This window comes from Enterococcus sp. 3H8_DIV0648 (assembly GCF_002140655.1).
In the GTDB taxonomy this organism is placed as follows: domain Bacteria; phylum Bacillota; class Bacilli; order Lactobacillales; family Enterococcaceae; genus Enterococcus_A; species Enterococcus_A hulanensis.
The window spans coordinates 953,345-993,912 of sequence record NZ_NGLG01000002.1; the positions used below are offsets into that span (position 1 = coordinate 953,345).

The 40,568-nt window shown below is 42.3% G+C and carries 41 protein-coding genes; 7 read left to right on the top strand and 34 right to left on the bottom strand.

All coding sequences use genetic code 11. The features are described 5' to 3' along the window. Positions 1-120: 120 nt before the first annotated feature. Positions 121-381, bottom strand: a complete 261-nt coding sequence (locus A5875_RS20755; protein ID WP_088935466.1) for a hypothetical protein — start codon at positions 379-381, stop codon at positions 121-123. Positions 382-505: 124 nt separating this feature from the next. Here A5875_RS20755 and A5875_RS20760 point away from each other — a divergent pair, with 124 nt between their 5' ends. Next, on the top strand, positions 506-1,186 hold the full coding sequence (locus tag A5875_RS20760; RefSeq protein WP_088935467.1) for a hypothetical protein: 681 nt from the start codon (positions 506-508) through the stop codon (positions 1,184-1,186). Positions 1,187-1,203: 17 nt separating this feature from the next. On the opposite strand, the gene A5875_RS20765 is transcribed toward A5875_RS20760, so the two are convergent. The 3 genes from A5875_RS20765 to A5875_RS20775 all read right to left on the bottom strand — a co-directional run bounded on the left by A5875_RS20765 (position 1,204) and on the right by A5875_RS20775 (position 3,392). Continuing rightward, positions 1,204-1,962: a MerR family transcriptional regulator gene (locus A5875_RS20765; protein ID WP_088935468.1), complete on the bottom strand. Its 759-nt coding sequence runs from the start codon at positions 1,960-1,962 to the stop codon at positions 1,204-1,206. A 102-nt stretch (positions 1,963-2,064) separates the two neighbouring features. Next, a complete protein-coding gene (locus A5875_RS20770; RefSeq protein WP_088935469.1) occupies positions 2,065-2,493 on the bottom strand; it encodes a universal stress protein in 429 nt (142 codons plus the stop codon). 164 nt (positions 2,494-2,657) lie between these two features. Beyond that, positions 2,658-3,392 carry a C39 family peptidase gene (locus tag A5875_RS20775; RefSeq protein WP_176244768.1) on the bottom strand — a complete coding sequence of 245 codons (735 nt, stop codon included), beginning with the start codon at positions 3,390-3,392 and terminating at the stop codon, positions 2,658-2,660. A gap of 251 nt (positions 3,393-3,643) precedes the next feature. On the opposite strand from A5875_RS20775, the gene A5875_RS23880 reads away from it, so the two are divergent. Then, complete coding sequence (locus A5875_RS23880; protein ID WP_171004960.1) at positions 3,644-3,793, top strand: hypothetical protein; 150 nt, start codon at positions 3,644-3,646, stop codon at positions 3,791-3,793. 335 nt (positions 3,794-4,128) lie between these two features. After that, positions 4,129-4,746 (top strand): GNAT family N-acetyltransferase, encoded by a 618-nt coding sequence (locus tag A5875_RS20780; protein ID WP_254911915.1) that lies wholly within the window; start codon positions 4,129-4,131, stop codon positions 4,744-4,746. Between the two features lie 17 nt (positions 4,747-4,763). Here A5875_RS20780 and A5875_RS20785 read toward each other — a convergent pair whose 3' ends face one another. After that, entirely contained in the window at positions 4,764-5,192 is a 429-nt protein-coding gene (locus A5875_RS20785) for a universal stress protein (RefSeq protein WP_088935471.1), read from the bottom strand. A gap of 368 nt (positions 5,193-5,560) precedes the next feature. Next, complete coding sequence (locus A5875_RS20790) at positions 5,561-5,992, bottom strand: universal stress protein (protein WP_088935472.1); 432 nt, start codon at positions 5,990-5,992, stop codon at positions 5,561-5,563. A 614-nt stretch (positions 5,993-6,606) separates the two neighbouring features. Here A5875_RS20790 and A5875_RS20795 point away from each other — a divergent pair. Further along, entirely contained in the window at positions 6,607-6,822 is a 216-nt protein-coding gene (locus tag A5875_RS20795; RefSeq protein WP_088935473.1) for a hypothetical protein, read from the top strand. Between the two features lie 87 nt (positions 6,823-6,909). After that, a complete protein-coding gene (locus A5875_RS20800; RefSeq protein ID WP_088935474.1) occupies positions 6,910-7,638 on the top strand; it encodes a class I SAM-dependent methyltransferase in 729 nt (242 codons plus the stop codon). Positions 7,639-7,690: 52 nt separating this feature from the next. Here the strand turns inward: A5875_RS20800 and A5875_RS20805 are convergent, their stop codons facing one another. The 3 genes from A5875_RS20805 to A5875_RS20815 form a co-directional block, all read right to left on the bottom strand. Next, a complete protein-coding gene (locus A5875_RS20805) occupies positions 7,691-8,374 on the bottom strand; it encodes a peptidoglycan amidohydrolase family protein (RefSeq protein ID WP_088935475.1) in 684 nt (227 codons plus the stop codon). Between the two features lie 119 nt (positions 8,375-8,493). Then, positions 8,494-8,709 carry a BhlA/UviB family holin-like peptide gene (locus A5875_RS20810; protein ID WP_088935476.1) on the bottom strand — a complete coding sequence of 72 codons (216 nt, stop codon included), beginning with the start codon at positions 8,707-8,709 and terminating at the stop codon, positions 8,494-8,496. A gap of 311 nt (positions 8,710-9,020) precedes the next feature. After that, positions 9,021-9,410 carry a transcriptional regulator gene (locus tag A5875_RS20815; protein WP_088935477.1) on the bottom strand — a complete coding sequence of 130 codons (390 nt, stop codon included), beginning with the start codon at positions 9,408-9,410 and terminating at the stop codon, positions 9,021-9,023. 218 nt (positions 9,411-9,628) lie between these two features. Here A5875_RS20815 and A5875_RS20820 point away from each other — a divergent pair, with 218 nt between their 5' ends. Further along, complete coding sequence (locus A5875_RS20820; protein WP_088935478.1) at positions 9,629-9,955, top strand: helix-turn-helix domain-containing protein; 327 nt, start codon at positions 9,629-9,631, stop codon at positions 9,953-9,955. Between the two features lie 4 nt (positions 9,956-9,959). Continuing rightward, positions 9,960-10,430: an ImmA/IrrE family metallo-endopeptidase gene (locus tag A5875_RS20825; RefSeq protein ID WP_088935479.1), complete on the top strand. Its 471-nt coding sequence runs from the start codon at positions 9,960-9,962 to the stop codon at positions 10,428-10,430. A 57-nt stretch (positions 10,431-10,487) separates the two neighbouring features. Here A5875_RS20825 and A5875_RS20830 read toward each other — a convergent pair whose 3' ends face one another. The 25 genes from A5875_RS20830 to A5875_RS20950 all read right to left on the bottom strand — a co-directional run bounded on the left by A5875_RS20830 (position 10,488) and on the right by A5875_RS20950 (position 40,445). Next, on the bottom strand, positions 10,488-10,721 hold the full coding sequence (locus A5875_RS20830; RefSeq protein WP_088935480.1) for a hypothetical protein: 234 nt from the start codon (positions 10,719-10,721) through the stop codon (positions 10,488-10,490). 77 nt (positions 10,722-10,798) lie between these two features. Then, the gene (locus A5875_RS20835; protein WP_088935481.1) at positions 10,799-10,999 is read right to left on the bottom strand and encodes a cold-shock protein; all 201 of its coding nucleotides are present in this window, start codon (positions 10,997-10,999) and stop codon (positions 10,799-10,801) included. A 348-nt stretch (positions 11,000-11,347) separates the two neighbouring features. Continuing rightward, on the bottom strand, positions 11,348-12,277 hold the full coding sequence (gene cysK / locus A5875_RS20840) for a cysteine synthase A (RefSeq protein ID WP_088935482.1): 930 nt from the start codon (positions 12,275-12,277) through the stop codon (positions 11,348-11,350). Positions 12,278-12,446: 169 nt separating this feature from the next. Beyond that, entirely contained in the window at positions 12,447-13,760 is a 1,314-nt protein-coding gene (locus tag A5875_RS20845) for a PTS sugar transporter subunit IIC (RefSeq protein ID WP_088935483.1), read from the bottom strand. Positions 13,761-13,772: 12 nt separating this feature from the next. Then, positions 13,773-15,137, bottom strand: coding sequence for a glycoside hydrolase family 1 protein (locus A5875_RS20850; protein WP_088935484.1), 1,365 nt, complete (start codon positions 15,135-15,137; stop codon positions 13,773-13,775). A 115-nt stretch (positions 15,138-15,252) separates the two neighbouring features. Further along, the gene (locus A5875_RS20855; RefSeq protein WP_088935485.1) at positions 15,253-16,050 is read right to left on the bottom strand and encodes a MurR/RpiR family transcriptional regulator; all 798 of its coding nucleotides are present in this window, start codon (positions 16,048-16,050) and stop codon (positions 15,253-15,255) included. A 161-nt stretch (positions 16,051-16,211) separates the two neighbouring features. After that, complete coding sequence (locus A5875_RS20860) at positions 16,212-16,976, bottom strand: MurR/RpiR family transcriptional regulator (protein WP_088935486.1); 765 nt, start codon at positions 16,974-16,976, stop codon at positions 16,212-16,214. 136 nt (positions 16,977-17,112) lie between these two features. Then, positions 17,113-18,450, bottom strand: a complete 1,338-nt coding sequence (locus A5875_RS20865) for a 6-phospho-alpha-glucosidase (protein WP_088935487.1) — start codon at positions 18,448-18,450, stop codon at positions 17,113-17,115. Between the two features lie 31 nt (positions 18,451-18,481). Further along, a complete protein-coding gene (locus A5875_RS20870; RefSeq protein ID WP_088935488.1) occupies positions 18,482-20,035 on the bottom strand; it encodes a PTS transporter subunit EIIC in 1,554 nt (517 codons plus the stop codon). Between the two features lie 266 nt (positions 20,036-20,301). Further along, on the bottom strand, positions 20,302-22,200 hold the full coding sequence (locus A5875_RS20875; RefSeq protein WP_088935865.1) for a beta-glucoside-specific PTS transporter subunit IIABC: 1,899 nt from the start codon (positions 22,198-22,200) through the stop codon (positions 20,302-20,304). A gap of 84 nt (positions 22,201-22,284) precedes the next feature. Next, a complete protein-coding gene (locus tag A5875_RS20880) occupies positions 22,285-23,523 on the bottom strand; it encodes an alkaline ceramidase (protein WP_088935489.1) in 1,239 nt (412 codons plus the stop codon). 4 nt (positions 23,524-23,527) lie between these two features. Beyond that, positions 23,528-24,706 carry a hypothetical protein gene (locus tag A5875_RS20885; RefSeq protein ID WP_088935490.1) on the bottom strand — a complete coding sequence of 393 codons (1,179 nt, stop codon included), beginning with the start codon at positions 24,704-24,706 and terminating at the stop codon, positions 23,528-23,530. Positions 24,707-24,719: 13 nt separating this feature from the next. Next, positions 24,720-25,760, bottom strand: coding sequence for an amidohydrolase family protein (locus tag A5875_RS20890; RefSeq protein WP_088935491.1), 1,041 nt, complete (start codon positions 25,758-25,760; stop codon positions 24,720-24,722). 245 nt (positions 25,761-26,005) lie between these two features. Beyond that, positions 26,006-26,878 (bottom strand): LysR family transcriptional regulator, encoded by an 873-nt coding sequence (locus tag A5875_RS20895; protein ID WP_088935492.1) that lies wholly within the window; start codon positions 26,876-26,878, stop codon positions 26,006-26,008. 295 nt (positions 26,879-27,173) lie between these two features. Further along, on the bottom strand, positions 27,174-28,040 hold the full coding sequence (locus tag A5875_RS20900) for an ROK family protein (protein ID WP_088935493.1): 867 nt from the start codon (positions 28,038-28,040) through the stop codon (positions 27,174-27,176). 10 nt (positions 28,041-28,050) lie between these two features. Next, complete coding sequence (locus A5875_RS20905) at positions 28,051-29,421, bottom strand: glycoside hydrolase family 1 protein (protein ID WP_088935494.1); 1,371 nt, start codon at positions 29,419-29,421, stop codon at positions 28,051-28,053. Positions 29,422-29,432: 11 nt separating this feature from the next. Beyond that, positions 29,433-30,224, bottom strand: coding sequence for a MurR/RpiR family transcriptional regulator (locus A5875_RS20910; RefSeq protein ID WP_088935495.1), 792 nt, complete (start codon positions 30,222-30,224; stop codon positions 29,433-29,435). Between the two features lie 11 nt (positions 30,225-30,235). After that, the gene (locus A5875_RS20915) at positions 30,236-32,857 is read right to left on the bottom strand and encodes a glycoside hydrolase family 38 C-terminal domain-containing protein (RefSeq protein WP_088935496.1); all 2,622 of its coding nucleotides are present in this window, start codon (positions 32,855-32,857) and stop codon (positions 30,236-30,238) included. Positions 32,858-32,908: 51 nt separating this feature from the next. Further along, positions 32,909-33,364, bottom strand: coding sequence for a PTS sugar transporter subunit IIA (locus A5875_RS20920; RefSeq protein WP_088935497.1), 456 nt, complete (start codon positions 33,362-33,364; stop codon positions 32,909-32,911). Between the two features lie 15 nt (positions 33,365-33,379). Then, positions 33,380-34,903: a PTS fructose transporter subunit IIC gene (locus A5875_RS20925; RefSeq protein ID WP_088935498.1), complete on the bottom strand. Its 1,524-nt coding sequence runs from the start codon at positions 34,901-34,903 to the stop codon at positions 33,380-33,382. Positions 34,904-35,234: 331 nt separating this feature from the next. Then, positions 35,235-35,972 carry a PASTA domain-containing protein gene (locus A5875_RS20930; protein WP_088935499.1) on the bottom strand — a complete coding sequence of 246 codons (738 nt, stop codon included), beginning with the start codon at positions 35,970-35,972 and terminating at the stop codon, positions 35,235-35,237. Continuing rightward, positions 35,941-36,597, bottom strand: coding sequence for a PASTA domain-containing protein (locus tag A5875_RS20935; protein ID WP_088935500.1), 657 nt, complete (start codon positions 36,595-36,597; stop codon positions 35,941-35,943). The genes A5875_RS20930 and A5875_RS20935 overlap by 32 nt, the downstream gene beginning before the upstream one ends. Further along, a complete protein-coding gene (locus A5875_RS20940) occupies positions 36,590-37,264 on the bottom strand; it encodes an ABC transporter ATP-binding protein (RefSeq protein WP_088935501.1) in 675 nt (224 codons plus the stop codon). Before A5875_RS20940 ends, A5875_RS20935 begins: the two co-directional genes overlap by 8 nt. Before the next feature lie 12 nt (positions 37,265-37,276). Next, on the bottom strand, positions 37,277-38,776 hold the full coding sequence (locus A5875_RS20945) for an ABC transporter permease (RefSeq protein WP_088935502.1): 1,500 nt from the start codon (positions 38,774-38,776) through the stop codon (positions 37,277-37,279). A gap of 670 nt (positions 38,777-39,446) precedes the next feature. Beyond that, a complete protein-coding gene (locus A5875_RS20950) occupies positions 39,447-40,445 on the bottom strand; it encodes a hypothetical protein (protein WP_088935503.1) in 999 nt (332 codons plus the stop codon). Between the last annotated feature and the right edge of the window lie 123 nt (positions 40,446-40,568).

The window sequence follows — 40,568 nt, forward strand, 5'->3', positions numbered from 1 at the left end:
AAAATGATTATTTTCCCGTTGTAAGGACATTTTAAAACGTTCAAAAAATCCTTGCAGCCATTAACTACAAGGACATCATCATTTAACTTTGATACATTTTTCACAAAAATAGCTAAAAAATTAAAGCCTTACGCATTCTAATTCAAGCCCTTGGGCATCATTTTTCATAGCAACTTGATATGCGGTAGTCAATGTTTCCATCGTCGCAGGATCTAAAGCCAATTTCATGAAAGTCGGCAGGTCCATTTTCTCTACATCCGCTTCTTGTTGCGTAACTATCGGCTGCATCATTTCAGCAAAGCCGCCTGTGATTGAAATATTTGGTTTCTCGCAACGAATAGCATCTCTTAACTCCATCGGATTCGCAACTACTTTTTTCATTCCCGTCACCTCTTCTTTTTTTGATGATAGCACAGCATTTATCAGAAATCAATCATTTTGTGAAATAAAACACAAATTTTCTTTTGGCCTTTTCTGTTATACTTTTAAAAAAGGAGCGAAATGAATGAACAATAATTCGCAAAAAAAACAACGCGGATGGGTTGAAAAAAGTGAACTATCTGCTTACAAAAATAAATCTATCAACGAGTTATCCAACTTGCTTTTTTCCGAAAATGCCGGCGAACGTACCATCGCCGCCAAGCTGATCCCACTCACTTGTGAAGTATCAGACATTTTATTAAACAGGCTAAAAACCGAGCCGGCACTTTACACTCGACTGGCGTTAACTGAAAAACTAGAAAGCGGCGATCAATCGACGGCTCTGCGAATGATTGATTTTCTCGCAACCATCGGTGATAACCAGCACCGTAAACCGATAGCTCCCTCAAAAAAGAAATCCTTTCCCTTGCCGAGAGATCTGATGGCTCGTTCATTGGGACGAATGAGACCAGAAATTTTTCCTACATTATTGGCAGCCGCAGAACAGCTGCCGTCCTCACAATTAAGTGAGCTGATCGACGCGATCGGTTATATGGCCTTTTATCATCCGGCATTAGCAACTACAGAAAACTATCAGCGGCTTTTACAAATAAAAAAAGCCCACAGCAATGAACCGCTGATCCAATGGAAATTCCTGATTTGTTTCTCTGCTTTTCCGCAAAGTACCGAACTATTACAGCAGGAAGAACAATTTACAGAGGAAGCACAGCGTTCATTGAAGCTGCTGGCATTAAAAAAGGATTGAGCACTCGCTCAATCCTTTTAATTCGTATAATACTGAATGATCTGACACAGGGCTTCGGTGGCACCGATTCCGCTTTTTTCATCGTAATAATTAGTAAAGCGTTCATCAGCCAAATAGAGTTCGCTCAAATTCTTGTGCGCTTCCGCTGTGTATTTTTTCCAACTGAATTGCAGCCACAATCGGTGTAAGCCGAAGATTTCTTCTGCTAATGTGCTGGGTAATTCGCCGGCCTCTAAATATTCCGTCAGTTTCTTGAATAATGTCGCTTCGACTTCTTCCATTTTTAGATAGTCCCGCTCGCTCATCTCCAGCCATTTTTGATTCGAGTCCTCGACTGTATCTTCTCCGTACTTTTCGCGAATCTCTTCGCCATAGGTTTCTTCATTTTCTAGTAAAGCTTTCTGTTTGAAGGCTTCAAATTTTTCTTCTGTGGTCATTTCGATTTCTCCTTTATAATATAGCAATGTCTGGTCGAGAACTTTCAACAGATCATCCAATTCTTTGCGTTTTTTTACCATTTCAGCTCTCTGCCCAAGCAGAGTTTGCTGGATTTTTTCGGCTGGTCGTTCAAGTAATTCCCTGATGGTTTTCAAAGGGACACCAAATGAGCGGTATAATAAAATTTGCTGCAGGCGGTCGACTTCTTTTTCGGTATACATCCGATAACCGGCAGCGCTTAAAAAAGCTGGCTTCAGTAACTCACGTTCATCATAAAACCTCAACGTTCGCGTGCTCACCCCGGAAAGCTCGGCGATTTGTTTAATTGTATAGTTCATCTTTTTCCTTCTATCTTCTATTGAATAATTTGTTTATGACCCTCGACAAAAACAGCTTACACCTTGACGCAGCGTAAAGGTCAAGAAAAAAATTGCTAGTATTTATTTAACCACCATCACATTACAGGGTGCATTATTAACGACATAATCGGTGGTTGAGCCTACTAACCTGCGCTCGATCGCGCCTTTTCCGGTAGCCCCCATGTAGATCAGATCGATCTTGTAGGTTTCCGGCAAATCAAAACAAAGCGCCTTTTTAGGATTTCCGATGCAGGTCACCATTTGCTTATTATAGTAATCGATTCCGGCAACCTCTTCTTCAAGTAATTTGATCGCGGCCTTTTTTTCTTCTTCAATGATCTGGGAAACCGGTGTCGCACTGTTGACCAGCATTCCCGAACTGTTCACAACTTGGGCGATATACAAGCGAGCATTGTTTCGGCGTGCCGTCTCAACAGCTTCCATCAACGCCTGATGTGCCTGCGGCGAGCCATCGACTGCAGCCAAAATATTATAATAGCGTTCTTTCATTGCGTCTTCCCCCTTTGATTGCTTTCTTTCAGTATAGCAAGTCAAAAATGATTTGTAAGCCTTCTCTTGATTCAAAAGCTTTTTACATCAATATTAAAAATGGGTTTAACTTTTTGAAATGCAGCAAAAAACCACTTCGAAATGGCTCGAAGTGGCTTGATAGCTTAATTCTTTTCTAAATAAAGTGATTGCTGATCAGACTCTTGATAGATTTTTTTCAAATCCGACCAATCAATTTCGCGATTTTGATACCCATATGGATCATTGACATACACGATCTCTTTCTCACGATCAAAACCGGTGATCACTGCCGAATGAATCAACGGTGTCACGTAAATACTGCCTTGATCCGTCTCCCATAGCAGCCAATCATCATCAGTTGGTACTTGGAAATCTACCGTTGCAACGATCCAGACTGGTTTGCCGCTGGCTACGACATTGATAATTTTATTGAAAGAGTTTTTCTCACCAGCAACGACACGATAATCATCACCCACATACTCCCTCGCCAATTTCGCGATCGGTTCAACCGCCACGCCCATCGCCTCGTCCCCGCCAGTAATATCACCGACAAAACCTAAATGAGGATCCCCGTGATTTCCCGATTCTGTAAACAAAGGCTGATAGTCCAGCTCGTCGGCTAATTCGTTTTTACTCGTATCATAGCCATAATATTGCAACAGCATCGACAGCGACGTAACTTCACAGCCATTTTCCAATGCGTCCCCGTCGAATTGACTCTCTAAAGGAACATCCATTACTAGTTTATTTTTTTGCTGCGGTTGCTCGATTAAATCCGTGAGCCCATCTGTAAGCTCATTTTTATCTTTAACTAAATAAATCCCGCCGCCGATCACCGCAACGAAAATCAGCAGTATAATAATTCTTTTTTTCTTCATCTTCTCACCTAAATATTAATAGTCCAACGAGAAGTATACGGTCTTTTAAGAAATGCCTCAAAGAATAACCCTTGGCTTATCGGATTTTTAATGTTTGCTCTATTAAACAACAAGCATTAAGGATTTGCTAAGTTTTTTCACAGTTACGAACTTTTTGTTAGTAAACATTGAAAAACTGTGCTATATTAGCATTGGAATTTCGTTATCAACGTAATAGTTGCCTTTCGTAACACTAAGAAAGGAGAATGATTATGACATTCGATAACACAAACGTGCAATACCGTGTCACATTGAACACTGATTTGAATCTTTTTATCGTCTTCGACAAAAATGATCACAATCATGTAGCAACTGGCGTAACGATTGAAAAAGCGGTACAAGAATTGCAAAAAACGAAATAGGATTTCAGTTTGCCAGTTTTACTTCTTGCTTTAGCAAGTTAGTAAAATGGTATGCGCTACGACAATAAGATTCATTTTTCATGGTTTTTGGAAAAATGATTTCTTCTTTAAGAGTTAGCCCTGCTATGTACAAAAAAATGATTTCCTTAATACGAAATAGGATCTCAGTTCCACTCCGAGCTTTAGATCGGCTAGTGGGATGACATACGTGGTGAGAATAAGACTCATTTTTCTCGAAAAATGATTTCCTAAAAACGAAATAGGAGTGACTCCTCAATGACAGACGCGAGATTGCGTTAGAAGCACCTGCTGTGAATCCACGGTAGGTGCCTTTTTTGACTTTCTTAGCGCTCCTTGTTATGATCGATAAAACTTTTGCGGAGGTGTCGCTGATGACTACGTTTACCTATCCAATTGATGACCGCCTATCCCTTGCTTTTCCGCAACTCAATGCTGCGGAAAAATTGTTCTCCTTGATTGAATCGGATCGCCCACATATTGAAGCTTTTATAGCTGACATCGCTGAGACAAAAACACTTGAGGCTGAAAAAAATTTTGTTAAAATGAAATTGCACGGCTACGCAGAAGGTACGGATTACCTTTTCTTCATCGTCTATGACAAAATGATCTGCGGGTGTATCGACATCCACAATATTGACCAAAAAATCGGCAAAGGCGAGATCGGTTATTGGCTGCATTCTTCTTATACCAAACGCGGCATTGTTACAAAATGCGTTCAAGCGCTTTGCAGCCTGGCCTTCAAAGACTTTGGATTAAACAAGCTCTTGATCTTTGTTGATGTTGAAAATGCCCCCAGCAATCGCGTCGCTCAAAAAGCCGGCTTCACACTGACCAGCACCGAGCCGCAGGATGCTTTGCTTTTTTGCAAATTGCGTGATATGAACCACTACACATTACTAAAAGAACACTACAAAAAAGGATCTGACGAATAAATCGTCAAATCCTTTTTTTATCTTACAACCATCACATTGCAAGGGGCATGATTCACAATGTAGCCGCTGGTGGAACCAACCAATAAGCGTTGGAAACGCCCTTTCCCGGTAGCACCGACATAAATCAAATCGATGTCATACTGTTTGGGTAATTCTTCGGTCAACGCTTTTTTGGGATTTCCGATGTATTGAATAAGCTCCATATTTTGATAACGTCCCCGTTCAGCAAGCTTTTCTAAATATTGCTTTGCCCGCTGAGACTCTTCGGCCAAGATATCATCCATCGGCTGGGCGCTGCTCATTAAAATACTGGAATCATCGATTACCTGAACAACATACAATTTTGCTTCATTTCGCCGAGCTGCTCCGATCGCCTCAAAAAAAGCCCCTTCTGATTGATCCGATCCATCAACTGCGACCATAATATTCTTATATCTACTGATCATAATATCTGCTCCTTATTCATACGAATGAATTTATTTTTCTAAAGAAAAATAAGTCCGATGTTCATGCCGTATACCATTCCGCTAAACATCTTTTGCTTCGTATTATTTGTATTTAAAATCTATTTTTTGTTGACTGGATACTGCTAAAAGCGGAACTGGCATCCTTATTCATACGAATGAATTTATTTCTGTCTCTTATACACATCTAGATGTGTATAAGAGACAGCCGTATACCATTCCGCTAAACATCCTTTGCTTCGTATCGATTGTATTTTAAAGCTATTTTATGTTGACTGGATACTGCTAAAAGCGGAACTGGCATCCTTATTCATACGAATGAATTTATTTTTCGTGCTTACTATTTTAAATTACCGAATCACAGTTACGCTGCATGGTGCATGGTTTACTACGTAGGCTGCGGTTGAGCCGATTCGTGATAAGCTGATCTCGCCTTTTCCGGTGGCACCTAGATAGATCATGTCGACATCATTATCTTTGGCGAATTCAACGATCTTTTCTTTGGGACTGCCTAGATCAACAAACGGTTCAATATTCTCAAATTCTTTTCGAGACGCATCGTGAACTTTCTTCAACAAATCTTTTTCGACCTGTTCTTTTTCTGCCGCGTAAATTTTACTGAAAGAAAACGCGCTGGTGGAGAGTTCGCTGTCATTAATGATTGAAATAACATTCAGTTTAGCATCGTGACGTTTGGCTGCTTCAACGGCTTCCTCAAAAGCGTGTTCTGAATGTTCAGAGCCATCAACTGCGACTAAAAAATTTTTGTATTTATTAATCATTGGAACCGCCTCCTTTATTAAATTATAAAGGAAAATAAGCGATCTGTGAAACGAAACCAACTTTCTATTTTATAGCTGAGCCCAGTTTTATTCACAACCCTTCCTAGCAAACAACTCTCCTTGGTAAAAAAGAAAATTTTTTAGTGATTGCAAAACTTTTTGGGTTTTTGCTGTTTTTGGACGATTCAACCGCTTCTTCACCGCTTGCTATTCAATTTTTGACAGAATTCTGATATCCCATGAGCATTTTTCTTGTATCTATTTTTATAATCCGTTAAGGTTACAGTAGTTCATTTGTTTATCCGAGTTCCTTCCCAGAACTCCGGCCGTCGTTGCCCTGCGACGGCTTTTTTTTGAGCAAAAAATTTGCCAAGAAAGCCTTTTCCATTTATAGTAAGAAGCGGGTATTACCCATCCTTTATAGAATTTGTTTTTCACTTGCGGACCGTTGCCTTTTTGGCCGGTCTTTTTTGTTTTTTAGGAAGAAAAAATTCACCAGAACAGATTTATGAGGGAAATTCTCTTGATAACGGAAAATGAAAAAGCACCTTTTTATCTCTCGTAACTGTGTTAAACTGAGTACGTTGAACATTGTGTAATTGGAGGAACAAGGCATGTATAAAGCAAACTTAAAAAACATCCTCACCCGCAAGGAGGAACGTACGTTGGATCTTTCGCTGATCCCTCACGTCGGTGATACGTTGCAATTAAGAGAGCCGGATAAGTTTTTTCTGGTTCATGGGGTGACTCATATTATTGAAAGCGAGTCCAGCGAGTTCGAGATTTTTGTTGAACCGATCGACCGCACCTATTGGATGAATGAAATTTAACGAAAGCGAGGAATAAAAAATGATCGCACACAAAAGAGATGATCTCCATGTAGTTTAAAAAAATACAAATTACATGGAGGAATTACAATGAATAATATTTATGATAACGAAGAATTTTTTGAAAGCTATAGTCAGATGGCGCGCAGCCAGCAGGGTTTGGATGGTGCCGGAGAATGGCAGACGTTGAAGGACCTGCTGCCTGATTTTAAAGGAAAACGCGTACTCGATCTGGGCTGCGGTTATGGCTGGCACTGTCTTTATGCAGCAGAACACGGCGCCGCCTCGGTGGTAGGCGTGGATCTGTCGGAGAAGATGCTGGAGGTTGCACGTAAAAAGAATACCTTTAGTAATATCACTTACTTGCAAGCCAGCATTGATGAGGTGACTTTTGATGCGGAGAGCTTTGATATCGTCATCAGCTCGTTAGCCATCCATTATATTGCGGACTTTGGCAAGCTGGCTAAAAACATCGCACAATGGCTGGTTCCTGAAGGGCAATTGATTTTTTCGGTAGAACATCCGATCTTCACCGCAGAAGGTTCGCAGGATTGGTCTTATGACGAAGCTGGTAAAATCGCCCACTTTCCTGTCGATAATTATTTCTACGAAGGCAAGCGCACCGCCCACTTTCTCGGCAGCGAGGTGACAAAATATCACCGCACGTTGACCACTTATTTGGATAATTTGTTAACGAACGGCTTTCAAATCAAACGCATCGTCGAACCGATGCCGCCTGAGAATATGCTGGATATTCCGGGTATGCAGGACGAAATGCGGCGGCCGATGATGCTGATTGTGAAGGCGGAGAAAAGTTAAAAATGTAAAAAATCCCTGAAGAATGATTGAAAGTCTTCAGGGATTTCTTTTGCTATTTATTTGAGTAGTACTTAAATTCTACAAGATCCGTCGTCGCTTCTAAAGCTAGGACTCGATAAGCATCATTATAGAAACGTTCTTCTGTTGTATTGTTTCCATATAATCGAACCAATACCCGACATTCATTTAACAATGTATTGTCTTTAATATACATCCTTTTATTTCCATTTAACAAATATGCATCATAAGTTTGCGAATTAATTTTTTGCTGCTTCCAATAAATATACATCTCTATCTCTCCTTCTTTTTCTGGATTCTCTCCTGAACCACTACCTGTATTTTTCAATCGATAATATTCAATAGGCTCGTATCCCATATAGCCTCCATCTGCTGGAGTGGTATAAATACCATTTTTTCCATAGGAACAATGGATAATTGTTTTGTTATCAATAAAAATCCCTGTGTGCCCATCATTTGCCCAATATTTCGACAAAAAGATATCGCCTTTTCGACATTCTGAACGAGCAATTTTTGTAGCAATCGGTGGGAGTGTTGTATCATGTAATGAACCTGTCCATCCCATAGTACCGGATGGAATAAATCCTCCAGCTATCAATGAAAAATAAACCGCCGAACTACAGTCGTAACTATTCGGACCTAAGCGATTAGGCTGACTATATTTTACTTTTCCCTCACGATCCTTCATCCATTGAATCATTTTGTTTATATCGCCCATTTTTTCACCTCTGTTCTATTCCAATTTTTCATTTAATTGCGCTTTATTTTGCACCTTCTGTAACGATCATCATAATCGGTGCAAAACTTACTCTTGTCGCCAAAATTTGTGTCAAATCCTCATCCCTGTTCGCCCATTCTTTCATTTATATGATTGACCGTTGTTTCGATTCTCTCGACTTGCTTGAGTGATTCTGTCAAATCATCGATGGTGTTTAAATAGCGTTCTTCCCGTGCATTGTTCTGCTTCATCACCCAGACTAAGAGAAAGACAAAAAGCACTGGAAATCCGATGCTTTCAGGATTATTGAGGAATGTTGAAATAAAATTATCCATGCTTCACCAGCTTTCCTGAATTTTTACTGACCTGTTAGATAATTCAGAAGAACAAATTGCACGCCTTTTCGTAAGTCTCTGTTGATGCTGAAAAACTAACTATTAACCATCTGAAAATAGGAAAATCCTCTGCCAAAAAATCCTTCCGAACTATCTAATTTTCTGCTTTCACTCCACCACAAACATTTCTCATGTTTTCCCGCCCAATTTCAAAACAAATACTCGCTTACTCATCCGTTTCATTCCTTTCTGTTTGATCTATCTACACTATATACGAACTTATGTTCGCTTTGTTGCCAAAAAAAAAGACATCAGATTCCTAGATGTTCGGCTAACTCTTCAAAAAAAGCATCCCGCAGGCGCATTACTTGCCGCTTGCTTAAAAAGACCTGGTCCGCCACTAGATCAAGATTGACCTTCTGGTTGTTCATCATATAAAGCAGCTCGATGATATCTTTTGTTTCCGCTGTCGCATTTTCTAAGCACATGGTGATGATCTTTTGATTTCGTTCCAAGTTGACCAGCTGCCGATCTAAAGAAATGGAGATCAACAGTCTTTTATTTTTTGTATCCATATTCGCCTGTTGACGCGTCCGCTTATTATGCAAAAGCAGCTTTTCTTTTCTTTCTAAGTAGTAATCCTCCATGTTGGGATAATCGCGCAGGATTCCTTTCAAATAGTCTTTCTTCCATTTTTCCATCGTCTTTCCTCCTTAAAATAACTATCGTTAGAAGTCGCTGGGAAATAGTAAATTATTTTTAATACTAAATTCCCTTTAAAACGGACTCAAAATCTTTTTTGTAGATTAATGGTAATACATTTCGCGTACTATGTAAATTGTTTTGTCGACATATCGTCTGTTTTTTCTGGAAATTGTTAGACGATTCATGTTACTATGGTCTCGAAGGGAGTGTCATTATGTTTGCACAACAATTAAAAAAGCTGAGAAAAAAAACACCTCACCTTACCCAGTTGGAGATGGCAAAAAAGCTGGGGATCGCGAAAACGACTTACGCTTCCTATGAACAAGGAAAACGAACGCCTGATATCGAGACGCAAAATAAAATCGCGGATTTTTTTAATGTCTCTTTGGACTACTTGCATGGCCGGGAGCAAAAAAATGCTTTTTCGGCCAAACAGATGACCGTGGCCGCCCATATTGATGATGAAGTGACCGAAGAACAAATGGAAGATATTCTGAATTATATTGATTTCATTAAACAGAAACACGCAAAGAAGGATTAATCGAATGGATAAAGCAGAAAAACTAATGGCTCATTTTCAAGGAATCAATTATATTTTTGATCCATCCATGCCCGATGGTCAAAAGGGGTTATATATCGATAATCATGTTTACTTGAACCCGCGCCAAACTTCTGAAGAATTAACCGATACGATCGCAGAAGAAATCGCCCATTATCTAACAAGCTCCGGCGACATCACGCAGCAGGACACCCATGAAAAACGCAAGCAAGAACAAAAAGCCCGTGATGTTGGCGCTACTCTAGTCGTCACGCCGCAAGACATCATTGACTGTCACAAAGAACGTTTTTCCACGGTTTGGGAATGTGCCGATTATTTAGGGATCAGTAAGGAGTCTTTGGAGCATGCGGTCAAGGTCTATGCCCGGATGTATGGCGAAGGACTTTCTTACAAAAACTACCGGATTCTTTTTCGCGCAGATGGAACGATCGGTGTCTTTGAATTTTTTGATGAGTAAAAAAACGGCCCTCAGCGTGTGCTGAAGGCCGTTCGTTTTATCTATTTATTTAGACCATTAAAAATTGGTCTCAGGATCGACTAGTTCACCATAACTAATGACCGTCGTAAAATCAATGAAATCTTCTGTTTCACTTTTGATGATTTTGACGATCGCTGAATTGTTCAGTTTATTCTTTACAATTCCTAGTTGTGTTTCCTTTTTATATTCGAAAAATACTTCTTGCCCGATCGAGAAGCGCTCCCCTAAAAATGAGGGGGTTGGAGATTTGAATCCATAGGTGTTCGCCATTTGAATATCCTCCTTCAAATATTATAAAAAAAGAAGATCGTTTCCGATCTCCTTAGTCATCCATCAATAGATTAATCTTAGTCTTTTGTGATGTTTGAAGCTTGTAAGCCGCGTTGGCCTTCTTCAACATCGAAAGTCACTGCTTGACCTTCGTCTAAAGATTTGAATCCGTCGCCTTGGATAGCTGAGAAATGTGCGAAAACATCATTTCCGTCTTCTCCAGTGATGAAACCAAAACCTTTGTCTGCATTAAACCATTTTACTGTACCTTTATTCATAGAAAGTACCTCCAATTACACATCAACTGTGTTTATTTTGTTGTAATAAAAAATGACGTGTAATAAAAAAGTATCTTAAAATTCTTAGATAACCACCTAGTCACATATCAAAGTATTACTTAGTTACCATAACATGGCGGAACGAAGAAAGCAAATAAACATGAACATTTACGCAGTCCTTTGCTTATAATATTAAGTTTCGCGTCATTTCCTTAATAACTCCAATTAACCCTTGTATTCTCAATTCTTTTCATATTAACAAAACCGAGACGTTTATTGATCCTTTTCGACGTTAAACACGAACATTTAAAAAAGCCCCTTCACCAACGATGAAGGGGCGGAATTTCGTTATTCGTCAAATTGATACAGGGCAGTCGATAAATAGCGTTCTCCGTTATCTGGAACGATCGCCAAAACCTTTTTGTCCGGTCCTAATTCTTGTGCTACTTGAAGTGCAGAATGGATCGCTGCACCTGCAGATATTCCGACTAATATGCCCTCTTTTGCGGCAGCTTCCCGCGCAGTTTGCAGGGCTGTTTCGCTGGCAACGGAAAGGACTTGATCATAGATCGTGGTGTCCAGTATTTCTGGAACAAAACCGGCACCGATTCCTTGGATTTTATGAGGAGAGTGGGCGCCGCCTTTTAAAACAGGCGATTCTTCCGGTTCTACTGCGTAAATCTTTAGATCAGGATAGGCTTCCTTCAATTTTTGACCGGCACCCGTGATCGTTCCGCCGGTCCCGACACCTGCGATAAAAGCGTCTAAACCGCCTGTCCCAAAAGCTGCTTGAATTTCTTTCGCCGTCGTTTCTCGGTGGATCGCCGAATTTGCCGGGTTGTTGAACTGCAGCGGCATAAAGTAGCCGTCTTGACTGGCTAGCTCGCTAGCTTTTGCGATCGCCCCCTTCATCCCTTCTGCGCCGGGTGTCAGGATCAGCGTTGCACCGTATGCTTGAATAAGTTTTCTTCGTTCAATACTCATCGTATCCGGCATCACGATAATGACTGGATAGCCTTTGGCAGCACCGACCATGGCTAAACCTACTCCAGTGTTCCCGCTAGTTGGTTCCACAATCGTATTTCCCGGCTTTAATTCTCCCGCCTTTTCCGCTGTTTCGATCATATGCAAAGCGATCCGATCCTTCACACTGCCGCCGGGATTAAAAAACTCCAGCTTGACATAAACCTCCGCGCTGTTTTCCGGTATCAGTGTATTCAGCTTCACGATTGGCGTTTCTCCGATTAACTCTAAAATGGATGAATAAGTTTTTCCCATATTGATGTCCTCCTGCTTGTTTTTCAGTACATCAACTATACCTGTTACCGATCCGTCTTAGCTAATTGCGCTTTTTTATGGCTGGTCATTGGTTTTAGCTATGGGTGCTTATTTTGACAATCACACAAAAAGAGCCCAACCATTTGCTTATAAATGGTTGAGCTCCTCGTTAAATTTCACTAACTGTCGAATCTTCTGCTGCTAACTCATTTGCGGCAGCTTCTTCTTGAACTGCTTGATTATCTAAGGCTTTAAAAAATGGGAAATAGATGGCCATTGAAAGCACTGCCGCAATAATTTCGTAAATACCAAAGGATAAACTTCCCTGCACGATCCCATGAACTAGCGGCGGTAATGATCCGGCGCCTAAGATTCCGATTGGAGCAGTAATGATTCCAAAAGAGATCAACAGATACCCCAGCGAAACGATCACTAAAGGAGTTAATAGAAATGGAATCAGCAGCATCACATTTAACATCAGCGGCATCCCGAAAATCACCGGTTCATTGACTCCGAATAATCCGCTGGGGAAAACAATTTTGGAAAAGGCGCGATAACGTTTGCTCTTTGAAAAGAAAAACATATTCGCCACTAAACCGATCGTAGCTCCGCTTCCTCCTAGACAGGCCAGATCATAAAGACCAAAATTAATGACATGCGGGATCGCTTCGCCGGCGGAGACAGCCTCGGTATTTCCTGCGAGGTAGCCCAAAAAGATCGGCATCAAAATCGGCAAAACGGTCATTGATCCGTGAATCCCAAAGAACCACAGCAGGTTAGAAATCAAAATCAGAACTAAGAATGCTGGCAAGGTTGCGGTCAACGACTGCAGCGGCTGTTGAAGCAAGGTATAAATAAAGTCCGTCGCTGTTTCAAAGCTGGTCAGACTAAATAACAGCTTGATTAATCCAAAAATCAAAACAATCGCAACCGCCGGAATTAAAGACGTAAAGGACTTGGTGACCATCTCAGGCACACCCTGCGGCATACGGATCGTAAAGTTCTTCTTAACAAAAAATCGCATCACTTGAATCGTCAACAGTGAGACAAAGATCGCAACAAAGACACCTTTAGCTCCTAAATAGCTGGTATTCAGATAGGCTAAACGCTCTTCTGGCACATCCGTCAACGGACTAAGCATCAAAAAGCTGACAAGTGAGATCAAACCTGTTCCTAATGCATGCTCTTTTATCTTGAAAATATCTGCGCCGCAATACGCGATACTAAAGGCCATATACATCCCCAACAAATCAATGGTAAAATCCGGGATATAATTTAGCAGTGTCCCTAATTGTGTACTAGTCAAGAAATCTTGATAAGGTCCCCAGCTGAAACTAGCGATCACCGTAAAAATCGAGCCTACCATAATAACACCCAGCAGCGCCATCGACCCTGTGCTGACACTCTTTAAGTAACGATTTTCAGAGATTTTATTTGCGACAGGGATAAATCGTTTTTCCATGAAATCAATAAAAGTATTCATTCTTCTCGCTCCTTATTTATTCGACTGAATTCGGTTTTTATACCAGAAATAGCTTTCCTTCGGGATTCGACGACAGTCCTTTACGTCTTCATCCGTTCGATCAACATACACCAATCCGTAGCGTTTTTTAAAGCCTTGATGGGAACTAACCAAATCAAGCAGCGACCAAGGGCAATAGCCAAAGACCGGATACCCCTCCTCCACCAAACGTTCGCACTGCTTGATGTGCTGTTCGAGATAGTCGATTCGATAATGATCGGAGACCGTTTCTCCTTCTAAAACATCCGAATAGGCCAACCCGTTTTCGGTCACCACCATCGGAAGTCCGTAACGCTCATAAATATCCCGCATCCCGATGTATAAGCCCTCTGGATCGATCCCAAACTCCATCCATTGGGTCTTGGTCAAATGGGGGTTATTTCCCAAAGTAAATAATTCATTCCGATAAAACGGCGGCAGCTTACTGTTATCTTCACCGTCAGCTAATGCCCGCACACAGGTACTGCAATAATAATTGATCCCAACAAAGTCCGGCCGATTATTCTTTAGCACCGCGGCATCCTCTTCCTCGGATTCAGGATACCAGCCTTTGTTCTTTAAATAATTGCTGTAGCTAGTTGGATATCTGCCAAAAACCGACATATCCAAAAAACAATTCTGCAAAAAATCCTGTGCATTTCGTGCGGCTAAAATATCATTGGGTGCTGGTGTTTCCGGATACACTACCTGCATTGAACAAATCGGACCGATCTTTCCATCTTTTACGATTTTACGAAAGACTTCGATTGTCTTTTTCTCGGCAAGGGACATGTGATAGCTCATTTGATACACGTGTTTCATTTTCAGCTCTGGATTCGTTTCGTGATTTCCGTTTAAATCGGTTGCCGCGCTGGCAATCAGCTGTTCATTGATCGTGCCCCAATATTTTACCCGATCACCAAAATGACGAAAACAGATTTCCGCGTATTTTACGAACTGCTCCACACATTGCCGCGATTGCCACCCGGCAAAATCCTCGACAAAGCGCTGCGGCATTTCGAAATGATACAGCGTCGGAAATGGTGTAATGCCATTTTCTAAACAAAGATCGATCAGCTGATTATAAAAAGCGATCCCTGTTGGATTTTCCTCGTAGCCATCCCCCATGATACGAGTCCAATTAAAGGAAAAGCGATAAAGCGTGATCCCTAATTCCTTCATCAAAAGAACATCTTCTTTCAGATGATGGTATTGATCAGAGGCCACCTTTGAATCCGCTACGCCTGCGGGTACTTTTCGGACATCCGTCGTAGCGACACCTTTGCCGCCTTCGCCATATCCTCCTTCCACTTGGAATGCCGAGGTGGAGGCTCCCCAATAAAAACTTTTTTTCTCCATATGTGCATCGCTCCTTCCTATTACCTAAACAATAGCACGGAAGCGATTCCATTCACGACGACAAAACAAAGCCCCTAGTTTCAAAACTAGAGGCTTTGTTTCAAAATATGAAACTTCAGGCTAAATAAATCGTTCGCATATAATAAAACAGCAAAAGCTCCATTATATAAAGAACCGACAGTCGTCCTTCTGTGTTTTCATTGCGTTCCCCGCAGAGGATCACCTGATCTGCGCTGCGTTCAATCATCGGCGAACTCTTAAACGTAAAGACAATGATATGGACGTCCTTCTTTTTCAAGGCCGCAATCACTTTTTCGTTGAAATAGAAAAAGCCGCCTTCCATCGAAAAAATCAGCGCTAAGCTGTTAGGCTGGATTCTTTCAATCGCCGCCAATTGATCATCCACAGTAAACCCGTTATGAACACGTTTATCCATCATAGCCATGCGACTTTGGAAGTGCTGGCTCATAAACGAAGCAAATTCTAAGCCGAAAACCACCACATCAGAAGCTGTATGAATCCTCTCAGCCACTTCCTTCAGCTCAGACTCCGAAAGATGCTCTTGGCAATAAGTCAAATTGCGGTGCAGATTCTCAGTGAATTCGGCAATAAAAGAACTCTCCGGTGCCGGGTCCGTTGCCGTATATTTCTTGTCATAATCATGAGTAATTCCTATCTCGGCTTCACAGGCGGATTTAAATTCGGTATATGTCGCAAATCCTAACAAACGAATAAACCGTGAGATCGCCGCGGTGGAAACAAAACATTTTTCACTCAGCTGATAAATGGTTAATTGGGGAATCTCATCAAAGTTATCCAACACGATCTGGGCAATAAAATAATTGTTGTCCTGCTTTTTTTGATTATTGATATAACGAAGTAAAATACTCCTTACTGGATTCCCTAGCTCCATCGTCCTCACCCCATTCTTATGGTCAATTTCCTTTAAAGTATATAATGAAAAAAGAATCCATTCAATGGTTCGCCAAATCCGCTGCGGGTCGTGTGAAAGCTGATGGCTTCTATTTTTGCAGATAAAAGCAGCTTCATTCACATTGCGCAAACTTGGTTACATCACTTTCTCCGGCAATAATCGACATACCCAAAGGCAAATGCTTCGATCAACAGGAAGAATGAGGACGAGGTTTGCAGCCACCAATCGGTTGGATTGGGGCTCCGGCTGCTGGAGGCGTACAGTGAATAATCTGCTCGGCCGGATAATAAGTTGTTCTGCATGTTCGTGATCGAGACGATGGTGGAGCGATGGGTGGATAGGACGTTCAATACATTAAAGAGGTGCTGGTTCTCACCCGATAATGACAGCACAAAAATCAAATCCTCGGCGGTGATCTTTTCCACGATGCGTTTGAACTCATTCGATTGGGAAGAGGCGGGAATCATTTGTGCCGGCTTGCCAATCAGCAGCAGCAGACGCTGTAATTCGGCTGCTTGGTTCTGCTGGGTGACCCCTGTTCCTAATAAATAGACGTTGCGGCTGTTTTGCAGCGCGCGATAGATGTTTTCCCAATCGTTGTCTTTGAGATAGTTGATCGTTCGTTCCGCGTCGGAAAAAATTCTTTTTTTGAAGGTGGTCTCTTCCACGGCCTCATTGGGATTGTTTTGCCATTTTAAAAAATTCCGCAGCTCGCTGAAGCCGGTAAAGCCCAGCTTTTGTGTAAAGCGGATCACGGTTGATTTTGAGGAATGACAGATTTTGGCAAAATCATTGGTTCCCATCGTCGTCATTTCTTTAGGATGGGCATGGATGTATTGGACCATTTGCAGGTCGATCTCATTTAAATTGTCGTAATGCTGATTGACGATATCGGAAAAAAGCATAGTCATCCTCCTTAGCGTTTATTCTTATTTTACCTTACCGGAAAACGAATTCAAACGATGGCAAAACTGCCAAAATATACGTTAGAAAAAAAGTATCAACGATCGTTTCCAATCATTAATACTTTCATTGTAAAACTTATTTTAATTCCGGCCACCAAGTGCCATTGGCTTCGATCATTTCATCCAAGATTTGCTTCGCCACTGCCGCGGATGGAACGGTCTTAGAAAGCGTCATCGCCTGCCACAATTTTTGATACGATTGTTCTTCAAACGCATCGACGACTAATTTTTCAACGGCAACCTGTTGCTCAATCAGACCTTTTTGGAAATGCGGGATTTTCCCCATACACAATGGTTCATAGCCGCGCTTGCTGACGATACATGGGACCTCGACCATCGCGTCATCGTCTAAATTCGCGATCGCGCCTTCATTTTTAACGATCAAAAGCATTCGTTCATAGGTGTTGTAGGCCAAAGCGCCCGCTAATTGAACGATAAATTCCGCGTGTTCGCCTGCTTCGATCGTCGTGTCCTCCGCTGTTTGTGCTGCGGCGATTCTTTCGCATTCCGCAAAGACATTTTTCTCGCGATTATCCATCACTTCATTGGCTCGTGTGTAATTTGGATCGGCGTGAGCCACCACGTAATCAGGATAGAGGTAATATTTTAGGTAAGTGTTCGGTACAGTCGTGGGATCGACGGCATAAACATCCTTAGCCTTTTGGAAGGTATCCATCCAGCTGTTTTCTTCCAATAAAGGATTGCCTTCGCCTTTTGCCGCGGCATACCCGTATTTCGCCACATGCTCTTTTAATTTCGGCATTAGATCATTGCCCTGCTTGTCGGTCAGTTCTGTCCACCAGCCAAAATGGTTCAAGCCGTAATAACGATCGATGATCTCACTTTCGCTTTCTAAACCGACGATATCTGCGATGGATTTTTTGATCGCCACAGGCATGTCGCAAATATTGATGATCTTCGCCTTCGGACGCATTCTGCGGGTCGCTTCCGCTACGATCGCGGCTGGATTCGAATAGTTCAGCATCCAAGCATCCGGCGAATATTTTTCCATATAGTCGATCAATTCCACCACGCCCGGAATAGAGCGCATCCCGTAAGCCATCCCGCCAGGTCCGCAGGTTTCTTGTCCAACGACGCCATATTTTAACGGAATTTTTTCATCCTGCTCCCGCATCGACAGACCGCCTACACGAATATGGGCCATCACAAAGTCGATATCAGTAAAAGCTTCTTCGGGATCGGTTGTTGCTAAAAATTCGATTTCCGGTGCGCGTTCTTTGACGATTACCTCGCAGGCTTTGGCGACAATGCTTTGACGTTCTTCGTCATTGTCGTAAAATTTTAGTTTGCGCAAAGGAAATTTGTCCTGATTTTCAATAAGCATCATGACGATTCCGGCAGTATAGGTACTTCCTCCGCCTGCGATTACAACTGACTGTTTTTCCAACTTCATTCTTCTCTTCCTTTCAAAATAAACCACAATTTTATGCTTCGCTCATGCCTAATCGCTCGCAAATATCATCCTTGAAGCCTTGGACGCCCATGCCGATGATGACTTGGACATTCGTGCCATTTAGGACGACACCTTTTTGCTGCGAGATTTTTTCTAATTGCGCCGAATCTACTAATGCTTCATCTTTGACTGTCACCCGCAAGCGCGTGAAGCAGTTCGAAATGCTTTCGATATTTTCTTTTCCGCCAAGACCCGCGACAACGAAATCAAAGTCAGTGCTGCCGTCGAGAGCTATTCCTTCATTCGACGCATTCGCAAGAACAACTTCTTCTGCTAGCTCATCTTCCCGCCCTGGTGTTTTGATGTTTAGTTTGTTGATTAATAGGACGAAAACAAAATACCAGATGACCGACATGACGATACCAACGATAATCACTAAGTAAAATTTGGTGACTGAAGGACTGAAAACCGAGTTTGACACAACTGTGTCAATCAAACCGTACAACATATAAGTTCTGGCACCGATTCCCCAGAGAATCGTTTCTGAAACAGCCGTCATCAGACTGTGAACCAACCACAGTAACGGTGAGGCAAACAAGAAGGAGAAATCCAACGGTTCAGTGATCCCCGCCACCGCCGCAACAAACATTGAAGGCAGGATCATTCCTTTGACCTCTTCTTTACGCTGTTTTTTCGCACAGTGGATCAGGGCCAAAGACACCGCGATTGAGCCAAAGATCTTCACAAACCCAAAGGTCGCAAACCGTAAAGATGGATCTAAACTCGTGATCGAGCCCGCATTCGCCATTTCCGCATAAAAGATATTCGCCGCACCATTGTAGACCTGTCCGCCGATTTTCGCCGTCCCGCCCAGCGCAGTAAAACAAAATGGCATCCACAATAAATGATGCAGACCTGTCGGAATCAAGAAGCGATTTCCAAAGGAGTAAATGAACACACCTAGTAATCCAGTCGTCAAAATGAAGCCTGACAATGACGAGATCCAACTATTTACCACCGGCCAAATATAGCTCATGCCGATCGCGGTCACTAAAATAACCGGAATCAAAATCATGAAGGAAAAACGCGAACCGCCGTAAATACTCAGGAAGTCGACAAACTCCTTATCCGAAAAACGATTATGAATAAATGCCACGATACAACCAACCAGCATGCCTAAAAAGACATTCATATCGACAACCTGAAAGCCTAAAACAACCGCCTGTCCCGTTCCAAAAAGACCCATTTCACCGGCTTCCGCCAATTGATTCGTCAGGGTCAGCCACGCATTGTTCGCCGCTAAAAAGAATAAAAATGCGATTAATGAGATAAGAGCTGCCTCGACCTTCTTCTTTTTTGCTAATGATGCTGAGATGCCGACACAAAAGATCAGCGCCAAATTATTCAGCATACTGTCCATCATCGTTTTGATCAGTCCGCCGAAGGTCTGCAAGACACCCGGCATAAATTCTAATTGTAAAATAACAGATACTGCCAAGAACAACCCCATTACCGCCATGAACTTGACTGGAACGATCACTGCCCTAGAAAAGTCCTGCATCGTCTGAGAAAATTTACTTTTCATCATCTCTCTCCATTCGTTTTATTGAGTATACGTATCTCTTGACCTTAGACTACCAACTTATGAAATCCGTTACAATGCTTCTTTTATTCTTTGGACCGAGGTCCATCGGTAGAAACCGCAAAACAATTTTTAATAACACTTAGTTGTATTTGCTAAATGAAACCTATTTTATGCTTAGTGTTAACGTTTCGTCGGCTTTCAGTTCTCTATTAATTAACGAAAAAAAAGCGTGCAGAAAATGAATCATCTTCTGCACACCTATATTTTTATTCCAGACCAATCCTAAGCAGCCTGCTGTTCGTATCAACTGCGCCTATCACCATTGGTTCAACGGACTTTAAGTTGTCCGTTTTGGTGACAATGACCATAACCGTAGGATCATAGCCTTCATTTTTTATCGCATCTAAATCAAACTCGACTAAAAGATCGCCTTTTTTGACTTTCATGCCTTGCTGAATATGACTGGTGAAATATGCTCCTTTTAGATCAACCGTATTTATTCCTATGTGGATCAAGATTTCTTCTCCGTTGTTTCCTGCTAGGCCAATCGCGTGCCCTGTTGGATAAGCCACTCTGACGATCGCATCTGCCGGAGCGTACACCTTTCCTTCGCTAGGTTTGATCGCGATGCCATCGCCTAACACTAATTTTGAAAATACTTCATCATCCACATTGATCAAATCGATGGCTTCGCCTTTTACCGGAGCATAATAATCGATCTCTGATTTTCCCTCTTCATCTTTTTTAGGAAGGAAATCCGCTTCACTTTTTTTATCGCCAATAATCAAGGCCGTAATCAACGCAAAGGCAAAGGCCACGATCCCGCTAATGCACAGACCGATAAAGCCGCTGTCAATGCCTTTTGGATTAATGAATGTTGGCAAGCCTAGTAAGCCGTGTGCACCAAAGGTATACAGCTTAGAACCAGCTAATCCGGCAATCGCCCCGCCAATTCCGGCACCAGTCAAACAAGTGACTAAAATCCATTTTCGAGGAATCAAAACGCCGTATAACGCGGGCTCGCTGACACCGAAGAAGGAAGAAACTGCCGCTGCCGTTGAAACTGCCCGTGTATCCTTATTTCTTGTGCGAATCGCTATACCAATCGTCGCACCAAGAATAGCGGGCGCTCCAGAGAAAATAAGCGGATTAATAATATCATACCCATATTGCGCGACATTGATCGCAAAGAAAGGAATAACGGCCCAGTGCAAGCCAAACATAACCAAAATGGACCAAAAAGCCCCTAAAAGGAATCCTGCAATCCCAGTATTCAAATTAATCAGCCAAGAAACCGTGCCGCTCAGCATATTTTGCAGAACGATCGAAATGGGACCAATAATAATTAAACTAGCCACTCCTGTAACGATCAGTGTAAAGAAGGGGACAAAAACCATTTTCAACACATCCGGAATGTACGTATCAAAAAACTTGTAGACATAGCTGGCAATCCAAACGATCGCGATGATTGGAATGACCGTGCTGGCGTAATTCTGTAACGCCACCGGAATACCTAAGAAGGTTAATTGATAATTCATAGAAAAAATCGTTCCCGCAAACAACGTATTGATCGGGGCCCCGCTCGCTGCTGCAACAATGCTGGGATAGACTAAAAACGCGCCTAAAACAATCCCGTAAATCTCCTTGATCCCAAAACGTTTAGCAGCACTCCAACCAATCGCAACCGGGAAGAAATAGAAGAGAACATCAGAGAGTGCATTTAATATGATATAAGTCCCGTCGGTATCAGAAAGCAGTCCGAACACGCTGATTAAAGCCAGCATTGCTTTGATCATCCCTGCACCGGATAAAACGCCTAGTATTGGGATAAAAATTGAACTAACTAACCCCAGCGCCTTGGTCAAAAGATTTTTATCATCCTCCTGATTGGCCTGTGAGCTGTCAAAAGCATCCTCAGAGAATCCGCCTTCTTTAATAATGGCATCATAGACTTTTTTAACACTCGGGCCGATCACGACTTGATACTGTCCGCCCTGTTTGATGACATCCAAAACACCTTGCATGTGTTTTATTTCGTCGTCATTTGCTTTTTTTTCATCTTTTAATACAAAACGAACCCTAGTTACACAATGCGAAATATTTGCGACATTCTCTTTCCCGCCGACCTGCTTTAGAATTTCTTTGCCTAATTTCATGTAGTCCATAATCATTAAAACCTTTCTATTTTTCATTATTATCGACTTCACTCAGCCCCGATTACGGCTCTTTCCGAACACCCAAATTTGAACCTACGACTGTGAGTCTAACAGCTCGCTTCCTTGACAAAATTGACCAATAATTTTTTCAAAAGTCCCAGACGGAACCGGGTTCCCAATTGTTTCAAAGCTTAGACCGTAATCCTTCTCCTCCAAAAAATAATGATGAAACCCGTCACAATAGCCTGCGATAAGAACGGTTTTATCCGTAGAAGTTCGCAGCATCTCCCCGCCTGCTGAAGCCAGTTCTCCGGGAAATACGAACAGGCGCAGATCGCCTAAATCTAAAATGCGCATAGGCACCACATCATAAAACGGCGGTTCCTTCAGCTGCGCTTCGCATTTCTTGATCAAATGCTCCAGCGGCTGAGATCCGACCGCTTTGATTGATCCGTTTTTCATTCCTTCAATTCTCTTTAACAGGTCTTGATCATAGGCTTTCTTATCATTCACAACTTCTTGATTAAGCGTCAGCACACGGAGCGGCTGGTTATCTACAGTGATCGTGCGTTCCAGCTCAATGTGATTTATTTTCTCGGCTAATCCGGTGGTCACCCTGTCCAGCTCAGCAAAATCTCTAGCCAATCGATCATTATGATTGCTGGAATCGCCGGCACAGCCGATCAGCATTAATGGGTAAAAGCCCCAAAGATCCTTTAGCTTCTGTGATAAATTCCCTGCCAGATCGGCGGTCAGCAGCATATTGCTTCCGCTTAGAACCGTCGAATGGACTGCGATGTTGACCAGTCCCGCGATTTCCTTGCCTTCGTGAACAAACTTAACCACGGAAACCGTATTGTCCGATTGCTGCCCGGGATGATTGCGATTGCTGAAATAGCCTAAAACCAAATCATCGCCGTAAACCATCTTCGCCTCTACCAGATTGTTCTCGCATTTTTCATATAATTCAACAAAACTATTCGCTAGAAAATCGCGGTATTGTTCATTAAACTTCCCAAACTCCCAACTTTCGTGAAAGTCTCTCACTGAGTGATGATCATGGGTAACACCGATAATGACATTGGCAAAAGGAATACCGTAGCGCTGACTGATCTTATAGCGAATCGTCGCGGCAAACTGATCCTCCAGCTCCAATAAATCGCCTGTGGCAATAAATAATTTCTGATTTAAATTAGTGCAAATTAACAAACCATTGATAAAAATATGATCATGAATGCCTTCTGCCGGTTGATTTCTCAAAGGTGTTTTATAGCCTAAAAGATAAAACGGCTCCTCGGGTGTAATGTCGATTCTTCCTGATCCTACGTCCATTTTTTCACTTCCTTTTGATTAATTCTGCCAACACTTTTTCACTGACTATTTCGGCGCTTCCGCTGGCAAACATCGAATTCATTGCTTCATAGGTACACTTTTGATAGCTCTCTTCATCGGCCATATACTTTTGCCCGCCATTAATCATTGTCGCGACGATCGTTGTCTTGTACGGTGATTGGGCCTTAATGTCAGCGCCAATATTACTGGTAATTTCCGGTTTCAGCATGACGATCGCCACTTCGCCAAAGGTCACTATCGGAATACTCACCCTTCGATCAGCACTGGAAATAAAGACATGATCTCTGGCAGGTTTTAACTGCTTTCTATCCGGCAGCTCTTGCCCTTTTACCGTGACTGTCAGCTTGTCCAATACGAAGGGCCCGTCAGTTTCTGACCCCTCCTGCTTTATTTCTTCTATCAAAACATTTCCCAGCGCGTTTGCCTGTTTGGTCAGGTCTTGAAAATCTCGGCTTGCGCTTTTCGGGATCTGATTGGCAGCGGCTCCCAGCATAAATAAAGCGGGACAATCAAAATGGTCCTCGATACTTTTACTAGCCAATCCAATAAAGTCACTGCTGACTGCTGTATCGTCGATCGTTTCGACTAGCGAAGATTGTACGTCCACACTATAAAGAACAGCCAATATCTCCTGATTTTCGGTCATAAATTTGAGAATTGGCAGCTTCCTGTCAGAGAACCCATTAGGATTTCTGCCGATCCAATAACCAGCTTCCTGTTCCACGTCCCGATTAATCGTTGCATCCGTTTCAGCTGTATGGCGGATAACTTTGACCCGTTGAATGGTAGCAACCGCATTTTTCACTGCACCTGCAACCGCTGCTAAAATGATTTGCAAAAATAATTGATTCTTTTGCTTGATTTCCTCACTCGATCTTTCCAAGGCTTCGATTGAACGCGTATGCGGCGCAGAAAAGGTATGACTAACGCTGATAAAAATGTGATCCAACGGCACCGCATAGTGACTGCTGATTTCTGTCTTGATGGCGTCAATGGCATATTCTTTTAACGAAGTCAGATCCAAAGAAACAAATACCAATGACTCTTGCTGCTCCAAAATGATGACTCTGCATGCCAAATCATCATGGAGATACCGAAAATTTTCTATGGGAAAAATAGTATCCGGTAATTCAAGGTTTGTTCTCCCCGCACCTGCTCTCATCTTAATACCTCCCCTAAATTGAGCTTTGATACAATCGCTGCGCATTTTCTCCTAGAATTAAAGACTTGTCTTTTTCTTCAATAGCTAAACTCTGGATAAACGCCGCACCTTCTGTTAACCACTCGCGGCGCACCGGATAGGAGGAGCCAAAAATAATATGATCTGCCCCCATCATCTTAATGGCATGCTCCAAAGAATCTTTTCCCCACGGTTGCGCATGCGACATTTCAAAATAAATATTTTTCGCTAAATGTGCCGCTACATTGGTTTGATCATCAGCAAAACGCTGAACGGTATCCTTACTGCTCTTTTTATGAGGCATCAGCATGTTTTTCAGTGCAAAGAATCCTCCGCCTAACATGGAATGAACAAATGTAAGATCGGGATATTTTTCAAAAAAGCCGCTGTACAGCTCCCGACAAACAGCGGTGAGCTGATCCGCACATCTTCCATAGGAACGTCTGATATTGGTGTATTCAAACAAGGCCTCATATTGTGTCGGAACCGGTGTATGGTGGATATAAACCGTTGCCTGATAGTGATTCAATTCCTCGAAAAATGCGGCAAACTGTTCATCATCTAAATAATATTTGCCGTAATGGGTGACCAATTGTACTCCTGGAAATTTCAACTCTTCAAAGCAGCGCTTAAGCTCATCAAAAACCTCTTGCGTCCCCATTGGCGGTACGACTGCTAATGGAACCAGCCGCCCCTCGCTTTGTTTCATGTATTCATACATTCCATCATTAAATGCTTTACACTGTTCGAGCGTCAGCCATTCATGGCAGCCGGGAATTTTTAAGATCGCCTGATCGATGCCCGCTTGGTCCATATCTGCCAGAATGTTCGATAACTGATACTCTCCTTGAAGATAGTTTAGATTTTCAAAGCCTTTGGGCCGTTCAATGACAATTTGGGTGCGGCCATCCTCAAGCTCTTTGTAATAGGCGTTCGTATCATAATGCTTTGGTACACTGCTTAAAAAATTCTCTAATTTTTGCTTCGAAGCAAAAATACTTTCATCAAACCAGTATAAGTTACTATCAATTATCATTTCAGTTCTCGCTTTCTTGTAAATTTGCATGGAAGTTGAACAAGAGGAATCCCATAACTTTAAAAAAAAGAGCCTCCGGAGGTCTGCTGATAACAGAACTGTCTTTTCTCTTTAATGTCTTGCCTCTTTTCTATGTCTTAATGATAATATATTCTGAAACCGTTTACGATTCGATAAAGAACGCTATTTATTCGATATCGGAATAAATAGCGTTCTTTTGATTTTTTATGCTGTTTTTAAGCAGTTCATTCACCAATAAATTCTAGAAATGCTTGGGTTATGGGCGTGATTTCCTTCGTTTTCGCATGATAAACATTTATATCTGTTCGAATCTCAGGATAAATCGGTACCATCACGACACCTTTTGAATTTAAATAGCTAATTGGTTTTTTCATTAATAGAGAAATCCCCATGCCTTCTTTCACCAGATCCAAAATATTTTCTGCTCGCTTTCCCGTATAAGCGATTGTCGGTTCGAAGCCCGCCTCTCGACATGCAGTGACGGATAAGTTATACATCACGGTGCCTTTATTTAGAAAAAGAAAGGATTCATCACTCAGCTCATTCAGCATTATGCGTTTGCTTTTCGCTAATTTATGAGATTGAGGAAGCACCGCGACTAAGTGGTCGGTGGAAAAATGAATGCGGGCCAGCTTTTCATTTATTTTAGGCTCCTCTCTGATAAACGCGAGATCACACTCGCCATTTTCTAAAATAGCCATTAATTGCTGCGAGTCTGCTTCGATCACATGAACATTGGTTTGCGGATACATCTTGCGAAAGTCCATGATTGCTTGGGTAATACCATAAGGTGCCATAATAGGAATCGCTCCGATGGTAATAGTTTGCAGCAGCTTATCCTTAAACTGATTCAATTCAGTCACTGACTTCTCATAAAGACTGACCATTTCTTCAGCGTAGGGCAGATATTCCTTTCCATAGGGCGACAACTGAACATTTCTTGTCGTCCTGATGAAAAGCTTAACGTCCAGTTCCTTTTCCAATAATTGAATATGCTTTGATAAGGTCGACTGTGAAATAAACAGTTCTTCCGCGGCTTCTAAATAATTATTGTGCTTTGTCAAAATGACAAAATCTCTGAGGTAGTTGATATTCAATTTTTTCCCCTCTTTTCAAAAAGACAGACCAGCGAAGTGGGCGTCTGTCTGTGTAAATTTCTTATGGCATTAAAAAATCATTTTCACTTGAAGCTTATCATCTTTTTATGATAAATCAATATTGTTTTCTATTTATTAGCTCGTATTTGCTCCTTTGTTAGCTTAGAATAGCTATTGGCCGGCTATCAGTAACAAACACTGAATAGAAAGATCTCTGGATAGGCTCCTAATTTGAATACAAAAAAGTGTCATATAAACAGCGTTGTTATCCGCTAAGTTTATATGACACTAGCTATTAAAGTAGAGTCCCTTTAAATTTAAAATTCAACGCTGCGCCAATCAAATTCGCATCGTTATGAAATTTACAGCATTTGATCGCAGGCATGATCTCTTCAACGCCTTCTTTTTTTAGCTGCTCAGATAATCGATTGGTAAGCTCTGCTGCTAATTCTGGGCGTCTTGAGATTCCTCCGCCTAATACAATCAATTCAGGATCAAACATGACTTGGATATTGTAAAGATTATTCGCCATAATCTGATACATCTCATTTACAAGTCTCTCAGCCAGTGGATCACCATTTTCTTTTAATGCGTAAAGCCCTTTTCCATCGACTTTCGTATTGGTTTGTTCGGAATAAAAGTTCGCAGCTTTGACTAAGGTGCCATTTTGGCTGAAGGTCTGCTCATTTTGACTTTTCAGCAGACCGACTTCCCCGCCAAATAGGTGACTCCCTTTATATAATTTTCGGTGGACAAAAAGTGCTCCGCCTACCCCTGTTCCTAAAACAACGAAGGCGATTTTTTGCGCATCCTTGCCGACTCCTAGCTCAACTTCCGCGATTCCAGCACAATTTGCGTCATTTTCTATCGTGACTGGAAGTCCGAAATATTCTTCCAGCTCAGCAAAAATTGGACGTTGATGGATATAATCCACCGCGCTGATACCAAGTATTTTTCGTTGCTCTTGGTCAACGGCTCCCGGCGCACTGATAGCGATGCCCTCGAAGGTTTGATCAGATTCATTGATTACCTGCTGAAAAGCTTCTAATAATGCCTCAAACGTGTCGGGCGTTGGAAAAGCGGCGACCTCACTTAATACCTGATTTTCCCAAATCCCATGCTTGACCGTTGTTCCGCCAATATCAAATACGACTAAACTCATTCATCATCACCTAAAATCCATTATTTTCACTTACTGCTTTGATCCAGCGGCCGCTCTTTTTCACAGAGCGTTCCAGTGTTTTTAAGTCCAAGCGATAAAAGCCGTAGCGATTTCTGTAGCCGTTCAGCCATGACCAGCAGTCTACAAATGTCCAAGCATGATAGCCGAAGCAGTTACTGCCTTCAAGGATTCCTTTATGCAGATAGTTTAGGTGCTCTTTCATGAACTCGATTCGATAATCGTCTTCAATTTCCCCAGAGTCCTTCATGAAGCGCTCTTCTTCTGCGACACCCATTCCATTTTCACTTACATACCAAGGAATATTGTTGTACGCTTCCTTCATCATGATTGCAACGTCATAAAGTGCTTCAGGATAGATTTCCCAGCCGCGGTAAGGATTTATTTTTTTATCCGGCCAATCATAGGCTGCATAAAAGTCTGAAGGCATTTGTACAGGCATCCGCGCTTCTTCCGGTGCTTGAACACGTCGCGGCTGATAATAGTTTAGTCCGATAAAATCTACTAAATTTTCTTTAATCAACTCATGATCGCCTGTTTCCACCTCCGGCAACAGCTGGTTCTCCCTTAACAACGCGATGAGTTCATCAGGAATCGTCCCTAATACTGCCGGATCTAAAAAACTCCGGGTATTCAGCAAATCTGAACGAAAGGCAGCTGACAAATCTGCTTGCGCTTCACTTTTCGAATATGTTGGCGAAATATTTAAAATAATCCCGATCTCTCCTGCTTGCTCCGCTGCTTTAAAAACCTTTACGGCTGCTTTATGGGCAAGCAACGTATGATAGCCCACCTGAATCGCCCGTTGAAAATCAACGACTGCGGGGTAATGATACTGATAAAGATACCCGCACTCTACATGGACGAGGGGCTCATTGAAGGTCGTCCATTTTTTGATAAGATCGCCAAATAATTCAAACGCGGTTTGCGCATAAAAGGCAAAGGCTTCAATCGAGACACGATTTTCCCAGCCACCCTGTTCCATCAGCCACATGGGCATATCAAAATGAAAGAGATTAATGATCGGCTCTACGCTATGATCCAGCATCGCTGAAAAGTACTGCCGATAAAAATCAACTGCCGCTTGATTGACTGTCTTCCCATCCGGCAGCAGACGCGCCCACGAAATGGAAGTTCTAAGGGAGTTTAGTCCAATCTCCTGCATTCGCTGGCAGTCAGCCAAATAATGGTCATACACGCCAGAGGTAATTGCTGGTCCTTGGTTTTGATGGAATTTCTCAGGCGCAATTTGAAACCAATAGTCCCAAGTTGTCGCGGTTTTTCCGAAATTTAAACTCTGTCCTTCTGTTTGGGGAGCAGACATTGCCGCTCCCCACAAAAAGTTCTCAGGAAAATTCTTCATGTGTACTCCTCTTATTTGTGCAATATTTGTTCAGACGCCAGCCATTGAGTGATCGCGTCTGAATATAAATGGATATATCTCTCGTAAACCATATCCAGCTGAATAAGGATCGGTATCTGCGGGGAAATATTTCCTAGGGCTTCTTCCCTTGTAAAGCTCGCGGCAATCAACACAACATCCGCATGAGGGATCAGCTGCGAGTAGCGATTGGAGGTTATCAGCAAGATCGAGACATTTCTTTTTTTCGCGATCTTCATCGCCTCCAGCAATTCTTCGTCATCGCCCCGCAAACTTGAAACGACGATCAATTCATCCTGATTGGCAAAATTCGCCGACATCAAGATCGAATTCTCATCTGAGATCACCCGGACATATTTACCGACTCTGGAAAATTTGAATTGAAAATCAGCCCCCGCATAAGAATTGAAGCCTTTGCCGAAAAAGTGAATGATCTTATGCTGATGGAGCAATTCACAAAAGGCATCGACCACTTCTTGTGAATAGTTGCTGTCGCTGCGTGTCGCCAAGGAATGATACGCAGCGGTGATCTTTGATGACACCGATAAATTTGACGACTCATTATCCAAAGAAAGCTTATATAGAAAGATCAGTTCCTTGTAGTTGTTCAGCCCAATCTTTTTACAAAATCTGGTAATCGACGATTTTGAAACCGCCAGATGCTCCGATAATTTATCGATCGTCATAGCTGCCTGCTTACTTAACAGGTAGTCCGCGATCACCTGCTCAACAGAAGTAAAATTCAAGCGGCAGGATTCAATTAAAATAAAAAGGTCTTCTTGCATATGATTTCTCCTCAATCAACGATATGGATCGTTTTTATTTCTCCCGGTTTAAAGGTTCCTAGAGGAATAATATCATTTTTTTCTGTCGAAGAAACAGCGTTACCTTTGAGGTCAACAAACGTATAGCTCATTTCATGGGGACCTGAGATCGTTTCTCCAGCAACTTCTCGACGGAGGTCCGGATTATACACGCGAAAATCAAAGCCGGGGCCATCTTGCGTTTTTACTAACGCACTGAAAATCAGTTTGCTGCTATCAAAGGTGATTCCTGCTTGTTCACGCACCTTGTTTTTTAATGGATTCGAGACAAAATATTTAAGCGTCGTCGTAAAACGATTCAGCTCCTGAATCTGGTAATAAGGACTGCTGATCGCATAGGCCAAATACTCCTTCGCTAGTTGTGCCGGTTGATAGTCGTGATCAATCTGAAGTGCAAACTTGAAGGTCATTTTTTTCTGCAGCTGACTATCCGGTGTCGGAATATATTTGAACTCGTTTCCTGAAGCTATTCCCGGTCGTCGCAGCAGATCCGGTCGACCTAGATAGCCAATCGAACGAAACAGTGTCAAGGCCATTGTTTGGAAGTCTTCCCCCACAAATTGATATTCTTTGATCCCCTTGCTGAAAGCAGTCCAGCTGGAGGATGAATCGTGACTATTCACATAGGTCAGCATCGGGAAAATCGCCGTGGGTTCTTCTCGCCACCCCAGCTCCTTCCAATCATCAATGTGCTGATCCTCAACCGCTCTTTTGATCGTGCCGAAGGGTGTGTCAGTATAAGAAAATTCATTTTTATGCGGCGTATCGATCAAGACCCTCATCCGATGATCGCTGGCCTGATTGTCGATTTCCAAATGGAATTGAATTTGTCGACTTTCCTTCATTAATTCGATCGTCAATTGATAGGGGATTGTTTGCGTCCGTTTTTGTAATTCACGCTCGGATAAATCTTTAGCGATATTCCACTCACCGGTAAAAGTGAATTTAGACAGCAACGTGTTTTGAGTTACTTCACAGTTCGCATCAGCTAAGTTCAAGCGATAGCACTCATCGGCGTAAGGTGGTGAATAATCATAGGTATCTCCTTCGTCGCCGCTATCTTCAAACGCTAAAAAGTCTTTATACGTCTTTCCTGCTTTTCGATCCACTAAAGAAAGTGCCCCCGCTTCAAAAATGATTTGATAATAGTCATTTCTGATAGATTGTTCGGCCGTTTCCTTAGTCGATTGTCGCTTGATTCCCTCAGACTTCTCAACGACTTGATAAGTCATAAAGCTGAGCGGCGGAAGCTCTGCATCTATTAGCAATTCATGAATGAAATAGAAGCTCGTCGGATCTTCATCTGCTTTTTCGCGACGAATCGAGCCGGAAAATTCTTTTCGAGTACCCACGATCTCAAAAGGAATCGTCCTTCCATCTTTTTCAAGCGCGATAGCTGCAAATGGCGTGGAAACTTCATACTTCATTACTTTTTTATTTTTCCAAGGCAGCGTGTTGAAAACAACGAGTTCACCCTCTGAGACATTCATTCGCGATTCAGCAATTTTTCTAGTTAGATAATCAACCAGCGAATAGGAAAGCTGATCCGCTTCTACAAAGCGATCGGTGATGATTTGATTGGTTTTGTCACTGTTGCAGCCGCCGGCAGAATCATGAGTATGATTTTTATTCAACAGCTTCCAAATACGATCCAGCAGCCCCTTTTTATAGGGAATCCCGCATTTTTCCGCCATCACCATTAAAGGCTCCGCTTGATAGATCATCCTGCGTTCTACTTTGTCGTTTAAATACTTATGATCGTAGCGCGAAGAATAAATGGAGCGATGGATTTTTGAAACGGAGCTGGAAATAAATTCGCCCGTTACTGTCGGAAGCTTATTTTCTTTGATCGCTTCAAAAAACAAATCGTAATTGCTTTCCACCAGCTTCGTATCTGGCAGCGCTTGGTTATACAGCTCCACACGTTCACGCAAATTGAAATCAATATACCGTTGATCCCCGCCAACCGGTAACACTAGGTCATTACCAGTCGCCCCCTCAGAAATCGTCTCGATCAATGCTGGCGCGTCATCCGAACAGATCAGCCCCACGCCGACAAAGTAGCCATTTTTTATGTTAGAGGTTAAAACACTTGAGCCATCCTCCGCAGTCCAATGAAATTCCCGCTTCGTCGTGATTTCATTAGGAACACCACGCCAAAAGACCGCCTGTTGAATACCGAAGCCATTATAGATTTTCGGCATATCCTTGCTTTGGCCAAAGGAATCCGGCAAATAACCGATATTCATATAGCCGCCCAATGACTCCGCTAATTCCATCCCTAGATTCAAATTTCTGACGATCGATTCTCCGCGAACGATCAGCTCATCCGTCTGTGTGTACCACGGACCGATAGCTAATTTTCCGTTTTTAACTAATTGTGCCAAGCGTTCCTTTTGTTCGGGAAAGCTGGTTAAATAATCATCCAAAATACTCATCTGACCATCCAGCAGATAATAATCAATTTGCTTATCTTCTAATGCCTGCATCACTTCGTCCAAATGGTAAGCCAGTTGAACAAAGGATTCATTGGTGGTGAAATACCACTCAAAATCCCAATGTGTATGGTGTATTACATGAACTTTTCTTTGCATAAATGCCATCCTACTCGTAAATTATTGTTTCTGTTGGATTCTTCTGAAGCATTATTTAAAATCAATTTGATTAATGATTTCAGCTAATACAGCGGGATCGTCCTGCTCCAAAACCCCAGCTCTAAAGTCTTGATCGATCAATTTTCTTGCAATCAAACTTAATAACTTCAAATGCTCCGTCGCCCCTTCTTCGGGAATGGTCAAGCCAAACGCTACTTTGACTGGTTTCTGGTCCAAGGCATTCCACGGAATCGCCTGCTCAAATTTGATCAAAAATAAGCCCGGCTTCTTGTTTACACTGCTTTTGCAATGAGGGATCGCAATATGATCCTTAAATCCTGTCGTAGCTTCTTGTTCTCGCGCTTTTAATCCCTCGAAATACAGCTGTTCGTCGGAAACAAAGCCTGACTCATAGGCAAATTTAGCAATGCTCTTGAAGGCTTCCTCCTGAGTGGTTGATGTTTGATCAAATAATATATGGTCCTGATTAAATACTGCTTTATTCATTTTTCCTCTACCTGCCTATTCGTTTACTGTTTCCATCAATTGGTCCTGTTCCTCTTGCTCAATAGCAATATCTTCCACTACCTGTTTACGTGTAAAGCCGATCAAAAGAGCGGTGGTTAAAATCCCTGCACTCACACATAATATCCATGTAATAAACGGGATCGGCTGTTCAATATAGCCAATAAATGTTCCTAAGGGTGAGCCGATTCCGCCATAGAATTTACAGCCTGTCGCAGCCGCTAAACCACCGGCAACAGCCGAACCTACCACATTCGAAAAAATCATTCTGATCGGATCAGCCGCAACAAAAGGAATCGCTCCTTCTGTGACACCGACAATCCCCATACCGAATGCGGCACTGGCTGCGATCTTCTCATTTTTAGAGAATTTCTTTTTAAACAAAATCGTCGCTAGCCAAACGCCTAATGGCGCAACTGAGATCGCCGCTTGAGTCGCTGTTCCGGGAACAAAATTCGCGCCGTCGATGCCATATTTTGTCAATGTATCCGTAAAAATCGCTGTTCCAAATACTAGTGCGGTTTTATTGATTGGTCCGCCCAAGTCAAAACCGATCATCGCGCCGCAGATTGCCCCAATTAAAATTGGTGCGCCCGCATAATTATTATTCAGGTTGGTTAACCCTTGATACATTGCATCCATGCCAATCGCAATCGGATTTCCAATGATATAAAGTACGATCAACGTAATGATGGCTGTCGCGATAAATGGAATGATCATAATCGGTACAATTGGAACTAATAATTTTGGCCATTTGATTTTCTTCAAGCCCTTTACCAAATAACCAACAATAAATGCGACAACAATCGCGCCGATAAAGCCGCCGCCTGCTTCTGTATTAAGAAACTCTGGATCATTTACCAGATAGGCACCGATCATCGCCGGAGCAATCGCTGGTTTGTCCGCAATCGAATTCGCTACAAAACCGGCGAACAATGGAATCATTAATTTAAAACCGATTTGACCTACATAAAACAACTTAGACATTAAAAAGCCCATTTGCGTTTTATTATCAAAGCCCCAATTAACGATCCGACCCAAATCATCTTTTTGAAACGCATACAAATTGGCGATGGTCAAAATCAAACCGGCCGCAATTACCATTGGCACCATGTAAGAAATTCCGCTCATGATATGCGTAAAGAAATTTACTTTCTCTTTGTCGTTTCCTATTTGGATCTTTCCTACTTTTGATCCCTTTTTCCCAAAAACCTGTGCCTCTTCAAAGGCCTGATTAATCAGCGCTTCTGAATCTTCAATTGCTGGAATCGATTTGGTAACAAAAAGCCGCTTTCCGGTAAATCGGATCGGGTCTATCTTGATATCTGATGCAACAATCACGACATCCGCTTTTTCGATGTCTTCCGTCGTTAAAACATTCTCAGCTCCAATCGCTCCATTCGTTTCGACCTTGATCCCATAACCCATTCTTTTAGCCGCCTGTTCAAGCGACTCCGCGGCCATATAGGTGTGCGCGATTCCCGCCGCACAAGCTGTCACAGCAACAATTTTTCTCTCCATCTTGTTATTCCCCCATCTAATTATTTTCCCTATGAAGAATAACTTAATATCAATTACAATTAAAGCGTTTTCGATTGTTTGGGTACTAGTACCAGCTTTCGCACTATTAGTGGGATTTATTTCACGGCATTTTTTGGTATTTGTCGCCAGGCTACGGACCGTTTTCCAAGGGGGCTTTTTGATTGATCCAGCTTATGATTCTCATTCTTTCGGAAGCATTATCTATCTCACTTTTCTTCACACAGAAAAATGCCCAAAGAAAAGGAACGTTTTTCTTTGGGCATCTCGCTATTCAACCAGCAAGTTCTTGTCTTGCTGAAAGGTATTCTTACTAATCGGCTTCTTCTGGCTGTTCTTCTTCTTTCGGTTCATTGGCTGTCGCGGGGGAATCTGCGGCAGGCTGGATATTTCCCAAGCTGATCCCGATGGTTAGGTTGGCATTCAGCGGAAGGTATTCCCCGTAGCTGCTCATTTCAACCACCGTTCCCTTTGGCTGATCAGAATCAAGATAATAGACATCGTAGGTAATATTCGCACCCTTTGATGAATAGGTTTCGAAAAACAGTTTTGGCAGATCGCCCTCCAGCGTATTTTTACGAAGATCCTTGACATAAGGCCGGCCTTCGGAGTATACGACTTCGATGGTTGGCGGATTGTCTTTTTCATCTAATTCGGTTCCCGCCGCGATATTTTGGCTGATAAAATGACCAAAGGGAATCGTTTCGGAATAGGTACTTTTGAGGACCGCCGAAATTTTTCCAGAGAGCTCCCGTGCTTCTTCTAGTGTATAGTTGGCGTAATTTGGAACGACTAGTGGTTTACCTTTGGATATCTGAACCTTCATTTCCTCTTGCCTTGCGATCTTAGTGCCGGCAGCGGTTTGCTGCGAAACCACACTATCTAAGGAGATGGATTGAGAAAAGACTTTTTCCGTCACTAATTTCACTTCATTTTTTCTTACCCATTCATTTACTTCTGTCAGGGTCTTATTGCTAAAATCAGGGACTTCGATATTTTTTTCAAAGGTTTCCTTTCCCTTAGAATAATAAACGATCCTTGCGTTTGTAATTTTTCAGGTTTAATTCCTTATTTGCCGCCTCTTGTTTGATAAACGTCCCTTTTGCAACCTTCTCTTCATATTGTTCGATCACGGATACATTTTCGGCTTTTTCTTTTTTTACCCAAGACTTGGCTTGCTTGGCGGTCATTGCTTCAAATTCCGGTAAAATCACCTGCTCATCTGGATCGGGACCCAGACTGACTGTCAGCTTCAGCGTTTTCCCTTTTTTGATTTTCGCGCCAGAAGCAATGTCCTGTTTGACGATTTTATTCGTAGCCAGTTCAAAATTGTAGGTGCTTTTAATGTTTAAAAGAATGCCTTCTTCGACACTCCATTCTCGCGCCTTAGCGATTTCTTGCCCCTGAAAAGCAGGAACCTTCACGTGAGTAAACTGATAATAGGCGACAAAAAGAGCGACGACCACGAGAATTCCGACAAAAGAGATGAGGAAAACTTTCTTTTGCTTTCTTTTTTTATAGGTGGGATCAAACTCCACCTGCTCCTTCTCTGCTTTTTTTCTTGGTTTGGCTGCCGGTTGTTTTTCTGCTTGCTCCGATCCTTCCCGCTCTTTAGAATCCTTTTGTTTTTCATTATCATCGTCGTTATTGACAAAATTTGATAGAAAATCACTCATAATGACTCAACACACCTTTTCGCAGTTGAAGCACCTCATCCGCCTGTTGGGCAACCTCGCTGGAGTGGGTCACGAGAATGACACACTTTTGATGCTTATGAGCCAGCTCCTTGAAAATAGCAACGATCTCTTCTTCCAGCTCTTCATCTAAATTCCCGGTAGGTTCATCGGCCAAAATAATATCGCCGTTCATCGATAACGCTCGCGCAATCGCCACCCGCTGCTGTTCCCCGCCGGATAGCTGATTGACCATGCGATTCGCCTTGTCCTCAGTGATTCCGATGTAGTTCAATAGATTATAGGCGACCTGTTTTTTCTCTTTTGGCAACTCATTTTCCGTGATCGCCATCGGAACTAGGACGTTTTCAACAGCCGTCAGATAAGGAATCAGGTTATAGCTTTGAAAAACGATACTGATGTCGTTTCGCCTAAACTTTTCATAGCCGATGCTCGCAATGTCTTGTCCATTGAACAGAATTTGCCCTTCCTTCGGTTTATCTAAGGCACTGATCAACGATAAAAAAGTAGTTTTGCCAGAACCGGATTTCCCTAAAATACTATAGAGCTTGCCCTTTTCAAACCCAACGGAAACTTTTTTTAAGATGAATCTTCGCTGATCCCCATCTTGGTAATAATAATCAATATTTTTCGCTTCTAGTAAAGTCATCATTCATCCTCCTTACATCATAATCTTCTTCGGATTTAAACGAAGAATATACAGCAACGGCAAAATGGCAGAGATTAAAACCGTACCTAAGCCAACCAGCAGATACGTCAAAATATAGCCGAAGCTGAAGGTGACCTTATACGCCTGTTGAATATCTGCGAAGGAAAGATCGCTTTGCATCAAATTATTCATATAAAAATATTGGTCCGGCTGAGCCGCATTACTAATCCAATCCGATTGGATCAAAGAGCGCGAGATTGCACCGCCCAAAAAATTCCCGGTAATCAATGAGAAAAGCAAGGCCACACTGCTGATCAATAGCAGCTCCAGAACAATTTGCGCGATTACTTTGCCGCGACTTTCCCCGAAGGATAAATAAATTCCCAGTTCATGTTTGCGGTCCCGCAAGAAAAGCAGAACAACCAATGACAGAATCAGGAGCGTTGCCGCAACAGCGACCACCACAATATATTTGGCGATCGTATTAAGCTTGGTCAACCCGCCAGCTACTTGTTCATATTGATCTGTAGAGGCCACCACATGGTAGTATTCTGGCAAAAGAGCATCGGCGTCTTCACGAAAGGCATCCATATCCTCCGATGATTTTAGAACATAGGTCGTTTCATAATAGATGCTCTCTTCACCCGCAGATCCCTCATCTGTGCTTGTGCCCATTTTTTCATCCGATTTCTTTTGAATAGCCTTTGCGGCCCCTTCAGTGGTATAAATCGTATTCATCTGTTCCAGCGCGCGCCATTCTTTGTCCGAGCGCTGCTGTTCGGTTTGCTGGGTATCGGCTTTCTTCTGTACAACGTTAAAAATCCCGGCAACTCTCATTGGCTGATCAAAGGTCGCCGATTTAGGCTGCATCTGCATCTCCTCTTCTTCTGAGGCTTCTGAGGTTTCCGCTTCCATCATTACTTCTACGACCGCATCAAGCACAAAGTTGTCTCCAACCGATAAATTATTTTTTTCAGCGACTTCTTGGCTGATAATTACCGCATCGCTGCCTTTTTTTATATCATTGTCCGTGAAGCCGTCTCCTTCGGTTAGTTTGATCAGCCCTTCCGAAACGTCCAAGATATCTTTATTATTGTAGCCCTTGAGGCTAAACATATATTTGGAGCTGCCGCCGTAAGACATGCCGCCATTTGGGTCGGTTACAGCCTTGAGTTTATTTGTGCCAACGCCGCTTGAAATAAAAAGGTTATACCGTTTAACATAAGGCAGCTTGCTGATTTTTTCGTAGTCCTTCACTTTCGGTTCATTAATAGCCTGATCCTCGCCTGCTGCAGCCGCGCTCATTTCTTTCTCGTACGCTTCATAATCCATCTCAACCGTCGCCACAGGTCGCATTTTCTTCTTCGTCTCCACTTCAACATTGGTGGTCGACTGCTGAATCGCTACTGCTCCTGCAATAACATTTCCTAAAATAAAAACAACTAAAAATAAGATCACTGACTTCCCTTTTCGTCGAACGATACTGCTGATGGCCCGCTTTTTAAAATCCATACACTTACCCCTTCTCCTTTTTTTTCGTAACTGATCCGCTTCTTGATAAATACATTTTTTGCTGATGTCGTCATAGTTCAGGTGATTTTCCAAAAAAGATTCCGTGCATTCAATAGAAGCAAAATGATCGCAGATGTTTATTGCGCAGAAACACTCATCGTGCAACATTGTTAAAAAAGTAACAATCCATATTAAAAAAAGGCTAGCATATATCACATTTCATAATTTATTAATATCCTAAACGGTCGCTTTTTACTCTTGAACGTCAAATTAGAGTCTGTTTGCTAAATGATTGAACCACAAATAAAACTTCGTACTGCGAAATGCCTGGTAAGGAACTGCTGTTATTGGTAAACGCCAAAAAAGGCCATTCCTATGAATGACCTAATTTCTATTAATTTAAACGGTAACTAAACCCGCGCCAAGCATGAAATACCTTCTCGAATGTCCCTGAAATATCCATAAAAGAAGGTTTCGAGATCCCAGACTATTCTCGGTTATCTGACTATTTCACCCATAACAAAATAGAAGGAACAGAGTTTTTTAATGATGCTAGGCTTGATTTACAATTCCACCCGAATTTTCCCCATCACAAAGAAGCCTGAACGATCCATCAAGTCCTTAGTTCCCACTCCAAATATGCGTAATAACCCCACGCATCAAAACGTCGCTACATGATTTTCGCAAAAAATTCCTTTACGCGATTATTCCATTTTTTATCGTCATGCGCCTGTTCTATTTGTTCCGCGGATTTGCCATATCGCAAAACGGAGGTATCCAATTTTTGCGGCGGTGCTTTAGCTTCCTTCGTCGGAGAGTTCGCCTTTGCGGCTAGACTGTTTGCCTTCGAATCCGCTCGCGCTCTATTTTTCGGTCCGTCTTTTTGTTTCTCGGACCTCGCAGCCACCTGATTCACGGTCTTTTGATGGCTATCTGCGGCGACTTTAGCAGCCGGCGCTGCCTGTTTTTGACGCGGATTCGCCTTAACATCCCGCTTATTTTCGATGATTGATGCCTGAATAGACTCCTCCGTCGGTTCTGTTGAATCGGCTTCGTGCTCGACATCGACGCATGATTTTGTACTTTTGAACTTCACGTACTCAGCGAAACGACGGACACCCGATGCTTGAAAAATCGTTAAGGTAGTCAAAATTTGCAGGACTTCGGCAGTTTCGTTCGCTAAATTTTTAGCGACCTGCTTCGTATCACGCAGCGTCCATGTGTATCTTTTCCCGTTAGCATCCTTAAAAACCGTGACAAGATCGAAACGAAACTCAGATTCTGCAGACGTTTCACGCGCCTTTTTCTCTAATAATGCTCTATATAAACAAGTTTCCTTGGTAAATGCCCGAAATTCTTTTTCGCTCTTAAATAGACGGTCGATGACTTTCTGCCACTCGCCCTTAGTAGTAAAGTAATTTTGAAAGTAAACACAATGACGGCGCAGCGTATCATTCGGCTCAGCAGTCAGGAAAATTTCACGGATCACTTCTGGAAACATATATGAAAAATCACCAACGCAAAGCGCGTCACGAATAAGGATAGCAACCGCAAACTCCACGATCTCTGCGGCATTTTTAACCTGCTCAAAACGCTGAGTCACGCGTTTTTCCAAGCTCTTTCTCAACATCCCGAAAACCTGTCTCTGGCCTAATTTTGCTTCCTTCATTCGTTTCATCCTCCGTCCGTCAATTTTAAAGTAATCGTTTACATCGCTATTCTATACATTAAATAACCAGATTGTAAATAGATTTTCAAAAGAACTTTTTTCGCAATTAATAATTAAGGTTTT

What these genes read in the sequence shown, in the direction of transcription:
- A5875_RS20920 (WP_088935497.1), bottom strand. Translation starts at nt 33,364, where the DNA reads ATGAATAAAGCAGTATTTAATCAGGACCATATATTATTTGATCAAACA.
- A5875_RS20790 (WP_088935472.1), bottom strand. Translation starts at nt 5,992, where the DNA reads ATGATTAATAAATACAAAAATTTTTTAGTCGCAGTTGATGGCTCTGAA.
- A5875_RS20915 (WP_088935496.1), bottom strand. Translation starts at nt 32,857, where the DNA reads ATGCAAAGAAAAGTTCATGTAATACACCATACACATTGGGATTTTGAG.
- A5875_RS20800 (WP_088935474.1), top strand. Translation starts at nt 6,910, where the DNA reads ATGAATAATATTTATGATAACGAAGAATTTTTTGAAAGCTATAGTCAG.
- A5875_RS20950 (WP_088935503.1), bottom strand. Translation starts at nt 40,445, where the DNA reads ATGAAGGAAGCAAAATTAGGCCAGAGACAGGTTTTCGGGATGTTGAGA.
- A5875_RS20925 (WP_088935498.1), bottom strand. Translation starts at nt 34,903, where the DNA reads ATGGAGAGAAAAATTGTTGCTGTGACAGCTTGTGCGGCGGGAATCGCG.
- A5875_RS20835 (WP_088935481.1), bottom strand. Translation starts at nt 10,999, where the DNA reads ATGAATAAAGGTACAGTAAAATGGTTTAATGCAGACAAAGGTTTTGGT.
- A5875_RS20770 (WP_088935469.1), bottom strand. Translation starts at nt 2,493, where the DNA reads ATGAAAGAACGCTATTATAATATTTTGGCTGCAGTCGATGGCTCGCCG.
- A5875_RS20905 (WP_088935494.1), bottom strand. Translation starts at nt 29,421, where the DNA reads ATGAAGAATTTTCCTGAGAACTTTTTGTGGGGAGCGGCAATGTCTGCT.
- A5875_RS20875 (WP_088935865.1), bottom strand. Translation starts at nt 22,200, where the DNA reads ATGGACTACATGAAATTAGGCAAAGAAATTCTAAAGCAGGTCGGCGGG.
- A5875_RS20830 (WP_088935480.1), bottom strand. Translation starts at nt 10,721, where the DNA reads ATGGCGAACACCTATGGATTCAAATCTCCAACCCCCTCATTTTTAGGG.
- A5875_RS20805 (WP_088935475.1), bottom strand. Translation starts at nt 8,374, where the DNA reads ATGGGCGATATAAACAAAATGATTCAATGGATGAAGGATCGTGAGGGA.
- A5875_RS20940 (WP_088935501.1), bottom strand. Translation starts at nt 37,264, where the DNA reads ATGACTTTACTAGAAGCGAAAAATATTGATTATTATTACCAAGATGGG.
- A5875_RS20775 (WP_176244768.1), bottom strand. Translation starts at nt 3,392, where the DNA reads ATGAAGAAAAAAAGAATTATTATACTGCTGATTTTCGTTGCGGTGATC.
- A5875_RS20760 (WP_088935467.1), top strand. Translation starts at nt 506, where the DNA reads ATGAACAATAATTCGCAAAAAAAACAACGCGGATGGGTTGAAAAAAGT.
- A5875_RS20880 (WP_088935489.1), bottom strand. Translation starts at nt 23,523, where the DNA reads ATGGACGTAGGATCAGGAAGAATCGACATTACACCCGAGGAGCCGTTT.
- A5875_RS20795 (WP_088935473.1), top strand. Translation starts at nt 6,607, where the DNA reads ATGTATAAAGCAAACTTAAAAAACATCCTCACCCGCAAGGAGGAACGT.
- A5875_RS20755 (WP_088935466.1), bottom strand. Translation starts at nt 381, where the DNA reads ATGAAAAAAGTAGTTGCGAATCCGATGGAGTTAAGAGATGCTATTCGT.
- A5875_RS20855 (WP_088935485.1), bottom strand. Translation starts at nt 16,050, where the DNA reads ATGGAGCTAGGGAATCCAGTAAGGAGTATTTTACTTCGTTATATCAAT.
- A5875_RS20765 (WP_088935468.1), bottom strand. Translation starts at nt 1,962, where the DNA reads ATGAACTATACAATTAAACAAATCGCCGAGCTTTCCGGGGTGAGCACG.
- A5875_RS20810 (WP_088935476.1), bottom strand. Translation starts at nt 8,709, where the DNA reads ATGGATAATTTTATTTCAACATTCCTCAATAATCCTGAAAGCATCGGA.
- A5875_RS20935 (WP_088935500.1), bottom strand. Translation starts at nt 36,597, where the DNA reads ATGAGTGATTTTCTATCAAATTTTGTCAATAACGACGATGATAATGAA.
- A5875_RS20820 (WP_088935478.1), top strand. Translation starts at nt 9,629, where the DNA reads ATGTTTGCACAACAATTAAAAAAGCTGAGAAAAAAAACACCTCACCTT.
- A5875_RS20945 (WP_088935502.1), bottom strand. Translation starts at nt 38,776, where the DNA reads ATGGATTTTAAAAAGCGGGCCATCAGCAGTATCGTTCGACGAAAAGGG.
- A5875_RS20910 (WP_088935495.1), bottom strand. Translation starts at nt 30,224, where the DNA reads ATGCAAGAAGACCTTTTTATTTTAATTGAATCCTGCCGCTTGAATTTT.
- A5875_RS20865 (WP_088935487.1), bottom strand. Translation starts at nt 18,450, where the DNA reads ATGAAGTTGGAAAAACAGTCAGTTGTAATCGCAGGCGGAGGAAGTACC.
- A5875_RS20825 (WP_088935479.1), top strand. Translation starts at nt 9,960, where the DNA reads ATGGATAAAGCAGAAAAACTAATGGCTCATTTTCAAGGAATCAATTAT.
- A5875_RS20845 (WP_088935483.1), bottom strand. Translation starts at nt 13,760, where the DNA reads ATGAATACTTTTATTGATTTCATGGAAAAACGATTTATCCCTGTCGCA.
- A5875_RS20785 (WP_088935471.1), bottom strand. Translation starts at nt 5,192, where the DNA reads ATGATCAGTAGATATAAGAATATTATGGTCGCAGTTGATGGATCGGAT.
- A5875_RS20860 (WP_088935486.1), bottom strand. Translation starts at nt 16,976, where the DNA reads ATGCTTTTTTCCGATATCGTCAATCAGCATTACGACAATTTAAATGAG.
- A5875_RS23880 (WP_171004960.1), top strand. Translation starts at nt 3,644, where the DNA reads ATGACATTCGATAACACAAACGTGCAATACCGTGTCACATTGAACACT.
- cysK (WP_088935482.1), bottom strand. Translation starts at nt 12,277, where the DNA reads ATGGGAAAAACTTATTCATCCATTTTAGAGTTAATCGGAGAAACGCCA.
- A5875_RS20850 (WP_088935484.1), bottom strand. Translation starts at nt 15,137, where the DNA reads ATGGAGAAAAAAAGTTTTTATTGGGGAGCCTCCACCTCGGCATTCCAA.
- A5875_RS20885 (WP_088935490.1), bottom strand. Translation starts at nt 24,706, where the DNA reads ATGAGAGCAGGTGCGGGGAGAACAAACCTTGAATTACCGGATACTATT.
- A5875_RS20870 (WP_088935488.1), bottom strand. Translation starts at nt 20,035, where the DNA reads ATGAAAAGTAAATTTTCTCAGACGATGCAGGACTTTTCTAGGGCAGTG.
- A5875_RS20890 (WP_088935491.1), bottom strand. Translation starts at nt 25,760, where the DNA reads ATGATAATTGATAGTAACTTATACTGGTTTGATGAAAGTATTTTTGCT.
- A5875_RS20900 (WP_088935493.1), bottom strand. Translation starts at nt 28,040, where the DNA reads ATGAGTTTAGTCGTATTTGATATTGGCGGAACAACGGTCAAGCATGGG.
- A5875_RS20815 (WP_088935477.1), bottom strand. Translation starts at nt 9,410, where the DNA reads ATGGAAAAATGGAAGAAAGACTATTTGAAAGGAATCCTGCGCGATTAT.